60 protein-coding genes (2 of these 60 running past the window's edge) are annotated in these 57248 nt (G+C 51.8%); 36 read left to right on the top strand and 24 right to left on the bottom strand.

From position 1 onward, the window contains the following. The 10 genes from DU000_RS03275 to DU000_RS03225 form a co-directional block, all read right to left on the bottom strand. On the bottom strand, positions 1-70 hold the 5' end (the start) of the coding sequence (locus tag DU000_RS03275; protein ID WP_114401891.1) for a hypothetical protein. 398 nt of this gene lie to the left of the window's left edge; the window shows 70 of its 468 coding nt (coding positions 1-70); it begins with the start codon at positions 68-70; its stop codon lies beyond the left edge, outside the window. After that, positions 60-323 (bottom strand): hypothetical protein, encoded by a 264-nt coding sequence (locus DU000_RS03270; RefSeq protein WP_114401890.1) that lies wholly within the window; start codon positions 321-323, stop codon positions 60-62. Before DU000_RS03270 ends, DU000_RS03275 begins: the two co-directional genes overlap by 11 nt. Positions 324-414: 91 nt before the next feature. Then, positions 415-564 carry a hypothetical protein gene (locus DU000_RS12710; RefSeq protein WP_158529615.1) on the bottom strand — a complete coding sequence of 50 codons (150 nt, stop codon included), beginning with the start codon at positions 562-564 and terminating at the stop codon, positions 415-417. After that, complete coding sequence (locus DU000_RS12915; RefSeq protein ID WP_240001773.1) at positions 551-1192, bottom strand: DUF3310 domain-containing protein; 642 nt, start codon at positions 1190-1192, stop codon at positions 551-553. Before DU000_RS12915 ends, DU000_RS12710 begins: the two co-directional genes overlap by 14 nt. After that, positions 1189-1383, bottom strand: a complete 195-nt coding sequence (locus DU000_RS03255; RefSeq protein ID WP_114401887.1) for a hypothetical protein — start codon at positions 1381-1383, stop codon at positions 1189-1191. Before DU000_RS03255 ends, DU000_RS12915 begins: the two co-directional genes overlap by 4 nt. Positions 1384-1385: 2 nt before the next feature. Continuing rightward, positions 1386-1691: a hypothetical protein gene (locus DU000_RS03250; RefSeq protein WP_114401886.1), complete on the bottom strand. Its 306-nt coding sequence runs from the start codon at positions 1689-1691 to the stop codon at positions 1386-1388. Positions 1692-1813: 122 nt separating this feature from the next. Continuing rightward, positions 1814-2092, bottom strand: a complete 279-nt coding sequence (gene bamE, locus DU000_RS03245) for an outer membrane protein assembly factor BamE domain-containing protein (protein WP_114401885.1) — start codon at positions 2090-2092, stop codon at positions 1814-1816. 52 nt (positions 2093-2144) lie between these two features. Next, positions 2145-3317, bottom strand: a complete 1173-nt coding sequence (locus tag DU000_RS03240) for a type I restriction endonuclease (protein WP_114401884.1) — start codon at positions 3315-3317, stop codon at positions 2145-2147. A 528-nt stretch (positions 3318-3845) separates the two neighbouring features. Next, positions 3846-4058 carry a hypothetical protein gene (locus DU000_RS03230; protein ID WP_114401882.1) on the bottom strand — a complete coding sequence of 71 codons (213 nt, stop codon included), beginning with the start codon at positions 4056-4058 and terminating at the stop codon, positions 3846-3848. Positions 4059-4145: 87 nt separating this feature from the next. Further along, complete coding sequence (locus tag DU000_RS03225; RefSeq protein WP_114401881.1) at positions 4146-4655, bottom strand: hypothetical protein; 510 nt, start codon at positions 4653-4655, stop codon at positions 4146-4148. 73 nt (positions 4656-4728) lie between these two features. Between DU000_RS03225 and DU000_RS03220 the strand changes: the two genes are divergently transcribed. The 28 genes from DU000_RS03220 to DU000_RS03085 all read left to right on the top strand — a co-directional run bounded on the left by DU000_RS03220 (position 4729) and on the right by DU000_RS03085 (position 31832). Further along, positions 4729-4947, top strand: a complete 219-nt coding sequence (locus DU000_RS03220; RefSeq protein ID WP_114401880.1) for a transcriptional regulator — start codon at positions 4729-4731, stop codon at positions 4945-4947. A gap of 88 nt (positions 4948-5035) precedes the next feature. Continuing rightward, complete coding sequence (locus tag DU000_RS03215; protein ID WP_114401879.1) at positions 5036-5500, top strand: phage regulatory CII family protein; 465 nt, start codon at positions 5036-5038, stop codon at positions 5498-5500. A 267-nt stretch (positions 5501-5767) separates the two neighbouring features. Then, positions 5768-8119 (top strand): VapE domain-containing protein, encoded by a 2352-nt coding sequence (locus DU000_RS03210; protein WP_158529614.1) that lies wholly within the window; start codon positions 5768-5770, stop codon positions 8117-8119. A 334-nt stretch (positions 8120-8453) separates the two neighbouring features. Further along, positions 8454-8678: a hypothetical protein gene (locus tag DU000_RS03200; protein ID WP_147266953.1), complete on the top strand. Its 225-nt coding sequence runs from the start codon at positions 8454-8456 to the stop codon at positions 8676-8678. Positions 8679-8739: 61 nt separating this feature from the next. Further along, on the top strand, positions 8740-9054 hold the full coding sequence (locus DU000_RS03195) for a hypothetical protein (protein WP_147266952.1): 315 nt from the start codon (positions 8740-8742) through the stop codon (positions 9052-9054). A 94-nt stretch (positions 9055-9148) separates the two neighbouring features. After that, positions 9149-9817, top strand: a complete 669-nt coding sequence (locus tag DU000_RS03190) for a phage tail protein (RefSeq protein ID WP_114401874.1) — start codon at positions 9149-9151, stop codon at positions 9815-9817. 83 nt (positions 9818-9900) lie between these two features. Next, positions 9901-10437: a MarR family transcriptional regulator gene (locus tag DU000_RS12805; RefSeq protein WP_192878422.1), complete on the top strand. Its 537-nt coding sequence runs from the start codon at positions 9901-9903 to the stop codon at positions 10435-10437. Then, positions 10367-12295: a phage terminase large subunit family protein gene (locus tag DU000_RS03185; protein WP_192878420.1), complete on the top strand. Its 1929-nt coding sequence runs from the start codon at positions 10367-10369 to the stop codon at positions 12293-12295. The genes DU000_RS12805 and DU000_RS03185 overlap by 71 nt, the downstream gene beginning before the upstream one ends. A gap of 11 nt (positions 12296-12306) precedes the next feature. After that, the gene (locus tag DU000_RS03180) at positions 12307-12885 is read left to right on the top strand and encodes a hypothetical protein (RefSeq protein WP_114401872.1); all 579 of its coding nucleotides are present in this window, start codon (positions 12307-12309) and stop codon (positions 12883-12885) included. Continuing rightward, positions 12882-14528, top strand: a complete 1647-nt coding sequence (locus DU000_RS03175) for a phage portal protein (RefSeq protein WP_114401871.1) — start codon at positions 12882-12884, stop codon at positions 14526-14528. Before DU000_RS03180 ends, DU000_RS03175 begins: the two co-directional genes overlap by 4 nt. 66 nt (positions 14529-14594) lie before the next feature. Further along, a complete protein-coding gene (locus tag DU000_RS03170; protein WP_114401870.1) occupies positions 14595-16637 on the top strand; it encodes a phage major capsid protein in 2043 nt (680 codons plus the stop codon). Between the two features lie 95 nt (positions 16638-16732). After that, complete coding sequence (locus tag DU000_RS03165) at positions 16733-17050, top strand: hypothetical protein (RefSeq protein WP_114401869.1); 318 nt, start codon at positions 16733-16735, stop codon at positions 17048-17050. Positions 17051-17061: 11 nt separating this feature from the next. Continuing rightward, entirely contained in the window at positions 17062-17346 is a 285-nt protein-coding gene (locus tag DU000_RS03160) for a head-tail joining protein (protein WP_114401868.1), read from the top strand. Further along, the gene (locus tag DU000_RS03155; protein ID WP_114401867.1) at positions 17343-17771 is read left to right on the top strand and encodes a hypothetical protein; all 429 of its coding nucleotides are present in this window, start codon (positions 17343-17345) and stop codon (positions 17769-17771) included. Before DU000_RS03160 ends, DU000_RS03155 begins: the two co-directional genes overlap by 4 nt. A 20-nt stretch (positions 17772-17791) precedes the next feature. After that, on the top strand, positions 17792-18544 hold the full coding sequence (locus DU000_RS03150) for a hypothetical protein (protein ID WP_114401866.1): 753 nt from the start codon (positions 17792-17794) through the stop codon (positions 18542-18544). Between the two features lie 87 nt (positions 18545-18631). Next, positions 18632-18958: a hypothetical protein gene (locus tag DU000_RS03145; RefSeq protein WP_147266951.1), complete on the top strand. Its 327-nt coding sequence runs from the start codon at positions 18632-18634 to the stop codon at positions 18956-18958. A 41-nt stretch (positions 18959-18999) separates the two neighbouring features. After that, positions 19000-19281, top strand: coding sequence for a hypothetical protein (locus DU000_RS03140; protein ID WP_114401864.1), 282 nt, complete (start codon positions 19000-19002; stop codon positions 19279-19281). Next, positions 19278-21734, top strand: a complete 2457-nt coding sequence (locus DU000_RS03135; protein WP_114401863.1) for a phage tail tape measure protein — start codon at positions 19278-19280, stop codon at positions 21732-21734. The genes DU000_RS03140 and DU000_RS03135 overlap by 4 nt, the downstream gene beginning before the upstream one ends. Then, positions 21734-22318, top strand: coding sequence for a DUF2460 domain-containing protein (locus tag DU000_RS03130; RefSeq protein ID WP_114401862.1), 585 nt, complete (start codon positions 21734-21736; stop codon positions 22316-22318). Before DU000_RS03135 ends, DU000_RS03130 begins: the two co-directional genes overlap by 1 nt. After that, a complete protein-coding gene (locus tag DU000_RS03125; RefSeq protein ID WP_114401861.1) occupies positions 22315-23163 on the top strand; it encodes a DUF2163 domain-containing protein in 849 nt (282 codons plus the stop codon). Before DU000_RS03130 ends, DU000_RS03125 begins: the two co-directional genes overlap by 4 nt. A gap of 2 nt (positions 23164-23165) precedes the next feature. Further along, positions 23166-23615 (top strand): C40 family peptidase, encoded by a 450-nt coding sequence (locus DU000_RS03120; protein WP_114401860.1) that lies wholly within the window; start codon positions 23166-23168, stop codon positions 23613-23615. Then, positions 23602-27609 carry a phage tail protein gene (locus DU000_RS03115; RefSeq protein ID WP_114401859.1) on the top strand — a complete coding sequence of 1336 codons (4008 nt, stop codon included), beginning with the start codon at positions 23602-23604 and terminating at the stop codon, positions 27607-27609. Before DU000_RS03120 ends, DU000_RS03115 begins: the two co-directional genes overlap by 14 nt. A 64-nt stretch (positions 27610-27673) precedes the next feature. Continuing rightward, positions 27674-29755 (top strand): hypothetical protein, encoded by a 2082-nt coding sequence (locus DU000_RS03110; RefSeq protein WP_114401858.1) that lies wholly within the window; start codon positions 27674-27676, stop codon positions 29753-29755. A 66-nt stretch (positions 29756-29821) separates the two neighbouring features. Continuing rightward, positions 29822-30079, top strand: a complete 258-nt coding sequence (locus DU000_RS03105; RefSeq protein WP_114401857.1) for a hypothetical protein — start codon at positions 29822-29824, stop codon at positions 30077-30079. A gap of 2 nt (positions 30080-30081) precedes the next feature. Beyond that, positions 30082-30753 (top strand): glycoside hydrolase family 19 protein, encoded by a 672-nt coding sequence (locus DU000_RS03100; RefSeq protein ID WP_114401856.1) that lies wholly within the window; start codon positions 30082-30084, stop codon positions 30751-30753. After that, entirely contained in the window at positions 30750-31118 is a 369-nt protein-coding gene (locus DU000_RS03095; protein ID WP_114401855.1) for a hypothetical protein, read from the top strand. The genes DU000_RS03100 and DU000_RS03095 overlap by 4 nt, the downstream gene beginning before the upstream one ends. Continuing rightward, positions 31115-31633, top strand: coding sequence for a hypothetical protein (locus DU000_RS03090; protein ID WP_114401854.1), 519 nt, complete (start codon positions 31115-31117; stop codon positions 31631-31633). The genes DU000_RS03095 and DU000_RS03090 overlap by 4 nt, the downstream gene beginning before the upstream one ends. After that, entirely contained in the window at positions 31623-31832 is a 210-nt protein-coding gene (locus DU000_RS03085; protein ID WP_114401853.1) for a hypothetical protein, read from the top strand. Before DU000_RS03090 ends, DU000_RS03085 begins: the two co-directional genes overlap by 11 nt. Here DU000_RS03085 and DU000_RS03080 read toward each other — a convergent pair. The 3 genes from DU000_RS03080 to DU000_RS03070 all read right to left on the bottom strand — a co-directional run bounded on the left by DU000_RS03080 (position 31829) and on the right by DU000_RS03070 (position 32867). Further along, on the bottom strand, positions 31829-32071 hold the full coding sequence (locus tag DU000_RS03080; protein ID WP_114401852.1) for a hypothetical protein: 243 nt from the start codon (positions 32069-32071) through the stop codon (positions 31829-31831). The genes DU000_RS03085 and DU000_RS03080 overlap by 4 nt on opposite strands. A gap of 106 nt (positions 32072-32177) precedes the next feature. After that, entirely contained in the window at positions 32178-32636 is a 459-nt protein-coding gene (locus DU000_RS03075) for an Aca2/YdiL-like domain-containing protein (RefSeq protein WP_114401851.1), read from the bottom strand. 42 nt (positions 32637-32678) lie between these two features. Beyond that, complete coding sequence (locus DU000_RS03070; RefSeq protein ID WP_114401850.1) at positions 32679-32867, bottom strand: hypothetical protein; 189 nt, start codon at positions 32865-32867, stop codon at positions 32679-32681. An 839-nt stretch (positions 32868-33706) separates the two neighbouring features. Between DU000_RS03070 and scpB the strand changes: the two genes are divergently transcribed. The 5 genes from scpB to DU000_RS03045 all read left to right on the top strand — a co-directional run bounded on the left by scpB (position 33707) and on the right by DU000_RS03045 (position 40063). Beyond that, entirely contained in the window at positions 33707-34711 is a 1005-nt protein-coding gene (scpB, locus tag DU000_RS03065) for an SMC-Scp complex subunit ScpB (protein ID WP_114401849.1), read from the top strand. 187 nt (positions 34712-34898) lie between these two features. Beyond that, complete coding sequence (rluB, locus tag DU000_RS03060) at positions 34899-36599, top strand: 23S rRNA pseudouridine(2605) synthase RluB (RefSeq protein ID WP_420812098.1); 1701 nt, start codon at positions 34899-34901, stop codon at positions 36597-36599. A gap of 187 nt (positions 36600-36786) precedes the next feature. After that, positions 36787-38040, top strand: a complete 1254-nt coding sequence (locus DU000_RS03055) for an ATP phosphoribosyltransferase regulatory subunit (RefSeq protein ID WP_114401847.1) — start codon at positions 36787-36789, stop codon at positions 38038-38040. A 9-nt stretch (positions 38041-38049) separates the two neighbouring features. Beyond that, a complete protein-coding gene (locus DU000_RS03050) occupies positions 38050-39387 on the top strand; it encodes an adenylosuccinate synthase (RefSeq protein WP_114401846.1) in 1338 nt (445 codons plus the stop codon). Between the two features lie 160 nt (positions 39388-39547). Then, positions 39548-40063, top strand: a complete 516-nt coding sequence (locus DU000_RS03045; protein WP_114401845.1) for a phosphoribosyltransferase — start codon at positions 39548-39550, stop codon at positions 40061-40063. 9 nt (positions 40064-40072) lie between these two features. Here the strand turns inward: DU000_RS03045 and DU000_RS03040 are convergent, their stop codons facing one another. The 7 genes from DU000_RS03040 to mfd form a co-directional block, all read right to left on the bottom strand. After that, positions 40073-41011 (bottom strand): sensor histidine kinase, encoded by a 939-nt coding sequence (locus DU000_RS03040; protein WP_114401844.1) that lies wholly within the window; start codon positions 41009-41011, stop codon positions 40073-40075. Then, entirely contained in the window at positions 41008-42165 is a 1158-nt protein-coding gene (locus tag DU000_RS03035; RefSeq protein WP_114401843.1) for an FIST signal transduction protein, read from the bottom strand. The genes DU000_RS03040 and DU000_RS03035 overlap by 4 nt, the downstream gene beginning before the upstream one ends. Positions 42166-42226: 61 nt before the next feature. Next, a complete protein-coding gene (locus DU000_RS03030; RefSeq protein WP_114401842.1) occupies positions 42227-42694 on the bottom strand; it encodes a rhodanese-like domain-containing protein in 468 nt (155 codons plus the stop codon). Positions 42695-42844: 150 nt separating this feature from the next. Next, entirely contained in the window at positions 42845-45400 is a 2556-nt protein-coding gene (locus DU000_RS03025) for a bifunctional diguanylate cyclase/phosphodiesterase (RefSeq protein ID WP_114401841.1), read from the bottom strand. Positions 45401-45465: 65 nt separating this feature from the next. Continuing rightward, complete coding sequence (gene serB, locus DU000_RS03020) at positions 45466-46377, bottom strand: phosphoserine phosphatase SerB (RefSeq protein ID WP_114401840.1); 912 nt, start codon at positions 46375-46377, stop codon at positions 45466-45468. Positions 46378-46379: 2 nt separating this feature from the next. Further along, the gene (locus DU000_RS03015) at positions 46380-47435 is read right to left on the bottom strand and encodes a tetratricopeptide repeat protein (RefSeq protein ID WP_114401839.1); all 1056 of its coding nucleotides are present in this window, start codon (positions 47433-47435) and stop codon (positions 46380-46382) included. Continuing rightward, the gene (mfd, locus tag DU000_RS03010) at positions 47416-50805 is read right to left on the bottom strand and encodes a transcription-repair coupling factor (RefSeq protein WP_114402091.1); all 3390 of its coding nucleotides are present in this window, start codon (positions 50803-50805) and stop codon (positions 47416-47418) included. Before mfd ends, DU000_RS03015 begins: the two co-directional genes overlap by 20 nt. Before the next feature lie 209 nt (positions 50806-51014). Here mfd and ispD point away from each other — a divergent pair, with 209 nt between their 5' ends. The 3 genes from ispD to DU000_RS02995 are packed head-to-tail and all read left to right on the top strand — an operon-like array spanning position 51015 to position 52758. Then, positions 51015-51779 (top strand): 2-C-methyl-D-erythritol 4-phosphate cytidylyltransferase, encoded by a 765-nt coding sequence (ispD, locus tag DU000_RS03005; protein ID WP_114401838.1) that lies wholly within the window; start codon positions 51015-51017, stop codon positions 51777-51779. Continuing rightward, positions 51776-52288, top strand: coding sequence for a 2-C-methyl-D-erythritol 2,4-cyclodiphosphate synthase (gene ispF, locus DU000_RS03000; protein WP_240001770.1), 513 nt, complete (start codon positions 51776-51778; stop codon positions 52286-52288). The genes ispD and ispF overlap by 4 nt, the downstream gene beginning before the upstream one ends. Before the next feature lie 8 nt (positions 52289-52296). Continuing rightward, positions 52297-52758 carry a GDP-mannose mannosyl hydrolase gene (locus DU000_RS02995; RefSeq protein WP_240001769.1) on the top strand — a complete coding sequence of 154 codons (462 nt, stop codon included), beginning with the start codon at positions 52297-52299 and terminating at the stop codon, positions 52756-52758. Between the two features lie 16 nt (positions 52759-52774). On the opposite strand, the gene DU000_RS02990 is transcribed toward DU000_RS02995, so the two are convergent. The 4 genes in view from DU000_RS02990 to DU000_RS02975 are tightly spaced (at most 59 nt apart) and all read right to left on the bottom strand, a layout consistent with a single transcriptional unit that may run on beyond the window. Next, positions 52775-53806, bottom strand: coding sequence for an AAA family ATPase (locus DU000_RS02990; protein WP_114401836.1), 1032 nt, complete (start codon positions 53804-53806; stop codon positions 52775-52777). After that, the gene (pnuC, locus tag DU000_RS02985) at positions 53785-54351 is read right to left on the bottom strand and encodes a nicotinamide riboside transporter PnuC (RefSeq protein ID WP_158529613.1); all 567 of its coding nucleotides are present in this window, start codon (positions 54349-54351) and stop codon (positions 53785-53787) included. The genes DU000_RS02990 and pnuC overlap by 22 nt, the downstream gene beginning before the upstream one ends. 26 nt (positions 54352-54377) lie before the next feature. Next, positions 54378-56480: a TonB-dependent siderophore receptor gene (locus tag DU000_RS02980; protein WP_114401834.1), complete on the bottom strand. Its 2103-nt coding sequence runs from the start codon at positions 56478-56480 to the stop codon at positions 54378-54380. Between the two features lie 59 nt (positions 56481-56539). Next, a protein-coding gene (locus DU000_RS02975) for a nicotinate phosphoribosyltransferase (RefSeq protein ID WP_114401833.1) crosses the window boundary here: on the bottom strand, positions 56540-57248 show its final stretch. It continues 731 nt past the right edge of the window; the window shows 709 of its 1440 coding nt (coding positions 732-1440); the start codon falls outside the window, past its right edge — the gene reads right to left on this strand; it ends in the stop codon at positions 56540-56542.

Raw genomic sequence — 57248 nt, 5'->3', positions numbered from 1 at the left:
CGCGCAGCTTGACGTTAGCGGCACTAACGCCGCCACGGTATTGCTTGCGGGGTTTTTTGCTAGCGGGCATGGTGGTGGCCCTTCATGAATTTGCGATGGGCCCACATGCTCACCACTATGCCAAGTGGCCCGCCGCAGAGATAGGCAGCAATTTCTATCCAGTTAGCGGTGGGCGCTAGCTTGTACAAAATCATCTGCCCAGCGCCAATCGCCAAGCTGGTGATGGCTGCGCTCTTGTAGTGGCCGCCGTTCACGTTTTGGCTTTGGAAACCTAGGGCAAACACGAGTACAAAGGTGCTGAAGAGTAAGGCGAGGGCTGTCATGCTGCATACCCCCTGAACACCACTTGCAGCGCCCGCAGCAAAGAAGCCCAGCGCCCGCGCAGCCCGCGTCGGTAGAATTGGTAAAGAGAGATTATGCGGCGCATGGTTTGACCGTGATTTTGGAGTTTTCAAGCGCCAGGGTTTCAAGAGCAAAATCAATAGCATCGATGGCGCTCATAAAAATGCCCTTGTAAAAAAGGTTAGCGGTCTTGGTGATGACTTTGATTTCAAAGGTTCGCATCGTTTTTCTCCAGGCGTAGGATTTCACGGTCAATGTACCAGCGGGCTTTTTTAAGGTCTTCAATGTGCGCGGCTTGTTCTTTTCTCCCCGCCCGCCAAAGGTACTTAATGGCGTTGCCAACGCAAAAATTCATGTGCTCGGTAATCTGAATGCACTCTACGCCGCTCGGGTGTTCTGTGTAGTGGCTCGGGTGGTTGACGGCATCGCCTGTGTTATTGTTGTTGTTCTTATCTATGGTGGGGTTGGACATGTCAGATTCTTTGGTTAACGATGCAACGGATTGTTTTGATAGATACATTGAAATGATTTCAGTAAGAAAAACAGGCATTCCTGCTGCTGAAACTGATTGCGCGATAGCGGTTAGGCAGCGCCTAAAATTTGCTTCGCTAATTGCAGAGGCAGAGTTCGGTTCTGCTACAACACAGCAAGCGGTGCTGGCCGTTTTTGCTGCGCTCAACGCCGCTGCCTTATCTGCGGAAAAGTAAATAGATGCGTCGCAGACTTCATTCAGGCATTCCAATATCTTGCCGTATGGGCGTCTTTGTAATGGGTGGCCGCACTTTTCACATGACCGCACGGCTGCGGGTATAGGGTCTAGCGGCGGCAAACGTGAGTGGTGGCGCGTCATTCAAAGTCTCCCGCGACAATTTTCTTAATATCTGGTTTTGGTTTGTGCGGTGCGCGTTGTTGGCGGCGCAAAATGGCCGCACCCTCTAGGGCCAGTGCGCGTTGAAGCGCATCGCTAGCGGCGTTTAAATCGGCTATGCCTTGCTCTGCGCAAAGCCGATTAAGGATGGATATAGGGGCGGCGGCGCGCATGGTCAGATGGCCGTCCCAAGAAGCTCATTGATGAGCTCTCGACAAAGCTGGCTTGCTTCAACTTCTCTGCCAATTAAAAATAAATGCCTGATTTTGTGCAGATCGGCTGGGTCAATAAAAAACCGAGTTAAGTTTTCATCATCGAAGATGGCTTTTTGATTTGCCGCTTTTCGATAGGCTATTTCAGAGGCTAGTTCCTCGTCAGTAAAAACGCTTAGGCTTACCTCAACGTCAACCGACTCGGTTGTGTAATGAACTGGGCTGCGGTATGGCTTGGTGACTGGCTGCTGACTTGAGCTGGTTTCCATGATTTCTCCCGTTTTCGTGGACTGCGGGAGAACAATAGCAAAGCTATCAAATTAAGTCAATAGCAATGCTATATTTATTTGTGAAAAAAAACCCGCCGAAGCGGGTGTTGTGTTCGAGCTAATTATTTGAAGTTTTCAGGTATTGGGGGTGGTTTAACGACTTTGCCGTCTTTAATAACGATTGACACGCTTCTAGAGCCGCTAAATGTGTCGGCGTAGCTCCACACCCAAACCATGCCTTCCTGGCTGCTTTTCACCAGATACGGGGCGCCCATGATCTTTGTCACTTCGGCTTCTGTCATGCCTTCTTTGATCTGTCTGGCTTGATCCCACTTAAATGGGGTGCCTGCGCAGCCTATTAAGGCAAAACAACAAACGAAAGTAGATAAAAGTTTACGCATTATTGCTCCTTTAGTTGTCGGTGTATGGGTTGGGCGCAGCACCATTTGTTGCTTACTCCGGTTGCTTGTCTTGCGCTTGCGCACGTTTAAAGTTTTCATCGTTTTTGCAAAATGCGAGCGCGTCATCTAACAGCCCTGGGATTCTGCTTAAAAGGTCGGGCTTATCTAGCACCAAGCTGTCACTGCCCATCATTTCAATTTTTGCGCGCTTGATTTCCAGCCGATGTTGTTCGGTGAGCGGCATGCAAAAGTTGAGCGTGGGGCGTTTTTTGTTAGCCCAGTAGCGAACCAGCCAGCGGTTTGCCTTGCCTTCATATAGCACCGAAAAATAACTTTCTGTATCTTTGGCAACTAAGGGTTCATTAGGCAGAATGTCTGTGCTTATTTCAAGCAAGCGTTTTTCTGCGCTTGTAGTGACGATTTTGGAGTTATTAGGGTCTATTGTAGGGGCGTCGGGGTCAAATGCGGGTGGTGGTGGCGGGGCCGTCTCATTGGCGCTAATGTCGGCTTGGCTTGGTTTGGTGAGTGATGTGGTCACCATGTCGCTAATCGCTTTGACCACAGCCTGTTTCATAATTGGCTGCACTGTCTCAATGAAGCGTGCAGTAAATGTTCGCTGAATGCCCGCTCTGGCGGCCATGTACTTGACGAAATCAGTGTCGCATTCGCTAAGGATGTGAGTGATTGCGTTTTTGAAAGCCGAAAGGTAGGTGTTTTCTTCCGCCATGGCGCGCAACGCTTCTGGTTGAAATTTGTCATGGTGGAACTGGTTTAATTGAAGTGCAGCTTCAGTTTGGCCTTGGTCAAAGCGGACAGTTAGAAATGGCTCGCTATCCATGATGTTTTTGTTAACGAGGTCGGTAAAAAAACGCCACTCACGACCGTTTGTTATGGCCCCCACGGTTACGTCTGGTGTGGCGTTGTAATATCTTGAGAGCTGCGGGCAATGGTTGTTTAGGTTAGAGCTAAACGGCTTAGCTTCAATAAACATAACCGGCTTGCCGTTGCAAAAGAGAGCGTAATCAACGCGCTCACCAGCTTTGGCGCCGGGGAAGTCAGCGGCGTGCTCGGCCTTCACCTTGGTGGGGTCGTATGGGTTAAAACCCAAAATATCTAGCAAGGGTAGTATCAGCGCTTGCTTCGTCGTTTCTTCAGTGGTGCAGTGCTCGCCGACTGATGTTACGTGCTCTATGTGTTTGGTTACTCTTTGTAGAAATTCGTTCATATCTGCCTCTTTTTAATACGCCGCTAGCTTAGTTTAAATCGGTGGCGGCTTGCCAACCGCCCTGGCTCGTTGTGTTTGGTTTTTGATGCGTCGATAGTATATGTGAATGAAAAGACCAATCGCCGTCGCTAAAGTGGCCGAGGCTACCTGTAGGTGCATATTTTGGATGTGCGCAATAAGATAAACTGCCCCGGCTGTAGCCACCAACCACCGGGCCAAGGGTAGCCACCGCTTGAGTCGGTGCTTCTCTTCTCGCGCACGCCAGTAGTATGCCAAGTCCGATTTGCAAAGGTCGTTTGGGCAGTGTTTTGCGATTCTTGGCACGGGTGTTTTGCAAACAGGGCATTTACCCACCATTCTGTGTGATAGCTTTAGCGGCCTGCTTTCTGGAAAGTCAGACTGTAGGCCCGCTGGCGGCGTGAAATCAATCTCTAACTGATTTACAGATAATCCGTTGTGTTCTTTACTCATACCTCACCCAATAGGCCCGTTTGTTGGTTTTTGGCCTTATTGGTGTTTACGGTATGTTTATCCAGTCCGTGAGTAGGGCTGATTCTTAATCTTATGTAGCAGTTCTGCTACTTGGTCTGGTGTGCCGCCCTTGATCTTAATGGTGCCGATGGCGATCCCACCTGGGCCAGCCTTAACGCTACTTTTCTTTACCCGTTTTTTTGGGCTCGGCGTCACGGGTTCAAATCCATCCAAAACAGCTTGCCTCAATGCTGCGTCAAAGTCATTCATGCCTCAATTGCCTCTGTGTATTTTTTATACACATTAGCAAGGCGCAAATTCATTGTCACCTGTCATTTTTGATAGCTTAGGAGGGGGTTAGGCATCATCCTTGGCTAGGCTTGCTATCTGTCCAATCAGTCTTGCTGAATCCGTCCAGGCTTGGCTCTCTCCGCGCTCGATTAATATGCGCAATACTTTTGAGCGTAAGCCGGGCTTGGCTTTGTAGCCAAAACCAGCCTCAATAGCGGCGATGGCTTTGTCAACGTTTAAGAGAATTTCTCCATAGAGATCAAGCAGGTCTGTGTTGTAGGGAGCCGTTGGTTCGGCGATACGCGGTTTGGCGTGGTTTGAAATGCGGGCCGCTATTTCTGCAATTCTAGGGCTGAATTCCTCTATGCCGACGCCTAGCCCTTCAGCGTAAAGAAGGGCTGCCTCAAGGCTAATAGGCCGCAACCCTTCCATGTGCTGGTAGATCAGATTTGGGCCGCCGGGGAAATTCATTTTTTTTGCGAATACCGGGCGTGTGAGTTTATTTGCCCGTTTTTCCCGCTCAAAAATTTCTTTCAACTTTTGGCCTTCGGCCTCTTGGTATGTTTTTGCGCTCATATATAGCGATGCTATCCAAAAAAAACGATAGCAGGGCTTGCAAAATATAGAATAGCTATGCTATTGTTTTGGCATGCAACTTAAAGATTATTTATCAGAAGACAGGACCCGTCGCACATCGCTCAGCGCGGCGCTTGGTGTCACAGCCCCATTTTTAGATCAGCTATCAAATGGAACGCGGCCAGTGCCGCCCGCTAGATGTGTGGAGATCGAGCGGGCGACACTCGGGCGCGTAACGCGCAAAGACTTGCGGCCTGATTGGGCATTAATTTGGCCCGAATTAGTTGATTAGTCATTTCTGCCTCTGAGCATAGTTATGTAGTGACTGTAGTGTGAGTTAAGTCGAAGTGAGTGGCAACGCGAGTAAACAGGGGGTGTTTATGAATGCAGTGGAGTATATGGGTGTTAAGACAGCGGCACATCACACGGTGCATGGTTTTCCGGGTGGTGCTATGGCGCTGGCTTCGGCGATTGGTATTAGCTCTGGTGTGCTGAGCAACCAAGTTTCACTTACCCGCCCGCAAGATAATCTTTCTTTGGTGTCGGCCATGCGGGTGATGCGGGCGACGGAGAATTATTCAATACTGAATGCCATGGCGCAAGAGCTTGGGCACGTGGTGATGCAGGTTGGGGTAGCGCATTTAGATCAGCCTCACGCACAGATGATGGCGCGGCTTTTTAAGGAGGTGGGTGAGGCGGTTTCTGCGCTGGCACAGTCATTGGCTGACGGAAAGGTTTCTCGCAACGAAATGATGAACATTCACACTGAGGTGGATCAGTCTATTGTGATGTTGATTGAGGCCAAGCAAATGGCACAGCGATTATATGACGAGGGGGCGCGCTGATGCCTCGCCCTCTTTCCCCGGAGTCGATTATGGTGTTGCAGGCCTTACGTAGTGGCCCTGCCATTATGCATAACGTGCTTCCAAACACACTTCAAGCAAGACAGATGATGCGACGTTTGGTGTGCTCTGGCCGGGTGGTAGTGGTGGGAAAAGAGCGTGTACCCCATGCGAAGCGCCCTGTTTGTGTTTACGGATTACCGGAACATAAGCAGTCAACGCCGCAAATGTTCGGCAAGTTTGCGATGCTGTTTAGGTAGCGGGGGCGGGGTGGATAAATTGGATTTTAAGAGCATTGCTGATGCAGCGTTGAGTGCCGCCAAGCAGTTGCTTTCAGAATGGTACCCGCAGGGCCGCTTTGATGGTAGAGAAATGCGCTGCGGGGATGTGCAGGGTGGTGAGGGTGATAGTTTTTCCGTGAACATTGTCACTGGAATGTGGGCCGATTTTGCGGGCACAGAAAAGGGGGGCGATTTAATTAGCCTCTATGCGGCCCGCTTTGGCGTGAGTAATTTAGAGGCCGCAAAGGCGATAGCTGGCCGCTTGGGTATGGCGGTTGCGCGTGATTTAGGGGTGTATCAATCTAAGGCAGTAGCCCCGGCTGTCGTTCAAATTAAACCAGATTCTATCGAGCGCTCTGCGCGCACGCCCTGGTGCCCTGTGGTGCCCGTGCCTGCAGATGCGCCAGCTTATCCGCAGGCGCACATCAAGCGCGGCAAGCCAGAAATGCAGTGGGAGTACCGCAGCTATGCTGGTGAGTTGCTGGGGGTGGTGTACCGTTTTAAAACCAGCGATGGCGGCAAAGAGGTGTTGCCGTGCGTATATGCACGAAATAGCGAAACAGGCCGCGAAGAATGGCGCTGGATGCAATGGGCAGAGCCGCGCCCGCTGTACGGCCTGGACCGCTTTGGTAGTGGGCAGTGGGCGCTGTTGGTTGAGGGGGAAAAGTGTGTGGATGTATTTAATTCCCTCGCCCTTAATATCAATTGTGTTTCTTGGTCTGGCGGCAGTAAAGCCTACGCCAAGGCGGATTGGCCTTCTTTAGTTCCGCTGGTGCCCAGCAAAAAGATTGTCATATGGCCAGACCATGACGAGCCGGGCATGAAGGCCGCAGAGGGCATCGCAAAAATACTCGCTCGCCTTGGATTTGAAGTGCGCATCTTGGCGATACCGGCTGATAAGCCTGAAGCATGGGATGTGGCCGACGCAGTTTTGGAAGATGGCTGGACGCCCGAGCAGGTGCGCAGCTTTATTACGGAGAAGGTACAGGCCGCATCAAGTTATGTTGAGCAAAGCCCTGCGCCTACGGGTGTTACTGATACGCCGCCAACCGCTGATAACGCTGGCGCGGAGCCGGTGAGTTGGGATGCCCAGCTAATTCGGAATAGCGAAGGCGTGGCGAAAGATGTGTGGCATAACGTAGCTTACATTTTGCAGCTGCACCCAGCATTGGCTGGCATGGTGGCTTACGATTGTTTTTCAAACAAGGTGGTCAAGCGACTTACGCCGCCCTGGGTGGGTGGCAAGCAGGGGGAGTGGACGGATCAGGATGATCGTGAGCTTTCTTTTTGGATTGCAGCAAAGTGCTATTTGACCATCCGCAGCATAGAAACCATTGGCCAAGCGGTGATGCATGTGGCTAAGCGCAATCAATTTAACCCAGTCGAAAATTACTTGAATGGGTTGGTCTGGGATGATTTTGATAGGACCGCATATTGGCTGCATGAGTGTGTTGGTGCGGCTGATAATGAGTACACTCGCTTGGTGGGGAAGTTATTTTTACGCGGGATGGTGAAGCGTGCTATGCATCCTGGCTGTAAATTTGATAACAGTATTATTCTGATTGGTTCGCAAGGCTTGGGTAAATCCACGGTGTGGAAAATTCTCGGCGGTGAGTGGTTTGCTGATACGCCTTTCAAGCCGGGCGATAAAGATAGCTACATGATGGTGCAGGGCGCTTGGCTTTATGAGCTAAGTGAGCTTGAGCAATTCAACCGGGCCGAATCTACGGCCATTAAGGCCTTTACGGCGAGTAGTACAGACCGTTTCCGCTTGCCGTATGGTAAGCGCGTCGAGGCGGTACCGCGTGTGTGTGTGTTTGGCGGTACTACGAACAATCTTGAAATATTCAAAGACCAGACTGGGAACCGCCGCTACTGGCCGGTAGAGATTCCACCCGGCAGTCGCCCTAATTTAGAGTTGTTGGCCGAGTGGCGCGATCAGCTCTTTGCGCAAGCCTTGCATGAGGTCCGTGCGGGTGAGCGTAGCTATGCGACGCCAGATGAATCGCTGCGTCTGATTGAGCCAGTTTGCCAGAACTTTGAGGTAAGCGATGCCTGGGCGGAGGCGATAGAGGCTTTCTTGTCTGGCAACACTCGGGCAGAAATAACGACGCAAGAGATCATGAGTGAGGTGTTGCGGCTTGATTTAAGCGCCTTAGGAACGCCTCGCGCAGCGGAGACGAGGATAGGGCAGGCTATGAATAAATTGGGCTGGCGTAAGGTCCGTAAAGTGGTTGGGAACCGCAGGTATTACGCATACGTACGGCCTGCGCAAGCATTGGTAGGGGTGGAGGCGGTGGATTGCATACAGGAAAAAGAATATGCAGATTTGCCACTTTGATTTTTTTGCTGAAATTGCCCAGAGATCGGGGAGCCTGATGGCGCAACCGGAAAAGGGTATTTCTGAGAAAAACTCTGCCCTACATAGCAAGGTTAGGAGTGAGGTTAGGCAGTGCCAAGCCGCGCCAGATAAGGCTACGTCCAACCTCCTAACCTACCTAACCTGTTTTCTCGTGTGCGCACATGTGCGTGCGTATGTGGGTGCGCGGGCGCACGCACGCACGCACACACACACGCAAGATAATCGGGTAGGGCAGGTTAGGAGGTTAGGTAAAGTAAGTAAATTCAAGGCTTTGCAGTGCCTAACCTATAACCCAACCTGATTGAGGTTAGGCGTGCAGAAAAAAAACTACCGTGTTTTGATGCCGGAATGCACCAAGTTTTTTGATGAGATGCGCGAGGCGTTTGGTAAAGAGGTAGTGGATGATGCTATTCGGTCTGGTCGGTTTTATGCCAAAGAGGCAGGGCATGAGCTGGGCGGGTTAAGTGATTGGAGTGGATCTATTGCTGTCAGGGATATGGTTCTGAATACGGGGGTGAGTTGTGGCATTAAAAGGTGATCTGCATCGAAGAATGGTTATGTGGGCGCAGTGGTCTAGCGGCGACAGTGGCTACAGAAAGATGACACTAGAGGCTCGGCTCTCGGCTGGAATGTTTGTGCCCGGTAATTCAGTGCCCGCGTCTCATGTGCCGATTGAGTCGTTAGAGGCTCACGAAACAGACAAGTTTGTGGCGGGCTTATGTAAAGATTATCAAAACTTGTTAACGCAGGTTTATCGCAAAGGTTATGGTGCCCGCGCTGCGGCTTCTATGCTGGGAATTAGCTCAGCTACTTTTGCTGAGCGTGAGCGACAGATTCAGTGGCTTTGGGATAACCAGCGCAGCCAAGTGCAAGAGGCAAGATATGCCTATGTAAAAAAACGTTTAGCTACCTAAAACATGATCTGATAATATTCATACACTAGCAATAGCTACGTGCAAGCAGCTTTGCCGTTTAACCCGTCTCCATGTGCCAACCCCTGGCACCCCTATGCGCCCGGTCAGAGATGATCGGGCGCTTTCTTTTGAAATGATCAATATCAATTTCTCTATTGACGCTGGGGGGGCATTGGAAAAAATCAGGAGCCTTGGCGGTGAGTTTTATAACAAGGTGGTTGTTTCTGCATTGAATGCAACTGCTGCTAAAGCCCGGGCAGAGATGACTAGGCGTATCACGGCTGAATACAACGTCAAGGCTGGCGATGTCCGCTCGCAATTGTTTGTTTCAAAAGCGTCAAGAAAGAACAACAAGCTTTTTGTCAGCTTGCAGGCATTTGGTCGGCGTCGAGGTCGGAGTAGCAGAAACGTAATTATGTTTGACGCTAGGACGGTAGAGGGACGCGGGCCGGGGAAGCGTGTCAATGTTCAATTCCCTAATGGTGATTGGCGCTCCATTGTAGTTAAGCCTGGCGGCGGGGTTTCGATAAAAATTAAAAAGGTTGGCGGTAGAAAACTCATACCTGGGGCATTCATTGGCAACAAGGGCAGAACTGTATTCGTCAGGACTGGCAACGGGCGAGATATAAAGGCAGTAGAGACCTTAGATGTTCCCGGCATGTTCAATACAAAGAGAATCACCCAAGCTGTAGTCAGCAAGGTAGTCCAAGACTTAGACAAAGAGGTTGTCAGGTCAATTAACTACTATTCAAACAAAATTTAGCGGGTCCTTTCTAGCGTATTTAGCTACGGCGCTAAAAGACCCGAAAAAGCTCTAGTTTGCAGATATTCAGGGGGGTTGTATTAATGGCAACGCAACAGCAGATTGCCGATCATCTTGGAATCACGCAGCAAGCCGTAGCAAAGCAAATGGATCAGCTTGGCATTGATTGGCGCCAGTCCACGCTTGATGAAATTCGATTGAAGTATTTAGATTCACTTCGTGCGCAGGCGTCTGGTCACCAGACTTCTAGCGGCGAAAGTTTGATTGCCGAGCGAATTGAAACCGAAAAGGTGGATCGAGCACTCAAGCTGCTGATATTAGCTGAGAAGCGTGGGCTGCTTGTGAATGTAGCTCAGCTTGAGCCTGAGCTGATAAACATGGTGGGGGCGTTTAAAGCTGAATTGCTTGCGCGCGACGACAAACTTAAAACCGAGCTCGACGCGCTTTACGGCATTAATCTGGATGTGTCCTTACTGAATGAACATACCCGCTCAGCACTTCAACACTTCGCTCGATACTACCCAAGCGATCAAGAGCTTACTGTCCCGAATGGCAGCTCAGCTTGCGCCATCGGAGCAGATCAGCACAACGGAGTGGTCACGGCGTTATCGCCGTCTTAGCGCCAAAGCTTCGGCAAGACCGGGACGCTATAACCCTGACTTAACGCCCTGGGTCGCTGGTATGCACGCGGCGTTGGATGATCCTACTGTCAGTAAAGTGGTGGCAATGAAGTCTGCGCAAGTGGCGTGGACGGATGGCGTGCTCATGAATTACTTGGGCAAGCGGATTGATATAGATCCGTGCCCGATGATTGTGATGTTTGCCAAGGATCAGGCCGCAAAGCAATTCAACGACGAAAAATTCACGCCGATGGTGGAAGCAACGCCACGGCTCGCTGCGATCATTCCTGTACATAAAACTCGTGATCGAAATAATCGTTCAGAGTTTAAAAGCTTTCCCGGGGGATTTGCCAAGTTTGTTGGCTCGAACTCGCCCAGCTCTGTTAAATCGACCCCAGCACCGGTGGTAGCGATTGAAGAGCCAGACGATTGTAACGACAACGTGAGTGAGCAGGGTGACACCATTACCCTACTCGAAGAGCGTACCAAGACCTTCACGCGCCGCAAAGTGATTTTTGGTGGTACTCCCACAATTGAGGGGATCAGCCGAATCGAAGCGGCTTACCGGCTGAGTGACCAGCGCAAGTTTTTTGTGCCCTGTCACCATTGCGGCGAAAGTCATGTACTTGAATGGTCAAACGTCCACTGGTCAGAAGAATCGGCACAACTGCATGAGGTATTTGGTACAGCTGATCCACAGTCTGCCTACTACGTCTGCCCGCATTGTGGTGGTGTTTGGGATGATGCCGACAAAAATCGGAACGTACGTAAAGCCGATTGGCGGGCTACAGCCGCCTTTCATGGAGTAGCTGGGTTTTACATTAACGAGCTATACAGCCCGTTCCCTGGCTCGACGCTGCCGCGCTTGGTTGAGAAATTCTTAGTCGCTCAGCACGCGCTCTCGCAAGGTGATGACACCAAAATGCGGGCCTTCCGCAATAACACCGAAGGTCTGCCCTATGCGTATCAAACCGACTTACCCGATATTGACGGTTTAGCGAAGCGAGCTGAGCACTACGGTGAACTAACCGTTCCGCGTGGCGCGCTGGTGCTCACGGCGGGAGTCGATGTTCAGCATGATCGTATTGCTGTAGCAATTTGGGCTTGGGGACGTGGTGAAGAAAGCTGGCTAGTTTATTGGGGCGAAATTCACGGCAAAACCATGGTGCCAGAACATGGCGCGTGGGTTGACCTAGAAGCATTGCTGTCGCGACAATATGAGCATGAAATTGGCGGCCACTTGCAAGTGCGTGCGGTCTCTATTGATAGCTCTGACGGCCAAACGTCTGATGCCGTTTATGCGTTTGTCCGCAAGCGTATGGGTCGCAATTACATGGCGGTGAAGGGGGCTAGTAGTGATGAAGGGCGCGAGATTTTTAGCCCGCCCAAGGTAGCGATAGATACCAACCGGCAACAAAAAGCGCACAAGTACGGTTTGCGGCCATTCATTGTTGGCACGCAGCGCGCAAAAGACCTCATCCTTGGTCATGATGCTGGGGCGGGTCGCCTCAAGTTGGTAGGAAATGGCCCAGGCCGAATGCACTGGTACAGCGGCGTGCGCCCAGATTTCTTTGAACAGATGACCAGTGAAGTAAAGGCCCCGCACCGAACGATTCGCAATCGTAAGGTGTGGCAAAAAAAAGCCGGGGTCAGAAACGAAGCGCTAGATTGCACCGTTTATGCACTCCATGCCGCCCGCAGTTTAAAGATCAATCTGTGGAAAGAAGACCGCTGGCAAATTGAAGAAGCGAGGTTGAACCAACCTACGCTATTTGATCAGAGCGAAACACCTGAAACAAAACCAAGTAAACCCCAAACTTTCCAGCCCGCCCGTAAGTTTTCCGCAACGCGCTGGTAGTAAAGCCAAACATGAACGACGCCACGAATCTACCTGCTACCCTCGTTGCAGGTGATAGCCTATCCTGGACTGATGATGTGTATGTGGACGATAACAACAAGTCCTACACGTCAGCTACATACACGCTCACCTATTATTTCCGAGGCCCCGGCGCCGGAATCAATGTGGCCGCCGTGGCCAACGGCAGCGGCTGGAAAACGACACTCACCGCCCCTAATTCCGCACCTATGGCAGCGGGACAATGGTTTTACGTTGCAGTGCTCTCTAATCAAGCGGGTGAGCGCGTAACAATTTCAAGCGGACAAATCGAAGTCACTCCTGATCTGACTCGAATAGATACGCCATATGACGGTCGAAGCCTCGCCGAAAAAGCGCTGGCTGATGCAGAAGCCGCCCTAGCCAGTTTCAAAAGTACGCAGGGAAAAATCAAGCGTTACACCATCGCTGATAGAACCATGGAATTTGCCAGCGTGCCGGAATTGTTACAGCTAATTAATTACTGGAAAGTCCGAGTAAATAGCGAGCGTACCGCCAAACAAATTGCTAACGGCCTCGGTGATCCACGCCGACTCCTAGTGAGGTTTAGATGAAACCTTGGTACAACGTCGAGCGAGTTAAGCAGCCCGGTAGCGTCGTCTTGCGGGAATGGATGGCTAAGCGTTTGCAGGCCAGTAAGCCAGTCCAAAAGCGTTTTTTTGAAGGGGCTGAATTTAGTCGCCTTACCGCTAACTGGCAGGCAACCAATACAAGCGGTGATTCAGAGATTCTGACGAGTTTGCGGACGTTGCGTGCCCGTAGCCGCCAGCTCGTGCGGGATAATGAATACGCCAAAAATGCCATGCGCATTGTACAAAACAATGTCATTGGCTCAGGCATTGGCATGCAAGCGCTCGTTGCTAGTAGCGCAGGTAAACTTCAATCGCGCTTTAACGATCAAATCGAACAGGCCTGGCAAGACTGGGCCGAGGCGAAAACCTGCCACGTCGCGGGTAAGCTCGCCTTTGCCGATATAGAGCGCTTGGCGCTTGGGCAGCTATTTGAAGCTGGTGAGGTGCTCATCCGTAAAATCCGCCAACCATTCGGCGGTGGCCAAATACCGTTTGCAATTGAGGTAATTGAAGCAGATCGACTAGTCGATCAAATCCAAACCGCCAAAGCCCCCAACGGCAACATGATCCGCATGGGCGTCGAGGTTGATGAGTGGGGCCGTGCCGTCGCCTACTGGCTGCACCCCAAGCATCCGGGCGACTACCAGTTTATGTCATTCGATGTACAGCGATTTATTCGCATCCCTGCAGATGAAATCATTCACTTGTACATGATTGAGCGCTGGCCGCAAACGCGCGGCGTGCCATGGATGCACGCCTGCCTGCGCCGTCTTAACGACATGCATGGTTATTCAGAGGCCGAAATCATCGCTGCGCGCGCTTCAGCCAACATCGTCGGTTTTTTCACCACGCCCGATGGGCTGCCCGGCGATGACGTGCAAAATAACCAGCGCATTTACGACGCAGAACCCGGCACCTTCCAGCAGCTCAACCCCGGTGAAAACTTTGTCGGCTTCAACCCCAGCCGCCCTAATGCTGCGCTAGAACCTTTTATGCGCTTCATGCTGCGCTCCATGGCCGCAGCCGTGGGGGTGAGTTATGAGAGTTTGAGCCGCGATTACAGCCAAAGTAACTACAGCAGCAGCCGCTTGGCATTGTTAGATGACCGCGCCTTGTGGCGCATCTTGCAAGGCTGGTTTATTCGCTCGCTGCGGCAAGAAATCCACCGCGAATGGCTGGATGCTGCCGTACTCAGTGGTGCCGTCACCATCCCCGATTACTTCAGCAATACCAAAAAATATCAACGCGTGCGCTTTAAGCCGCGCGGCTGGTCGTGGATTGATCCAACCAAAGAAGTCACCGCCTACAAATTGGCGGTGCGCAGTGGCTTTACCACCGTTAGCGATGTGATTGCCGATACAGCAGGCGGGCTGGATGCCGAAGACGTATTCAAAGCTCGTCGAGATGAGCTGGACATGATGGCTGATCTTGATCTCATCTTTGATACCGACCCCGCCCAAGTCAACGACAAAGGCCAAGCCCAAGCGGCGACCCCGGCGAATGAAAGTGATACCAGCCCCAACGCCGCTGATGGTGATGTTGCTGGCAATACCGATGACGCAAGCGATTCGTCGAATGACTCTACCGATGACACCAGTAGCGGACTAGATAGCAGCGAAACCTAAACCACCCAATTTCAACCCCATGCAAAGCCCTCAGAGCGATCTGAGGGCTTTTTTTTTGGAGCACTCATGCGCAAGCAAGCCCCCAAAGTTAACGAGCCGCAAAAGCGCAGTTTTTTGCGCGCCGCCGAAGATCAAAAATTCATTGTTGATACCGAAGCGCGCACCGCTACCTTTCCATTTTCTAGCGAAGAGCCGGTAGAGCGCTGGTTTGGTGACGAAATTCTTAGTCATGCACCTGGCGCGGCTCGCATCGGTCAGCGGCAAGGTTATCTGCCTCTGCTCTTCAATCACAACATGGATGACCTGCTGGGCGTCGTAGAGCGCATCTGGCTAGAAAACCAGCGCTTGTATTGCACCGTCCGCTTTGGCAAAGACCAGCGAGGCGAATGGGCCATGCAGCAAGCCGCCGATGGCGTGCTGGTCAATGCCTCATTCATGTATCGCGTTTACACCTACACCGCCCAGACCGATGGCGATGGTGACGCCGACACCTACACGGGCACCGATTGGGAGCCCTACGAAATCTCGCTAGTGACTGTACCTGCCGACTCCACTGTGGGTATCGGGCGCAGCCACGGCGCAGACCAACCGCATGCGACCTCTTCAGCCGCAAGCGTCAATCAACCGGCAACCGCCGAACCTTCCGAGGATACTCAAATGAAATTTAAACACTACCCAGTGCGCGACCGTGCGCACGATGATGGTGCTGCCGGTGGCGCTGCCGGTGGGATCAATATTGAAAACGAGCTCAAAAAAACCCGCGACGAAGCGCTTGCAGAAGAGCGCAAGCGGATTACAGAAATTGAAGCGCTGTGCCGCAAATTCAACGTTAATCAGGAAACCCAGCGTCGTTTAGTTGTCGAGGGTGCCAGCATCGAATTGGCTCGCGGTGTCGTGCTTGAAGAGATGTATGCCCGTGGGCAAAAACCCGCTGGTATGGGTACTGAAATTGGTTTAACTGACGCAGAAAAAGGTCAGTACTCCATGATCAGAGCTATTAATGCTGCGATTGGGAACGACTGGCGGCAAGCTGGCTTTGAGCGAGAAGTTTCAATTGCCATTGAAAAACAGTCGGGCCGCAATGCAAGTGGTCAAGGTTTTTTCCTGCCAAGTGATTTACCATTTGCCCCAACTAAAGACCATATACGGGCGCTTGGTGGTCTGATTCCACCTGGACTGCAATCTCGTGCTCCATATTTGGTTGGTACCGCGGCCCAAGGTGGCAACCTAGTGCAAACTCAATTGCTATCTGATAGTTTTATTGAAGTATTGCGCAGCGTCTCTGTAACAGGCCAGCTTGGTGCTCGTTACCTGACTGGTTTGGTGGGTAACGTGGACATTCCCCGTCAGAATAGCGTTACTCAAACTTACTGGGTGGGTGAGTCTGGAGGTTTAACGGAAGCAGAGGCTACCTTTGATAAGGTTTCTCTCCGACCCAAAACAGTCGGTGGACTAAGTAAAGTTTCTCGGCTGATGTTACTGCAAGCAACTCCTGCAATTGAGATGCTCATACGCCAAGACATGATGGCTCAGCTTTCGTTGGCTTTAGATTTGGCATCGATTTCAGGTTCTGGAACTAGCAGCCAGCCCACTGGTATTGTTAACTCTGCTGGGGTTGGTTCCGTTATCGGCGGAACTAACGGTGCGAATATTACGTTTGACCATTTGATTCAGTTGTACAGCGCACCAAAAATTGCTAACGCACCGATGGCCAGTTTGGGGTTTGCTTTCAATACGAAAGTGTCTGGATATCTTTCTACAATCAAGTCTAGTACGGGTCAATATCTCTGGAGTCAGGATGGTGGCGTAAGTGGTGCTATGCCGACTACTGTAAAGGGATATGCTTACGCTGAATCTAACCAACTTCGCTATAACCTCACCAAGGGTACTTCTAGTGGTATTTGCTCCGAGTTAGTGTTTGGTAACTGGCAAGAATTGCTGATTGGCGAGTGGGGCGCAATGGAAATTGCTGTAAACCCCTACGGCTCCGTTAACGATACGTTTGCAAACGGCGATGTGGTCTTGCGCGTCTTGCAAACTATTGACGTTGGCGTTCGCCACGCTGCTTCTTTCGCCGTCATGTCGGACGCCCTCACACCTGGCTTCTAATCATCAATAAGTCAGCACCTCTTTTTGATTAAGGGACTTACCCCGCGCTGCGCCGCATCGCTGCGGTGCGGCGGGGCTTTATTTTGGAGAAAAACATGAAATTCACAGTCCGCGATGGTTTTGTAGTTCACGCCCAATCTATTCGGGATTTATCGGATGGTACAAAGCAATTGGTTGAGCGCAGTTTCTATCCTGGTGACGAAATCGACTTCACCGCCGAAGAGGCTGAGCCACACAAGCACAAACTCGTGCCGCTAGATAAAGAGGCTACCAAGTACCTCAATCAAGCGGTATCCCAGCCTGTTGAGGCTGCAGTGCCGATTGATCAGGTTAAAGAGCTTATTGACAAAGCGGTGGCCCAAGCCTTAGCCGCTCAGCAAGCGGCACTGGTTCAAGCTAACCCACCTGCTTAGTTGATATCAGCATGTTTGTAGAAGACCTCGCCCTGTTGTTTGCGGACTTTGGCGTTCCTGCGTCTATTACTGTTAATGGTGTTACGCAAACTGCCACGGTCTTATTCAACAAGGGCGATGCCAACATTTTCGCTGACATGCAATCCTCCACCGATTACAACATTATTTACCCAGCTGCATCCTTGCTTGGCATCAAGCACGGCATGCCAATAGTTGTCGATGGTGTTCAGTACACGGTGCGAGAGGCGACCGCAATCAATGATGGTGCCCTACACCGAGCAACACTAAAGTTATGACTAAGCGCGAAAAAATTCTTCAAGCATTGCTGCTATCCCTATCAAGCAATTCACTCGGTTGTCCTGTGTTTCGCGGGCGGGTTGAATCATTTAATCGTGACGAGTTGCCTGCAATTGTCATTGTTCCGGTTGGTGAGCAGAATCAGCTTTACGGCGCAGTAACTAACCGCTGCGTCTTTACTGTGCAAATTCACTTACACGCGAGAGCGAGTGATAGTTCTACAGCAGTAGAAACTCAAGCCGATCCGCTGGTTGAAGCGCTTCATGCAAAGGTCCTTAGCATCGGTGGGGTGCCAGGACTAACTGATGTGGCCAGGGTAGAGCATATCTATTCTGATTACGAGTTTGAAGACGGCGACGGTACTGCATTGCTTTTTAAAAGTGAGTACCACTTTCATTATCTGCGCCCAGTTGGCGAGGCGTAACCACATTCAAGGAGAAGTAAATGTATAACTTTGGCGTAGGTTCCGTGATTCTCAAGCGGACAAAAGATGCTGCGGGCAATACGATAGCCATTCCCCAAGCAGAGCAATTACTGGCTTTGCAGGAAATCGAGCTGGGCATTGATATTGAACTCAAACAACTGAAAGGGTCTGGAGTATTCCCGCTAGCAGTAGCGCAAGCAGGCGGGAAGATTGAGGTTAAAGCAAAGGTGGGAGATATAAATACGTCTGCCTTTGAAACCTTATGGGGTGAGGCGGCACAAGCCACATCAACCCTTGTTCAGCAGGGTGAGGCATGCTCGGTGCCAGCCAACTCGCCATACACGATAACTGTTGCGCCCCCCTTATCGGGCACATTCCAGGAAGATTTGGGCTTGATCGACGTGGCCACTGGCCAGCCACTTCGCCGCGTCACTGCAACCCCGGCGGCTGGCGAGTATAGTGTGAGCGCAGGTGTTTACACGCTTCACTCCAGTGCTGCGGGCAAAGCCCTGCTGCGCTCTTATGAGTACACAACCACCAGCGCTGGGGCAAAAACATACAATATCAATAACCGCCTCATGGGCGCTAGTCCGCGTTTTTCAATCGTCATGTGCAACCGGTTCGATGGCAAGACTGTAGCGGTGAAGCTGCATAGCTGCGTGTCGAGTAAATTCATGCTGCCTTTCAAGTCAGACGATTTCGCGCAACAACCTTTTGAAGCGCAAGCGTTTGACAACGGCGCTGGCAGTGTTGGTTATCTCTCTTTTTGGTAAGCAACCATGGGACTTATATCAACTCTAAATAAGTTCAAATTGTCGAGAGAGTTAGCTGCAAAGCAGGTCCCCTTCGAGGGGCTTGCTTTGGCGCTCGGTCAGACGCAGTTGATTGTGCCGTCGCTCTTGTTATCCGAGGCTGATAAGTTTGATCGACTACATCAACTTGTTGAAGAAAACGCCAGCGCCCCTAGCTCAGAGACGTATTCACAAATGCAAGCGGCGCTTGTTGATGTTCTTTTTCTATCGCTAAAACGAAATTACCCCAGCATTACGTCGGAATACATCAAAGCGAATCTAACAACCGATCAATTTCTATCTGCCGTACTGATTCTGCAACGGATGAATATGCCCGAGGTCGGTCGTGATATCGCCAGCGAAACCAAGAGTAAGGTCCGCTCCAGCGGAAAGTAAATTGGCCCTATCTTGTGGCCCATATCGCCACAGCGTGCGGAATGTCGCCAGCCCAGGTGCGGGCCAAATTTACACTTAGCGATGCATGGTTAATGCTGGACTACTGGAATGACTTTCCACCAGTTCACATACAGGCAAGACGCATCGCCGTCAGCATTGGCGCGTATGGAAAAGATGGAGCAGGGGCGCTCACGCCTAAATTCATTTTAAATGAAAAGACAGAGGTCGATGTGGCGGGTCAAATGCAAGCCTTAATGTCGATTTTACCAACTACGCAGGGGCGCCCGGATGACCCTGATTTAGATTTCTTGGATGCTTTATGAGCGATGCTGTAATTAACATTGGGGCTGATAGCACCAAGCTTCGGCAAGACCTTGAGCGCGCAGCAAGAGAGTTTGCAGATAAAACCAATGCGATGAGAGAGCGCGCAGAGCGTGCGGGTGCCAGCTTTTCAAAATTTACTGAAAAGGTCAAAGAGGTAACGCCCCAAATACTTAGTTTGTCTGGCGTTATCGGTGGTGTTTCATTCTCAGGCATCATCATGGAAACCGCAAAGGTGGCTGGGCAGTTGAGCGACTTATCGCAAAAAGTCGGGATTGGAGCGGGCAACCTTAGTCAGCTGGCCTATGCTGCGCAAGCAAATGGAATTGGATTCGAGCAGCTTGAAACCGGCCTTAAAAAATTTAGTTTAAATATCTCTGAGGCTGCGACTAAGTCATCTGCAATGACCCAAGAAAGCCGAGATGCAGCCTCGGCGCTTAAGGCAATGGGTATCTCCACTACCGATGCCGAAGGTAAACTAAAAAACACCGAAGACCTCTTGATCGAGGTTGCCGATAAATTTTCTGGGTACAACGATGGGGCCAATAAAGCTGCTCTTGCCACCGCGCTATTTGGACGCGCTGGGGCCGATTTATTGCCATTTCTAAACCAAGGAAAGCAAGGCATAGCAGACTTGAGAAAGGAAGGCATTGAGCTCGGGGCAACCATGAGCGATTCGATGGTCAAGGCCGCTGACGAATACGGCGACAATGTTGATAAGCTTCGCTCCGCATTTAAAGGCCTGGTCACGACCATCGGCAATTCGGTTATGCCAGCTCTAACCAAAGTAACCACCGAGTTAATTGAGGGCAGGAAGGCGTTTGGCGGCTGGTGGTCGGCGCTGGTGGGCATCGGCTTATCAACCACGACCAGCCTACCCCAAGCGCGAGCTGACATTGAAAAGATTAACAAAGAAATAGCTAAGCTTGAATCGCAGCGGGCAACAGAAGAGGCGCGTGGTGGAATTGGCAGCAAAAATATGCTGGCAGCTTACGACAAAGCGCTTGCTGAGAAGTATGAGGAATTGCAAACAGCAAACAACCGGCTTCGATACTATCAAGCACTGGCAGATCGCCAGAATGCCCAAGGGGCAAAGGATGCGGAGGATGCATTCGATTTTGGCAAGCGTCCAAAGAAAAAGGGTCGCAACGCCCCCGAGTTTGGGAGCGGTGGCGGGTCGGCAGGTGAAAAGTCAGCTGACAATAAATCCAGCATGTCCAAGTGGGACGCCGAGCTAACCGTACTCAAGCAGCAATTCGAGTTGCAGAATCAGCTCAAAAGCTACGACCTGAATGATGAGTTTGCTTATTGGGAAAGCAAGAAAGGGCAGGTAAAAGCGGGGTCAGATGATGTGTTGGCAATCTTGTCAAAGCAAAATGCAGTCCGAATCCAGCAACTTAAACAATCTATTGATGCTCAGCAAAAGTCAGATAAGGAAGAAGCGGCGCTATCTGCAGCGTCTATTGACGGGATGTATTCCCGTTGGGAAAAGCAAATTGAGCTAGAGCAAGAGGCCACCGAGGAGCGTCTCATCCGCGGCGAAATCTCCCAAGCGGAATATCTGCAATTACTACGCCGCTTTGAAGAGCAGAAGTTTGCTGTTCAACGTGATGCGCAATTGGCCAGAATCGAGCTAGCCAAGCTTGACCCCTCGAAAGACCCAGCAGAGTTGGAACGACTGAACCAACAGTTAGCCCAAGTGCATTATGCGCACTCAATGCGGATCGCCGGCATCCAGCAGCGCGAGACCAAGCAAGGAATGCAGTTTTACGAAACCCTCGTTTCATCAATGACAAGCCTTTGGGATAAAGGCTTGCAAGCAATGATGAACGGCACGCTGACTTGGAAGGGGGCAATGCGCGCAATCTATGCCGAGCTAACCCGTGTTTTTATTCAGCAGGTAATCATGGAGCAACTCAAGCGCTGGCTGATGATGCAATCAACCAAGTTGATGGCCATGATGGGTTTTGAGACTAAGAAAAGGCTGCTTGAAGGTGAGGGCGCTACTAAAGCAATTGAGGCAACGGCAACCGAGGCAACTGCAAAAATTAGCGGGCAGGGTGCCAGCGCGGCGGCGGGTGCGGCAGCATCACAAGCGCCCATTCCGATTGTCGGGCCGGGTCTCGCTGTCGCAGCTGCGGCGGCCATGTTAGCGCTGGTGCTCGGCTATCGCGCCATGGTCAAGTCCGCATCAGGCGGGTTTGATATTGGCTTTGGTGACAACCCGCTAACCCAACTTCACCAAGAGGAAATGGTGTTGCCGAGAGTGTATGGGAATACGCTGCGCGACATGGCCGAAGTTTATACAAATAGTAAGACCGGTGCCGACACGCAGGCGGCCTCAAATGCCGCCCCTATTGTTCTTGGGGGCGTTTCTGCGGGCGATTTCTTCATTGCACATAAACGTGAGCTCGCCCAAGCGCTTAAAGCAGCAACTCGAAACGGAGTTCGCTAATGCCACTCGCCGTTTACCCAAGCCTGCCGGGCCTCAAGTTCGGCAGCAAACTCAAGCCGATGTTTTCCACAAAGATTGCGGAAAGCAGCAGCGGCGTGGAGTATCGACAAAAGCGCTGGGTCTATCCCAAGTGGTCCATTACGCTTGAGTATGAGTTCTTGCGCAACCGTAGCGATCTCGCCGAGCTAGAGACCCTGCAAGGCTTTTTTTTGGCCCGGCAGGGTGCTTATGAGCCATTCCTAATCAGCCTGCCCGAGCAAAAGACGGTCTCGCTGCAAGCGGTAGGCGTAGCCGATGGCGTGACGTCGATCTTTCAGCTTGTTGCGAATATCGGCGGTTTTCTGATGCCGATTGATGAAGTTAAGGGGGCCCCGGCTGTTTACGTCAACGGCGATCAAGCCTATGGCTTCTCCTTGCTCGACAAAGGCCGCATTCAATTCATCACGGCGCCCGTTGCGGGGCCCATCACCTGGTCGGGTGAGTTTTACCACCGCGTGCGGTTCAAAGATGATGCCATGGAGTTTGATAACTTTCTCAATCAGCTTTGGTCTGCCAAAAAAGTGGAAATGGTGAGTGCGCGATGAAGACAGCCAGCACCCAGCTGCGGTCGTTAATCGAATCGCACAGCTTTGTCGCTACCGCCAACCTGTACCGCATCACGCTGGCCAGTGGCACCAGCTACACGCTCACAGACCATGCTTACGACTTGTTTTGGTCCGGCAGCAACTACATCAGCACGCGCATTGCGCGTGAAAAAGTGCAACTACGTGTTGGCATCGAAGTCGATAGCTTGCAAGTCACGATCAATACCGACGCCACGCAGGCCGAGCCGTTGGCGTTCACCGCAGGGGCGCAACTCGGCGTGCTCGATGGCGCGGCGGTGAGTGTTGAGCGAGCCTATTTATCTGGTGCCGCACCGTATCAAGTTGCGGGCACGGTTTATGTTTTTTCCGGGGCGGTGGCCGAGGTCGAGTGCGACAGCTACAAAGTACGCATGACAATCAACAGCCAGCTCGATCTGCTGAATATCGAGATGCCGCGCAACAAGTTTCAGGCGGCGTGCGGGTACAGTCTTTACGACCAAGATTGCGGCGTCAATCGCGCCAGCTACATGTTTGCCGCTACCGTGCAGGCTAACAGCACACGGGCGCTGATTAAGACCAATGTTACCCAAGCCGATGGTTGGTTTGACGGCGGCTCAATCACCTTCGTGACCGGCAACAACGCGGGCAGCAGCGTCACTATTTTGAAGCAAGTCGGTGGTGATCTAACGCTGGCCCGCAATGTAATTTTGCTGCCTCAAGCCGGGCAAGTCGCGCAGCTCTATCCAGGCTGCAACAAGACCCAAGCGGCCTGTGCGGGCAAGTTTAACAACCTCGCCCGCTTCCGGGGCATGCCTTATCTGCCGCAACCAGAACAAGCGTTTTAACCATGACAGATCGAGAAAACATCCTCGCTATTGCAAGAGGCTGGCTGGGCACGCCTTGGCACCACCAGGCGCGCTGCAAAGGGGCCGGGGTGGACTGCGCGCAATTTCTGCTTGCGGTGTACGCCGAAGCGGGGCTGATTAAAGCTTTCGAGCCAGACGACTATTCACAAGACTGGATGCTGCACAGTGATCAGCCCTTGTTTGTTGAAGTCTTAAAACGCTACGCCACGCCGGTGGACTTCGGTTTGCCGGGCGATGTGGCCATGTTCACCGTCGGCCGCCAGCCCGCGCACGCGGCGATTGTGGTTGACTGGCCCACCATTATTCATGCCTACCGGGCTGAGGGCATAGTGACAGAAAGCCGCGCCGACACCGGCCCGCTGGCTAACAAATTCGCTGGTTTCTACCGGCTAAACCAATTCGTTTCAGGGGCCGCTTGTGGGGTTCGCTAGTACACCGACCATCAATACCGAAGATCAGCGAATTGACCGCCTACGCATTCAGCAAAGCGCGGCGGGTCAAGCGGTACCGGTGCTGTTTGGGCGCAACCGTATCGCGGCCTCATTGCTTTATTACAATGATTTCGTCGCTACCCCCCATGTCGAATCGCAAAGCGGCGGCGGGGGCGGCGGCAAGGGCGCAGGTGGCGGCGCGCAACCCACGCGCACTAGTTACACTTATTCAGCCGCTATCATGCTTGCCATCGCCGAGGGCACCATTGAAAGCATCGAGCGCGTCTGGGCCGACAAGTCAAACTCAAGCCTTGCGGACGCCGGGCTGTCACTGTTTAACGGCCAAACCAGCCAAGCCGTATGGGGCTACTTAACGGCGAAACACCCAGATCAAGCGGTGCCTTATTCAGGCCTCGCATACGCCGCTGCAGGCGGTTTAAGCCTGGGCAGTGATGCCAACCTACCCAATTACTCATTCGAGGCTCAAAGCGCCGTAAAACGCGCGGCAGAGAGGGCCAGCGGTGATGCCCACCCGGCAGACTGCATAAACCAACTGCTTACCAACCCGCGCTACGGCGCAGGCTTCCCCGCCGCCATGCTGGCCAGCGATGCTACCTACCGTGCTTACTGCACGGCCAACGGCTTTTTTATTTCGCCCGTGTTGAGTGAGGCGCGGCCCGCAGCAGACTGGTTGCGCGAATGGCTCGACATTACTAACAGCGCTGCGGTCTGGTCGGAGGGCAAACTAAAACTGGTTCCCTATGGTGACGAAGCCGCCACGGCCAACGGGGCCAGCTACGTGCCCAATAACGCGGCGGTGTATGACCTGAATGCCGATCATTTCTTGAATAAAGACGCGCCGATTCAAGTCAAGCGCAAGCGGAATGCGGATGCTTACAACAGCGTTAAGCTTGAGTACGTCAACCGTGCCGATCAATACAACGTCGCCACCGTCGAGGCGCAAGACCAAGCCGCGATTGACCTGTACGGCAAGCGGCCCGCCTCTGGCCTTACGTATAAAGCCATCACCACCACCGATTTGGCAACTAAAGTAGCGCAGCACAGGCTGATTCGCTTTCAGCAAGTGCGCAACGAGTATGAGTTCCGCGTTGGTGAGCAGTTCGCTTTGCTAGAGCCCATGGATATTGTGACGCTCACGGATGTGGGCTTGGGCTTAGATAAGCTGCCCGTGCGTATCATCGCGATTGATGAAGATGACGACGGCTATCAAATTACCGCCGAAGATTTTCCGCGCGGTGCGAGTGGCGCCAGCTATACCACTCAAGTACCCACCAGCTTCGCACTCAATAGCGACATTGCGCCCGGCCCCAGCAACACGCCGGTACTGTTTGAGCCGCCTAATGTCATGGTCGCACCGAATACGGAGCTATGGATTGGCACCAGCGGCGGCGCCTATTGGGGTGGCTGCGAGGTGTGGGTGAGCCGTGATAACGCGTCATACCGGCGCATTGGCACGATTACCAGCCCCGCCCGCCATGGCGTCTTATCCGCAGCCTTGCCCGCAGGCGCAGACCCCGACACTAGCAACCAGCTCAGCGTCAATCTCACCGTCTCTGGTGGCGTGCTGGCGGGCACGACCCAAGCCGGGGCCGACGCTGGCGATACGCTCTGTTATGTGGATGGTGAGATCGTTTCTTTTCAAACCGCGCAGCTCGTCGCGCCGAATCGCTATACCCTCGGCTATTTGCGCCGTGGCCAGCGCGGCAGCAACATCGCTGCACACCCCCAAGGTTCGGCGTTTATGCGGCTCGATGCGGGCGTGTTTCAGTTCCCGATTCCGCGTGAAGAAATCGGCCAGCCGCTGTGGCTGAAATTCCCCGCTTACAACACCTTTGGTCGTAGCCTGCAATCGCTCGCAGAATGTACCGCGTATCAATACACCCCCACCGGTAATCGGCCTGCAGCGCCCAGTTCGCTCACCACCACGGCGGGCTTGTTTGAAGTCGCGCTGTCCGCTGCTTATGCGCCCAAGTCAGATCTCCAATTCATTGAGTTTTGGGTGAGCGGCACCAATGACCGCAGCACTGCCAGCCCGTTTGCCAGTATTCGCACACCGGGCAACACCGCCCGACATACTGGCCGCCAGCCGGGTAGCGTCGCGTACTATTGGTGCCGTCTGATCGACAGCGGCGGCAATGCTTCCGAGTTTTTCCCCGCCAGCCCCCTAGCGGGCGTGGCAGGGTCGCCGAGTGCGGACCCTTCGGCGCTGCTCAATCAACTCAATAACAGCATTACCGAGGCCCAACTAACCGCGCCGCTGCGCTCAAGTTTTCAAGCGATTGCGCCGCTGACAGAGCAGGGCAGTGACACGCGCAACCAACTCAACAGCGCAGCGGATGCCCTGTTTCAAGCGATCTTGCAACTAGATCGACAAGCAGATCAACTGCGGGCCGAGCGCCGCGTATCGACCGCGACAGTCGATGTAAACGAGGCCACGGGCCAGATCGTACTCAAAGCCACGGCGCAGATTACGACCGACGTGGAAGCACGCTTAACCAGCGTGCAAACACAGATCAACGGCGTCAATGCTACGCAATCCACGCAAGCCAGCCAGATCGTTGTGCAAGACGGGAGACTAACAGCGGCTGAAACAACGCTACAGCAGCAAGCAAACTCGATTGCGCTGCGGGCTACACAAGCGTATGTCGATACTCAGCTCGCCATTCTCTCCGGGGCGCTTGACCCACAATTGGTTAAAAATGAGCTAGGTCTGCTAGCCCAGGCGCTGCAACGGCTGGCGTTGTTGAATGATGACGCCCGCAGCCTGACGCGAGAGCACAATCTGCGCTTGGCCACGGCTGAGTTCAATATCACGGCCAACACCACCGAGCTACAAGCACAGGCCACGGCACGGCTGGCGTTGGCCGCACTGGTGGCAGATCAAGCGGCGGCATTACTGGTCGAGCAAACCGCCCGTGCCACAGCAGACAATGCGCTGTCCAGCCAGCTCACCGCCCTGCAAGCGCAAAGTAATAGCAATGCGTCAGCAATCAGCACCGAAGTGCTGGCAAGAGCCAATGCCGATAACGCCCTCAGCAGCTTGATAACAACGCTACAAGCCCAAGCCAATGGCCTGCAAGCAGCCATCAATCAAGAAGCCAGCGTTAGAGCGAGTGCCGACGGGCAACTGCAAGCGCAGTGGGTGTTGACGCTGAATGCCAATGGGCACATCTCCGGCATCCAGCTTGCGAACAACACGCAAACTGGTAGCTCCATGCTGGTCACCGTGGATAAATTCGCCGTGGTACTACCCAGCGGCAACGGGGGCACGCCGCAATACCCCTTTGTTATTGGCTTGGTGAATGGTCAGTCAACGGTCGGCATTAACGGCGCGCTGGTGGTCGATGGGTCAATCGTGACGCGCTCACTCGCAGCCAATTCGGTCACAGCAGAGAAGATCGTTGCCCAGGCGATTACGGCTGACAAAATGAATGTAAACAGCTTGTCGAGCATCACGGCGAACATCGGCAAGGTAACAGCCGGGCGCATGCAAAACACGGGGAATACCAACTTTATTAACCTGGGCGCAACGGGTGGGCAGAATTTTCTGCGCGTAGGCAACAATATTATTTTGAATGCCGATGGGTCCGGTTACTTTGCCCGCACGCTGGTTAGCGCGCCGAATGTGAAAGCCAGTGGTAGTTATGCAGTCATCAGTGATGTGCTGGGCATGAATAGCACTTGGTCAACGATTATTGACACCGGCATCAATTCAACAGGCGATTGGGCCACTGCGAGCACTGAGAAGTATTTGGCATCGTGCAACATTAGCGACCAAATTAGCTGGGGTGGTGGGCTAACTGGCATTGCCAGCGCAACGGTGTTTGTCGGCGACGGTGCTGGCACTTCCCCCAACGGGTATACCGAGGGCCGCTTCTATATCAAGTTTGACTGGATTGGCCCCGGCAATTTAAGCGACCCGACGCGGGCTATTCAAATTCGCGGCATCGCCTGGACTCTCGATCAAGTTTAACTAGCAAACGTAATTCAACCCGACATAACCCGCTCCGGCGGGTTTTTTTATTGGAGCCTCAAAAATGGCAGCAACAAGTTGGTACAGAGTTGGCAGCGTCGCGCTGACCAACGGCAGCAAGACCGTCACCGGCACCGGCACGGCATTTACGTCAAACGTGATAGCCGGTGATCTCTTCTTTGCGCCAGACGGCAAAATATACGAGATCGACATTGTTACGAGCGATACCGTGTTGCAGCTCTATAGCGTCTACGGTGGCACAACAGCCAGCGCGCAAGCGTATGGCATCGTGCGAAACTTCACGGCCAACAGCCAGTCACAAGTTGCTGCAAACATGCTGGCGTTGCAACAGAAATATAACAGCACGCTCGACCAGTTCGACAGCTTCATGACGTCGCCCAACTCGACGTTTACTTACTCCGGCGTGGCGAAGGCCACGCTAGCCGCACTCGCCAGTGCGTGCGCTAATGCGCTTGATCGAATCACAACCGCAGCGCAGACGATAGCCGGTCAGGTTACATTTAATCAGAACGTGGGGATTGCGAGTACGATACCTGCGTGGGCAGGGGATAAAGCCCTGCAGCTCCCATGGGGCGCAATCTCAAGCGGTTATGAATACAGCTTGAACGTAGCCACTGTTGCGTACAGAGATAATGCAAGCTGGCGGTATCAAGTGACTGGTCAACCAGCAACTTTATACAGAGCCATTAACGGCGCACATTCTTGGTTCACCGCCCCGTCTGGCACCGCAGGCAACGCTATTAGCTTCACTCAATCCATGACGCTGAATGCAAGTAGTCAGCTTCTACTCAACACGACCTCTGCACCCGCGTATTCCTCCGTCATGCGGATGAATGGCGGCTTGGAGATTCACAATAGCCAACAGCTAAACGTAGTGCCTGCTAACGCAAACCCATTTGAGTTTGTTAACCGCGCCGGTGGCGGGTTCGACTTCTATACAACCGGCGCAACGCTTGGCGCAAGGCTAGATAGCTCTGGGGCTCTCTTGCTGGGCACTGCGTCAAATGGAGCCAATGCAAGACTGGTGTCTTACGGTAATTTTGCCTTGTTTCAAGATGGAACATATACCGGCTACCTTGGGAAGGCAAGTACATTAGTAAGCGGTGGCGCGGCTTCTGATTTGGCTTTGCGTTCCGACACAAACCTAGTCCTTTGCGCTGGCGGCTTTAACGAAGGGGCCAGACTGGACACAAACCGAAACTTGTTAGTTGGTATCAGCAGCGGCTCTCAGCACACAATCCGCAAATCTGTAACTTCCAACGCTGGCAACGCCACTTTATTCGTTAATGGCGATGTTGAAACCTCTCTCGCGGTGTACGGCGTGTCTGGTGGCTCTGTGGGTAATGCGGCAAATGCAGCGGTCAAAGTCAACCGAGACGCGACTACGCTGCGCAGTATCAACGCCCACGGCACGATTAACGCCAGCGGTGCGGACTACGCCGAATATGAGCAGGCAGACGCGCAATCGGTCGGGCTGCTTAAAAAAGGTGACTTGGTTGGCCGCACTGCGGAGGGCAAGCTGACGCACCTGTTTGACAGCGCCGTGACATTTGGCATCAAGAGTACAGACCCTTGCTTGGTGGGGGGAGATGTGTGGGCAGATGAGAACGTCATCGGCAAGCGACCAGACGCGCCCCAGCTTAATCTTCCCGCTTACGAAGGCCCTGCAGACCCTGGCGAGAAACCCGAAGCGCCAGCCGATGCAACAGAGACAGAGCAAGGCGAATCTGACTTTGATGTGCGCTTAGCAAAATGGGAAGCTGATAGCGCGGCTTATCGTGCTGCTAAATCTCAACATGAAAGCGAGTGCGAGCAGAGCAGGGCGGCGCATCAAATCGAGCTTGATAGCTATGAGAAAGCCCTGGCAGCATTCTTAGAAAAACTCGAAGCGGCCAGACAAACTGTTGACCGTATTGCTTACGCGGGTCGTGTGCCCGTGAACGTGCCCAGTGATGCGACGTGGGCGGTGGGTGATTATCTGGTGCCCGTCAAGCGCAAAGGCCGCATCGTCGCTGAATTTGTCTCGCCAGATAAGGTGTCGTTTGATCAATACCGTCGCGCTGTCGGGCAAGTGTTCGGGATCTATCAAGACGGTCGGCCCTTTGTTGCTGTCAAGACTATTTAATCAACCAAATCAACCGCTGCACCAGCAAACCCGCCGCAGAGCGGGTTTTTTATTGGGTAAACAAAAATGCAATCACTTCAATATATTGGGCCGGAGCGCCGCAACCAACAGCCGAGTAATCAAATGATCGACCCTCGAGAATATGGGCGCTTAGAAGCCCAAGTGCAGACCCTGCAAGCCGACGTTAAAGACATTGCAACCAAAGTAACTCACCTCACCGCGATGGCTGACCGCAGCCGGGGCGCGCTGTGGGCGGGCATGGGCCTTGCCAGCTTGTTTGGCGGCTTGGTCACATTTGTGGTTGACCACTTTTTGCGGCGCTAACTATGCAGCTCACTGTCGAACAACTGTGCGCCGCTACGGGCGCAAAGCCCGCCAATGCGGCGCTTTATCTTGCGCATATCAACTCGCTGAAAGACAAATACGCAGCAGATACCGCAGCGCGTCTCGCGGCTTTCCTCGGTCAAGTTGCGCATGAAAGCGGGCGTTTTTCAGCAGTTGAAGAAAACCTACGTTACAGCGCCGAAGCCCTGTGCCGGGTGTGGCCCAGCCGGTTTCATAACGGCGATGCGCGGCAGTTATTGAATGGTCGCAGGCCCGCTGCAGACTTCGCGAATAAGCCGCAGGCGATTGCGAATTACGTCTATGCGAATCGCGGGGGGAATGGCCCCGAAAACTCAGGCGAGGGCTGGAAGTATCGAGGCCGGGGGCTGATTCAAACCACCCTCAAAAACAACTACGCGCAGACCGGAATCGCGCTCGGGCTGGACTTGATTAACACGCCTGAATTGCTCTTGCAGCCTGTTCACGCAGTGCAGAGCGCCCTGTACTACTGGCAGTCACGCGGCTGTCAGTACCTTGCCGACGCAAACGACTTGCTCACCCTTTCGCGCCGCATCAACGGCGGCACAAACGGACTGGCAGAGCGCATTGAGTTAACTAACCGGGCACGGGCCGTCTTCGGTCTTGCGCCCATTTCTTCGGAGAAATTATCATGAAAAAACACTATTTCTTAGCTGGGCTGCTGCTTTCAATGCCCGTGTTCGCGTGGGCTTGGTCTGCGCCCGCACTCGATCTACCCAGCCCCCGGAATCTGATTATTTTTACCGTGGCTGGCATGGTGGGCATGCTAGCCCACTTTTACAAGAAAAAAATGCGGGGAGAGATTGCGGGCAACTTAGCTGATTACTTGGTGCGTGATCATGCTGATGCCACGTTGCTCATGCTGCTCACCTTTGCGGGCACGGCGGCAACAATGTGGCTAACCGGCCAGCTCGTTATGAGCGATGGGGCGCTGATTGCCCTGGCATTCAACAGTGGCTGGGCGATTGACAGCGGCGTCAATAAAGGGGCGGGGGCATGATGCTGGCGCTCCGGCAATTCTGGCCAGCAGCGGTGGCGCTACTGCTTTTGGCTGGTTTGGGTTACTTCGCTTACCAAGCTGGCTACGACGCCAGCGAGGCCGCTTGGCTTGAAAAAGAGCGCCAGCGTACCGAGGGCGAAGCCAAGGCCAAAGCGGCTCAAACAGCGAAGCAAGACACGCTCGCCGCGCAGCTATTGCAGCGTGAGCATACTATTAATGAACTGAATCGGAGCTTACACAATGCCCTTTCTAAAACGACCACTGGCCGCCAGTGCCTTAGCGCTGGCACTGTCAGCTTGCTCAACGCCGGAACCGGTTTACGTTTACCCGCACATCAACCCGGCTCTGCGCCAGAAAGTGCCAGCGGAACTCCCACCGATTCCAACGACGCAGGCAGCACCGACACCCAAATAGCAGGCTGGATAGCCGACGCCCAGCAGCAATACGCTGTGTGCGCAGGCCGCTTGAATGACCTGATTGAGGCAACGGATTGGAGTGTGGGCCATGCCCGATGAAGCCGATTTGGGGAACGATCAAGCGGAGAAAGCCCTGGCGGCATCGCTCAAGGCGCAACTAGGGCGGGCTGGATTGGTGTACAAAGGCCGCTGCTACTATTGCGACACGCCGACGCCACAGGGCCAGAACTTTTGCGATGTGGACTGCCGCGACGACTTTGAGCGGCTTGAGTGGGCGCGGAAGATGGGGCCGGTTTAGGCTGCGAGGCTGTCAAGTGCTTGATCTAGTTGTTCCCAAGAATCAAATACCCAAGCTTTGTTTTCGCCGTCAAATTTTGCGCCAGCAGCCTTGAGTTGTTCTTTAACTGGGTATGTATTACCAGTTACGCCGGGTTTACCGTAGCCACCCAAGCCACGTAAAGCTTCACCAGCTTTTAGGCCGATTGCAGCAGCTTTGTTGTTGATGGTTTCTTTTCCGCTGACGTTTCCGATGAACATTTTGAATCTCCTAGAGAACCGGCTTGCCATTTGCTACCGGAATGACTGTATTCTAGTTCGGGAATGCGAACAAGTCAAGGGGGTTTTGAGTTTTTTTTTCAAAAAATTACTGACCTCCAGCCCAAAGCCCCCGCATCATCTCGCTATCGAGCCTATCCCCAAGCCAGGCACGGTAAGCTGGGGCATCAAACCGTACCGCTATGCAGCCGTATTCGGCGCAAAGCTGGGCCACCGCCGATTGGTGCGGCCTGAATAGTATTGGTTCTCTGTCGTTAAGTGTCGCCCAATCGTCCACGGTGTCATACCACAGCAGGCGCACAGATTCTTGCTCACCCCCTTCCTGCGCTGCTTGAGCCTCTTCGAGTTGGTCATGAAACGCTTGAACGGCATTGCTGCGCCACTCAATCAGCGACTCAATCTTGTCCGCAACATCTTGCGGAATCGGGCGGTCACCGCGCTCCCAAAACTGCCAAGAGCGTTCGGTGACATTGCCAATCAGTGCCGCCGCCTCTGGCTGGGTAAAAAACAGTAGTCGCCGAAGGGCTGATAAAGTTGATGGGGTCATGGTCTAATCTTTTTGAAAAAGGCGGGTTGCCCCGCCGTTTGGTTATTCGCGGTCTTCAAAGTCACCTTTAACCACAGGGCGACCGTTAATCCATAAGCAGTACAAGCCGCGCGCATCAATCGCAGCTTGCTCACACTCTTCGCGGTGGCCGGTCATGATGAAAGTGCCGTCTTGGTTAAATGCGGCTGCGTCGAATTGTTCTGCGCCTTCTGGGTATTTGAATTGAATCATTTTGAATCTCCTAGAGAACCGGCTTGCCATTTGCTACCGGAATGACTGTATTCTAGTTCGGGAATGCGAACAAGTCAAGGGGGTTTTGTAATTATTTTTCCGCTATATAATACTGTTCATTTATACAGTATTTTATATGGACCACCCCGAAGCCGAGCGCCCCGCAGAATACGAACCGCCCCCGCCGAAATGGCAGTGCGTGTGCGGCTGTCGGCAATGGCGGCTCACAGTTCGCTCTGCGATAGCGAAGCCGAGCGGGTTTGTTGAGTGCGAAGATTGCAAGCTTGTGTATCACCGAGAAGACTTGGTTGATCATCACTTTGCGGTGCTCCGCATTCGAGAGAGCAAGCGGAAACGGCGGGAGCCTGGGCTTGACTTGCCGGGGAAAAATATACCTGTTGGGAGGTTTGACTAGAGTCGCAATTGTCTATATTATTCGGATCCTGAATGCAGGGGTGGTGTTTCGTAGGTAATTACTAAATCGCGCCCCCGCAACCAAATTCTCAGCGACACAGTCGCGGCCAGTAACTTCAAGTGCAGCAAGTTGATTTACTAAAGATTATTCTGCAGCCGCATAAATCTGTGTCAGTTTGCTGCAATGCTCTGATTCCTTGGCCGATTTTCAAGATTCACTCATCGCAGCGTTGTACCCTAAAATAACCCCATCGAAGCAAGCTAGTTTTCTTTACTTGAGTGGCGCTCTGTAGAGGTTCGTTGTTTGTTCCAACCTCTTTGCAGTTGTCTTAATAGCTCTGTTCCATGGTCATAGATGTGATTAGTTGCCTTGCTGGCTAAGCAAGTGAGATACCTACAATACATTTCCTACTGAGAATTGCTGAATGACAACGCCAGAAACGTTATCAGAACAAGAACCCGGCTCTACTGAAGGGATGGGTATCACACCAACAGCAGTGACGCCCGCCGATGAGAATATTCAGCTGGAAACGCCGTCCCACTTATCCAGTGAGTCAGTCAGCGATAGCGCCAATGATCATCCGCTAACGGGGATAGCCGAGCAGACTAAACAGGGCGCGCTGACTTTGCCTGTTAAGGTGGTACTGGAAACGGCCTTGCTCTGCGCTCAAGAACCTCAGCCCTTGAGCGAGTTACGCAAGCTGATTGAACCTGAGTTGGCGCAGGAAATGGGGCCCGATTTTGGTAATGACGTGATCCGGGCGTTACTCGAAGAGATTAAAGCTGAATGGCAGGGGCGGGGCATTGAGCTGGTCGCCTTGGCATCCGGCTGGCGCTTTCAATCGCGGCCTGAGATGATGCGTTATTTGGATCGATTAAGTCCAGAAAAAGCCCCTAAATATTCACGCGCTGTGATGGAAACGCTGGCAATTATTGCGTATAAGCAGCCGGTTACGCGTGGCGACATTGAAGAAATCCGGGGTGTTACGGTCAATACACAAGTGATTCGAACCCTCGAAGAGCGAGGTTGGGTCGAGGTGATTGGTCACCGTGATGTGCCAGGGCGTCCGGCTTTACTGGCGACCACAAAATCTTTTTTAGATGACCTTGGCTTGCGGTCATTGGAAGAACTGCCAAAATTAGAGGGGGCAGCACCAACGATGCTGGCGATGCAACTGGAGGCGATGGAGCAACAGAGCATTCAATTTGATGCGCCAGCCCCTGCACCTGATTTGCCGGTTGTGACAGATCCTGCTGATTCTTCGGTGCCCGTTTTCTCGGTTGCTGTCGCAGAGCCGATTCCGTCCGCTACCTCAGAGCAAGCCATGTTAAATGCTTCGCCGGAAACAGCTTTGCCAAGCGCTGAGTCTGATCCTGCGGTCATCAGTCAAAACGACGCTGCGCCTGATCGTGGCGCACCGCCGATGTGATAGTCCCACCGATTATTGTTCTTATCAATCCACTACTTGCAATCACTGATTGCGATTGAGTTTACGAGTGAATACTGAAAACCAACCCTTGAACACGCATGAGTCAGAAACCGTTACCACGGTGAGTCATGCCGACGAGAATGCGCCTGAATCTGGTGCCTCTACTAATCGTCCTCGTTCCAATCGATTGTCGCGAGTACGCGGCCCACACAAGCGTTTACAGCGTAACCAGCTAGACCGTGAGCGCGCGACTGAAGCGCATTCAGATCAGGCTACATCTCTGCCTGCGGACACTGAAGATCCGGCCGCAGCATCGTCCTCTGAGGCAACACCAAGACCTCCGCGCGAGAACACCAAAGGACTGCGTCGCGGACCACGGAGTTTGCGTATGCGTCATCAGCAGCGCCAAGCACGTCAAGAGACCCCTCCTGTTGAGTCTCAGCATGTGGCAACAACAGAGAGCTTGGTAGTGAATACAGAGGGGTATAGTCCAGATGCAGAGGGCGACCGTGCCACCACCCAAGTAAGCCAACCGATCTTGATCGATGAAGCGGATGGCCTCATGGTGCCAGTCGCTAATTTGCGAGCGAACTTAGGGTTGCGGGGCCAAGTCGATGGTCGTGGTCGTTCAAGTCGCTTTCTGGGCGGGCACTCACAAAACTCAAAAGGGGCTCGTGCGCCCGCATTGACCGATGACTCAGAAAAACTCCACAAGGTGTTGGCCGATGCCGGGATCGGCTCTCGCCGAGACATGGAAGAGTTAATTCTCGCCGGGCGCGTGTCAGTGAATGGCCTGCCAGCGCATATTGGTCAGCGGATAGAGGCCACTGATCAAGTTCGGGTAAACGGTAAATTACTGCATCGGAAAGTCAGCAAACGGCCTCCGCGCGTGATCATATATCACAAGCCTGCCGGCGAGATTGTGTCGCAAGATGATCCCGAAAAGCGTGCCAGTGTCTTTGATAATCTACCTAAATTAAAAGGCTCGCGCTGGGTGGCGATAGGCCGTCTTGATTTCAATACCGAAGGGTTGCTGATTCTGACAACGTCAGGTGACTTGGCTAATCGTTTTATGCATCCTCGCCATGGGATGGAGCGTGAATATGCAGTACGAGTGTTAGGCGAGTTGACTGAAGAAACACGCCAGGCCCTGCTACAGGGCATCAGCCTTGATGACGGCCCAGCCCAGTTTGCACAAGTGGAGCCCTTGGGCGGTGAGGGCGTGAATCAATGGTATCGAGTCGTGATCAGTGAAGGGCGCAATCGGGAGGTAAGGCGGATGTTTGAGGCGGTTGGGCTCACGGTGAGCCGACTGCTGCGCACGCGCTTTGGTCCGATTCCGTTGCCCCCCCCTTTGCGTCGGGGCCGCTGGCAAGAATTACAAGAAGATGAAGTGAAGGCACTCTTGCATCTACTGAGCGATAAAAATGAACAGCATGGGACCACGCAGGCGGGCTTAAATCAGGCGAGAAAAGCGATGCGCCAGCCCCCACGTGCAGCAAATCGTCATGGCCGCAGCCAGAATGGCAATGCCCCGTCTCGTAATAGCCGTCAGCCGGACCCGATGCAAACCAGTTTTGGCGTGACGACCTACAGTACCACGTCGAGTTTATATGACAACCCGACCTCAAATTCTCGCCATGCAGGCGGGGCGGCACGAAGCTGGAACAGTGGTCATCCCAGTGAGTTTACCCAATCAGGTTATAACGCGGGTGGCAATGCGCGCCCTGGTCAGCGCACAGCGGGTCGCAACCCTGGGCGACAGGCGAGCCGAGATGTGGATGGGAATACGCAACGCCCAAGTACTGGGGCTAATCGCTCTGGTAATCGGGCTGGTCGACCTGCCAGTGGCAAACCAGGACGCAGTAAACCCCGCAATTCCTATTAGATGCCTAACAGCGTTTTGGTTGAGTAAAATCAGTTAAAATACTATGTAAATTTGATTGGCCGCTAGCGCTTCATGTGACGAATTTACGTGAATCGAGCGGCCTTATTTTTTGCTTGGCGTTTCCTACCTCTGTGAGCGAAGTTACTGCCTTTTGTTTCAAGTTTTGCTTAATAGAACCTGAATGCCTATGTCTGCTTGGCTATTACCCGAGAACATTGCCGATATGCTGCCGCGCGAAACACGCGTGGTCGAGCGTTTGCGTCGTCGGGCTTTGGATTTATGCGAGCGCTATGGCTACGAGCAAGTGCAGCCGCCTTTATTGGAATATCTCGATTCCTTGTTGACGGGCGCTGCTGGCGATGCACGCAATGAATTAAATCTGCGTACTTTCAAGTTGGTGGATCAGCTCAGTGGTCGGACGCTAGGTGTCCGCGCTGACATGACGCCGCAAGTTGCCCGAATTGATGCGCATCTTTTGAATCGTCCGGGCGTGACGCGCTTGGCCTACGTGGGCAGCCTCTTACATACGCGTGCCTCCACTTTATTGGGGTCGCGTGAGCCGATTCAATTTGGCGCAGAAATCTATGGCGAAGCCGGTGTCGGGGCCGATTTAGAAATTCTGGATTTGCTCTTGGCCGTATTGCAGTCTGCCGGGGTTGAACATTTACGCGTGGACCTATGCCATGTGGGTGTTTTTCAAGCCTTGCTGGCCGCTGCGCCGGAATTAGCTGCATTACAAACTGAATTGTTGACTGCACTCTTGGCGAAAGACAAAACCGCGCTACAGGCACTCACGGCGAATCTAAAAGCATCACAACCTGCTTTAGCGCAGGCACTGTGCGATTTGCCCGATTGCTATGGCGCTTTACAGGGTGAAGATTCCGCTTTGGTGCGTGCGCAAGCCCGCTTACCCGCGCTAGCTCAAACTGCGTTGGCACAATTAGCGGCGTTTGCTAACTTGGCGCAACAGACTCTGCAAGTGCGCTATCCACACGTCCAGTTCAGTTTGGACTTGGCCGACTTGAGCGGTTATTCGTATCACACCGGTTTTTCGTTTGCGGTGTATACCGATGGTTTGCCGAATGCGCTGGCACGGGGTGGTCGTTATGATGCTGCGTTTGCCAGCTTTGGTCGGGCACGCCCCGCCACCGGATTCAGTTTGGAACTGCGTGAGTTAGCGCAGGTGGTGTGTCAGCGTGGCGCGGTCAAACGCCAACCGCAAGCAGCTATTTTGGCTCCTACATTGAATACGGCCGCAACCGATGAAGCGACTTCGCTTTGGGAAACTATTCAGCAATTACGAGAAGCGGGTGAGGTGGTCGTCCAGCAATTAGCGGGCGATGGTGATGTGGCCACGCTCGTACAAGCTTCCACAGAATTTGTTTTTGATCGTCAACTCGTTCGCACGGCTGCGGGTTGGGTAGTCCAGTCTTTGAAATAAGGAATGAACATGAACGCAGGTGTCGTAAAGAGTGCGGCTAAGAACGTCGTGGTGATTGGCACGCAATGGGGTGATGAAGGCAAAGGTAAAGTCGTCGATTGGTTGACCGACCATGCTCAAGGTGTGGTGCGCTTCCAAGGGGGGCACAATGCGGGCCATACCCTCGTGATTGGTGGCAAGAAAACCGCACTACACTTGATCCCCTCTGGCATTATGCGCCCCGGTGTGAAGTGTTATATCGGCAATGGCGTGGTGCTGTCACCGAGCAAATTGCTCGAAGAAATTCGTAACCTCGAAGCCAGTGGTGTGGATGTTCGTTCACGTTTGATTATCAGCGAAGGTTGTCCACTGATTCTGCCTTTCCACAGTGCGTTGGATATTGCGCGTGAAGCCGCCAAAGAGCGTAAGGGCGTGGAAAAGATCGGGACGACCGGGCGTGGCATTGGCCCTTCATACGAAGACAAAATCGCCCGCAGGGCCTTGCGTGCGCAAGACCTGCGTTACCCCGAGCGCTTTGCCGAGAAACTGAAAGAACTGCTGGATTACCATAACTTCGTGCTGCAAAACTACTTGCATGCCGCACCGATTGATTTCCAAACGGTGTACGACGAAGCCATGCAGCAAGCAGAAGAACTCAAACCGATGCTGGCAGACGTGTCTAGCCTGCTCTACAAAGCACACTGTGCTGGTGAAAAACTCTTGTTTGAAGGCGCACAAGGTACGCTGCTGGATATCGACCACGGCACGTATCCTTTCGTAACTTCCAGCAACTGCGTGGCGGGCAATGCGGCAGCCGGTTCCGGCGTTGGCCCCAGCATGTTGCATTACGTACTAGGCATTACCAAAGCCTACACCACACGTGTGGGGTCTGGCCCATTCCCCACCGAATTACCGATTGATGAAGACGGTTCCGTGGGCTACCACCTCTCTACCGTCGGCGCCGAGCGTGGTACGACGACGGGCCGTGCCCGTCGTTGCGGCTGGTTTGATGCGGCGGCTTTGAAGCGTTCGATTCAAATCAATGGCGTCACGGGCTTGTGTATTACCAAGCTGGATGTATTGGACAAGTTACCTACGCTGAAACTCTGCACTGGCTATGAGTTAGATGGCCAAGTCGTTGATATCTTCCCTTACGGTGCCGAAGAGGCCGCCCGCTGTAAACCAATTTACGAAGAACTCCCCGGTTGGGATAACAGCACGGTCGGCGTCAAAACCTTTGAGGCGCTGCCCGCGAATGCGCAACGCTATTTGAACCGGATTGAAGAAGTAGTGGGTGTGCCGATTGCGATGGTGTCAACCGGCCCAGACCGCGAAGAGACTATTGTCCGTACGCACCCATATCTATAACTGTGTGTACAAAACTACTGCACCGTGTTGATTTGAGCTTATCGCCTGTGAGAAATCCTCATGTATTTTTATATACACGCCGGGTTTCTCCCAGACTGCTGCACTCAACTGAACACGGCTCGCGACGTTTTCTAGCACACAGTTTATCTAACTAAACACTATGTCCGATAAGCGCTTCGTAAACTGGGAAGAGTATTACCAATTATGCGAAGCGCTTGCCTGCCAGATCGCTGCCAGCGATTGGCGCTTCAATCATATCGTCGGGATTGCGCGCGGTGGTTTACGCGCAGCCGATGTGCTGTCACGCGTCTTCAAAATTCCGTTAGCGATTTTAGTCACCAGTTCTTACCGTGAGGATGCAGGTACGGCGCAGGGTGAGTTGCAGATTGCAACGAGCTTGAGTATGGTCGCTGAGACTTTACGTGGCCCGGTTTTGTTGGTCGATGACCTGGTGGATAGTGGCATTACCCTGCAAGCCACGGTGCCGGAGTTGTTGAAACGTTATCCTGACATCACCACTTGCCGTACCGCAGTGTTATGGCAAAAAGCCCAGAGTGTATTCGCGCCAGATTATTGTGTGCAGCGCTTACCGGACAATCCCTGGATTGTGCAGCCCTTCGAGCACTATGATCAGCTCAATATTGCTCAGTTGCAGTCTGATGCGAATCTATCTTGATTGCTAAACCTAGTTGCTCAGCGTGAAATAAAAGCACGCCCCGCCTTCGGGATTATTCTCCGCCCAAATCTTCCCTCCATGGCGACGAATAAGATGTTGCGTTGTCGCTAGGCCGATCCCGTAGCCAGATAAACCACTCTCTACATGAAGCTTCTGGAAAGGCTGGAATAGTCGAGCGATTTGATCTGCGGGGAAACCCAAGCCATTGTCTTTGACATAAAAAACAGTGGTTTCAGCTGGCTCACTATCCGCAACATTTTTCTGTCCTATTTCAATCTTAGGATGTACTTGTGATTGAGAAAATTTGACTGCATTGCTAAGTAGATTTTGTAATATTTCACGCAGTGCAACCGGGTCAGCGTCAGTTGATAACCCCGACTGCACTGTAAAGTTAATCTCAGATTCGGGGTAGTTGGTGCGCAAAGTTTGAATGACATCCTGCGTCAGTGCAGTCAGGTCAATCACTTGTTTACGCAACTCATGTTGCTGGTTAGCCAATTGCAAGAGACTATTGATCATCAGCTCCATGTCAGCCACTGCGTGTTGTATCTTGAATAGAAAATGATCTAACGTTGATTCTTTACTTTCTTGCTGAGAGAGGTTGTTGATCAGCTCTCCCGTGTAACCACTGATCGCGCGCAATGGGATGCGTAAATCATGCGAAATCGCATTTGAATAGGTTTGAATCTCCTGGTTTTTTTGCAGTAATTCTTGTGAGGTTAAATCCAAGCTACGCGTGCGTAGGTGCATGTCACGGTCATGCTGGGTATAGGTTTGGTCAATGTAGGTTAAAAAATGTTCAAATTCACGTAGAAGCATACCGACATCGCGGGGGAACGTGCTGACGTCATAATGCCGCAGCCGGGTAATAAATTGCTGAAATTGGTCTTCCGTGGATAAGCCGAAGGCACGTTTTAGTTGACGCAATAAAAGCTTGCTCGGGATCATGCCGCGGCTCCCGCAGGCGCTTCATAAAGATAGCTGATGGTCATGGTTTGGTTATGAAGTCGGCAGTCTGTGCTGTCGAGAAACGGGCTAATTTCTCCATAGGAGTAAAAACCAACCGGCTGACAATGATTGCCGAATGTCTCAGCGACCGCTTCAACTTCTTCATCAACCCGTGCGCCCATCACCATGCGACGCCCCACGCAGCTGATCAGCAGGGGCAATCCTGGGGTGGTTTGCATCAGCATCGTTTGTGTCGCTTTTGCGGCCGCTTGCGCACCATCAATCAAGCTATCGGTACTTGCATGCATCAGTCGCACATAGCTATTTTCTGAAATATCGCCTGCCAGTGTTAGGCTTCCTTGTTCGTTATCAATCCCGAGGATGGTACGAATCAAGCCAGTTTGTCGATGGTCTTCACCCAGAATCGCAAACGGAAACAGTAATCCAGCCCCTGGGAGTTCTTGCGCGTAATCGCCCAGATAATGTTTGTACACATCCAGCGCGGCTTCATGGTCAAGTGAGAAAAGTTGATTACCCACAGCTCGCGTTACTTTACGCGGTGGCCCAAACGCTTGCCAGCCACCGAATGACCCATGGGCACAGTGGAGGTGTGGGCCATAAAAGCCGACCGCAACGACTTGGCGGCTATCGATTTTGTTTTGATAGAGCGTAAAAGTCTGAGCGAATTGCCCGTTGTCTCCGGCCAAGCCTCCAATAATTTTGACGGGCCGACGCAGGCTGTGCTGGATTCCCTCAATGAGCGCACTGCCATTGACGTCCAAGCCTGGGGATAGTATCAGCACGGTATGTACATCCGCTCGTGCCAACTGACTGGCTAAACGTTCCCCGGCTGCAAAAGAGTCACCGCTATCACGGATCAGCGTACAAGCTGAGACAAAGTCTGGATGCTCAAAGTGAATACCTTGAACGACAGCCGTATTTTCATGAACGTTGCGTCCCGCTATTTCACCCGCAGTAGAGCAGCCTATTAGGAGTTGTCCTTCAGCCAGATCATTCAGTGATTCAGTAAAGAGGGAATTGCTAAAAAAATGAGGGGCGGCAAAAACCAGCCAGAGCTGTGCTGGGAAAGGTTTCAGTGCCCGTAGATTCAGCAAATCATTAGGATTCTGCAGTAAGGCTTGTTTTAATTCCATGGTCATTCTCAATCACCCGTATCAGGTTAGATAACGACGCATTTAGGCCAAACTTGATCACTCAGCTTTGTATCCAGGGCAACCCTGCGGCACACCACCCGTTAACACTTTTACGCTGGCCCAAGGTATTTTTATCGCCCTCAAAACCACTCAAGATATTATGCGAAGGGTAGCCTAGGCGTTGAGCTAGCTCTGCCGCTGCGTGAGAGCGGGCCCCACTACGACACAAAAAGAGTAGGGTGGGCATGGCGTTAGTCGGCGGTACGGCGGTGGTGAGCTCTTCTTGAAAATGAGGGTTCCTGCTCCCCGTGCTCGCCAAGTTCCACTCGATTTGGCGGTACTGGGCAGCGGTAATCTGTGGTTGCCCCACCCATTGCCATTCAGCCCGTGTTCTCACATCGACCAGAATCACGTGGGGATCTTGTGCTAACCAAGCAGCCGCTTCTTCTGGGGTGATCGCGCCAGCGTAAGGCAGTTGTGAACTGATTGCCCGCTCTTGGGCTTTGGCTTGGATTGTTTGTGGATTCATCCGGTTTTCCTATCCATCGCTAATAAAATAGGGATTGTAAGACAGGGGCTTGAGAAACGGTATTTAACGATAGCGGGAAATACCGAAAGACACGCTGCTAGCTGCCCACCCCTCAATGTCACCATTGACATCTTGATGCCGATGATGTCGTTATGGGGTCATCCATTGTGCGGCGACGAGATCGAAACGCTCTGGACGATGAAGGGCATACCCTTGAACATAATCAACCCCGATCTCCCGCAGTTGGCTCACGATCGCTTGATTTTCAACAAATTCGGCGATGGTTTTTAGCCCCATCGTCTGTCCAACATGATGAATCCCACTGACCATGGCCCGGTTAATCGGGTCTTCCACCAAGTTTTTAATAAAAACCCCGTCAATTTTGAGAAAATCGACCGGTAATGTACGCAAGTAAGCAAAAGAACTCATGCCACTGCCAAAGTCATCTAGGGCAAATCTGGCGCCCAGCGCTTTGATACTCTGCATCAAGCTGGCGGCACGGGTTAAATTAGAGACTGCTGCCGTTTCCGTAATTTCAAAGCACAAGTGCTTGGCTAGACGCGGGTAGGCACTCAGTCGCAGCTGAATAAACTGAATCAGGCTATCGTCAACAATCGAGTGACCGGAAAGATTAACGCACAAAAGACTATTGAACGATTGACCATGCTCGGTCAGGAGCATTTCGCCTCGATTAAAAATTTCCGTGACGACCCAGCGATCAATTTGACCCATCAGGCCATAGCGCTCAGCGGGCGGGATAAAACTCATGGGGGGCACCCGTTGCCCTTGTTCATCAATCATCCTGACCAGGACTTCATAGTGCGTTTCATGCCAGACAGCTTGATCCTGCGTGGTGGGCATAATCAGTTGCAAATCTAACTCGAAGCGGTTTTGCTCCAGTGCGGCATGGATGCGTGGCAGCCATTCCATTTCCTGTTTTCCCTGATTCTGGCTGTGGTCCCCCGGCGTATAAAAATTAACCCGATTGCGTCCTAATTCTTTGGCGGCATAACAAGCGTAGTCTGCACAGCTAAACACGTCTTCCAAGGTCTGCTCATGCCTGTCGAGAACGACTGCGCCAATGGAGACCCCGACCCGAAAAACTTTATCTTGCCAAATGAAGCGAAAATCTTGAACGACCTGCCGCAGTGATTCGGCGACGCGCCCGGCTTGCTCGTAGTCACAGCTGTCGAGTATGACAGCAAATTCATCCCCCCCCATCCGCGCCAGCATATCGCTTTTGCGAACTTTAGCTTGCATGAGCAGGGTGAGTTGTTTCAAGAGCTCATCCCCGGCAGCATGGCCGCAGGTATCGTTCACAATTTTGAACCGATCAAGATCTAAAAATAGCACCACGTGTTGCTGGTTCAGCTTGCGTACCCCCTCCAAGGCAAGCTCTACCCGTAATTCAAAACTGTGACGGTTGGGGAGTTTGGTAAGCGCATCATGGCGCGCTTGCCAGGAGAGCTCTTCCGACAGGCGCCGTTGTTCGGTTACGTCACGAAAGACCATGACCATGCCCGTTGGATCGTCTGCCCCAGTCTGACCGTTCAACAGCGACAGTGAAAATTCAATCGCTCGTTCATGGTCATCAGCATCGCGCCAGAGGCCAATTCTATTTTCATGATGCACACTTTCACCGTGCTCGGTGTGCCCGGCTAGGTCAGGATTCATGAGATCAAGATGCTTGAGCGTTTGTGGGTGGCGCAGGGTTAAGCACTCGGGAAGGCTGTAACCCAGTAAGTCCATTTCACGCAAGCCCAGAATTTGCAGGGCGACCGTGTTGGCGAATTCAATGTGACCATGGATATCAACGCGGATTACCGCATCGGCGATCGCTTGCAGGGTAATCATGGCGCGTTCGCGCTCGGTTTCCAGCGCGACCAAGAGTCGTTGGATTTGCTGTTGTTGCTCTCTGCGTGAGGTGATGTCTTGCATGATGACAATCAAATCACGGCGTTTTTCCATTTGTTGTGGGCTGAGCGTACGGCCATTTAAGGGAATCGCCAGCGGGCTAATTCGTAAGCTAGCCCAAAACGTACTGCCATATTTGCGCTGCAGGGTGATATCGCCATCCCAATGCCCGTCGTGCTCGATTGCACGTAATACCTCATTGGCGAAATAAGCGTAATAGTCGGGATCCGCTAAAAAATGTGCAAACGGACGGCGGATCACTTCATGAATTTGATAGCCGCACAGTGTGGCAAAGGTTTCATTACAACGTAAAATTCTATCGTTGGTTAAAAATGCAGCGCCAAATACGGTGTTATCGAGCAGGGCGTCTTGCTCTGAGATCAGTTGTGCAATGCGGGTATTGGTGCGTTCGCGATCGGTAATATCTTCAATCAAAATGATTCGGCGTGTTTGTGCGGGTGTTTCGCCCATAATTTCGGTGAAACGCCATTCACAAATGACATGATGGCCTTGTTTATTGATGCAACTCAGCACAACTGGCAGTGCGAGCGGGGCTTGACCGGGTTCAGATAAGATCGACCAACTGGGGTTATCTTCAAAGTGTGGCGCCCGTGGGCATAAAAAGTCTGCAGGATGTCGCCCTAAGACTTCTTGTTTGCTATAGCCAAAGAGACGTGTTGCCGCCGGGTTCCAATTGCCAATGCGTGCTTCTGCATCGAGCTCGATGAGGGGGAGGGTACACGCAAAAGCAAAATGATCAAAAGAAATGGCGGACACGGGCAAGGTCGTCATAGAGGATATCTCCTTCTACAACGGCCTAGATGTACTGAACTTAAGGTGCGGCGTTGGTTAATGGCTCAATTTGTACCAAACCAGGGCAATATCCCGTCGAGGCCAACATGATTCAGGCGATGACTCGCTGCTTGCCGCACAGCAGGTTTTGCATGAAAGGCTAGGCTGACTCCTGCCAGAGCCATCATTTTCAGGTCATTGGAGCCATCCCCCATCACGATGGTCTGCTGGGTCGATAACCTGAGCTCGGCGCAATACTGTTGCACTGTTTCCGCCTTAACCTCATCATTCACAATCTGCCCTTGAACCCGACCAGTCAGTCTGCCATCGACGATTTCAAGGGTATTCGCACGGGTGTAATCGAGACCTAATCGTTCTTGTAACTTTTCGGTAAAGAAAGTGAAACCGCCCGATACCAAGAGGGTTTTCAGCCCATGGCGCTGCACGCTTGCTAGCATGGTTTCAGCTCCCGGCGAAAGCTGCAGGCGTTCGTTGTAGACCGCTTCCAAATTGTTGGCCGCCAACCCAGCGAGAAGTCCGACGCGGCGCGCTAGGCTTTCGTTGAAATCCTTGATTTCACCGCGCATGGCGGCTTCCGTGATTGCCGCAACCTCCGCTTTTTTGCCGCAAAAGTCGGCAATCTCATCAATGCATTCAATCGTGATCAGGGTCGAATCCATATCCATCGCAACCAGCCCATACGCAGACCAGTCCAGTTTTTGCGCGAGCCAGGTGCAGTCTGCCTGGGCGTCATCGCATATCACGTCAATCACCGCTTTTTCGCTCGCTGGCAGGGCATTCGTGGTCTGAAACTCAGCCAATAAGTGAGGGCGGGGGAGGGGATGACGCTCAAAGCGGACAGGTGCTGGCCAATTCTGTTCGAGCGCAATCCCGGCAAGGCGCTGATTGAGCGCGCATGCTAATTGCTCGAGCGTGGCTTGATCTTGACTTTGAATGACACAGTACAGCGTTGGCATGATTACTTCTTTCGTTTAGCGGAGTGGGGCACAGCAGGGATGTTAGATGGTGTGTTTAAGAGCGCGGCAGCTTCTTTGATTCCTGCTTGTCGTGCCCGTTCCAGATATTTCCTAGCTTTCTGCTGATCGGCCGGAATACCCAAGCCATACCAATAGCATAACCCCAGCTCATAATCAGCGGCTCGATACGCTTGATTACTGGCGAGTTCATACCACAGTGCTGCCGAGGCTAAATCACGCGGCATTCCCCAGCCTTTTTGTAGGGCACGGGCGTAATGAAACTGCGCTACCGGCTCACCCTTAAGTGCGGCTTTGCTAAGCCAACTAACACTGGTTTCGCGCAGCAGCCGGCGAGTCTCTGGCTCTGTTTCAATTTGTTCGGCCTGCAGTTGTAACAACCGGCCAAGCTGTGCCTGCGCTCGCGCAAGATCATTATTCGCGGCACGCTCAAGCCACAGTTGCCATTCGTCTGCTTGCAGGCTGGCAATCTGATCACGAACTAACATAAGCGACAGATTGTATTGCGCTTCTGGATGATTTTTTTCAGCAGCGGCGCGATAGAGCTGGCCTGCTAAAGCCGTATTCCGAGGAGTGGCAATGCCTTCAAGGTACAGGCTTGCCAGGTTGTTTTGCGCGCCCAGGTGACCGAGGTCAGCCGCTTTTTGGTAGGACTGGATCGCCTGTTGCCAGTCTGTTTGGCTGGAATTTGGGCCCATTATTGTAGAGGCCAAACCCGATGACGTTGTGGTAGCACGATATTTGGCACGCGCTTCATAGAGCTGGCCTAAGAGAAACCCAGCCTCACTATTTCCGCTGGCTAACTGTTTTTCCCAGTCATCAATCTGGGTTTGGATCTGAGTTAATTGGCTTAAATTCGCTTCCGGTACAGTTTTTCCTACCGTTGAACCTATCGGCGTAGGCGATTGCGCCATGGCGTATTGCCATGACATCAGCAATAGGCAGACACTGATCATGATACGCTGCAAGTCGCCAAGGCTCGGGATTAACGCTGTGAGCGAGTCATTGGCGAGATAACGCTTAAGTAGCCGATGCATCATCTTGAATCTCTCTTAAAATTTGCCGAATCGTGGTGCTGCGTGCGCTGAGCTCAGTTTGTGGCGGTTTGAGTGCAATCCGTAGTTTATCTTGTCCCTGAAAGCTGATATGGCGTTGCTTCTGAATCAATAAGATCACTTTTGCGGGATCAATACGGGCTTGTTTGGTGAAGGATAGTGTAATCAGTTCGGCGCTGGCATCAATCTTTTGTACCGCAAATTGCTCGGCTAGCAGACGTAAGCGGTGCGTTTCCATCAGGGCTTGGCTGGCAGAGGGTAGGGGGCCAAAGCGGTCGATCAATTCTTCCTGCAAGGCATTTAGGTTGTCGGTATCAGTGGCGCTGGCGAGCCGTTTGTAGAGTGATAGCCGTTCATGCACATCGGGGCAATAGTCATTGGGTAATAGCGCAGGCGTATGCAGCTTAATTTCCGTGGTGGCGTGCAGGGGCGCAAGTAGGTCTGGCTCTTTGCCATTCTTCAGCGCCTTCACAGCCAGGTTGAGCATGTCGGCATACATCTGGAAGCCCACTTCCTGCATATTGCCAGACTGATTATCACCTAGGACTTCCCCGCAACCACGAATTTCTAAATCGTGCATGGCCAGGTAGAAGCCACTGCCGAGCTCTTCCATGTCTTGAATCGCTTGTAGGCGCAGTTGCGCTTGCTTAGTCAAGGCCTCTTCGGAGTGAATGAGTAAATACGCATAGGCCTGGTGATGCGAGCGTCCAACCCGGCCACGCAACTGGTGCAACTGTGCTAGGCCAAACTTATCGGCACGGTGCATGATGATGGTATTGGCAGTCGGCACATCAATCCCGGTTTCAATAATGGTCGTACACAGCAGAATGTTGTAGCGCTGCTGATAGAAATCACGCATCACCCGTTCTAGCTCGCGTTCACCCATTTGACCGTGGGCGACAGCAATGCGCGCTTCCGGAACAAGTGCTTGCAGGCGCTCGCGGCGGTTTTCAATGGTTTCTACTTCGTTATGCAGGAAATACACTTGCCCACCGCGTTTAAGCTCGCGCAGCATCGCTTCGCGGATGGTGGCTTCACTTTCGCGGCGTACAAAAGTTTTAATCGCCAAGCGTTTTTGCGGGGCGGTGGCAATCACCGATAAATCGCGCAAACCTTCGAGCGCCATGCCTAAGGTACGAGGAATCGGGGTGGCGGTGAGGGTGAGCACATCAACCTCGCTCCGCAGATTTTTCAAGGCTTCTTTTTGACGAACGCCAAAACGATGTTCTTCGTCGATGATGACCAGCCCCAAGCGAGCAAACTGCACACTCGGTGAGAGGAGTTTGTGTGTACCAATCACAATATCCAGCTCACCGGTATTGAGCGCCGCAATCGCCGCATTGACTTCTTTGCTGGTGCGGAAGCGAGAGAGTTCGGCGAGCCGCACCGGGAAGTTGGCAAAGCGATCGACAAAAGTTTGGTAATGCTGTTCCGCAAGTAGCGTCGTGGGCGCGAGTACAGCGACTTGCTTGCCACCCATCACGGCAACAAAGGCGGCGCGCAAGGCCACTTCGGTTTTACCAAAGCCGACATCACCACACACCAGCCTATCCATAGGTTTGGCAGCCACCATGTCTTGGATGACGGCATGAATGGCGGCGAGTTGATCGGGCGTTTCTTCAAAGCCAAAGCCTTCGACAAACTCTTCATACTCTTTGGCTTCAAAGCCAAAACTATGGCCGGGCCTTGCCGCGCGGCGGGCGTAGAGATTGAGTAATTCCGCGGCCGTGTCACGGGCTTGTTGAGCCGCTTTTTTACGGGCTTTTTCCCATTGGCCAGAACCGAGTTGATGCAGTGGTGCTTCGTCGGGCGAGCTACCGCTATAGCGGCTAATCAGGTGCAGGTTGGCAACGGGGACATACAGTTGGGTGTTGTGCGCGTATTCGAGTTGTAGGAACTCGCTATCGCCGTCACCCATATCCATTGAAATCAGGCCGAGGTAACGGCCAATCCCATGCTGTTCGTGCACGACGGGGTCGCCAATTCGCAGCTCGGCGAGGTCGCGCACCATGGAGTCGATATTGCTGCGGCCTTCTTGCCCTCGCTTGCCTGATTTACGGCGGCTTTGGCTGCTGTAGAGTTCGTTTTCGGTAAGGACGGTGATTTGTGCCAGGCGGAAGCCATTGAGCAATGGCCCCACGCCCAGCATGGCGGGGGAATCACTATGGCTAAAGTCAGCCAAGGTGTCGGCGGTAGGCAATACCAAGCCATATTCCGCGAGTGTTTGCCGTACCGTTTCGCGCCGTCCGGCAGATTCCGCCAGAATCAAGGTGCGCATGCCTTTATGCCCCAGCGATTGACTGAGGGCGTCGCGTAGCGCTTGCACGGGATCTTCGGCGCGGCGTTGAATGGCGACGTTGGGTGGCGCGGTCGCTTCACCGTTGGGTTGATTCGTTAAGGCAAGCCGAGCATAGGGTTGAGCCTGTACAAAAAATTGCTCGGCACTCAAAAAGAGTTCGCTAGGGGCGAGTACGGGCCGTGAACTATCGGCGCTGGCAAAACGATGGCGGCTTTCGGCATCGGTCCAAAAAGGGCGAATCGTTTCTTCCAAGTTACCATGCGTGACGAGCAAGGTATCGGTGGGCAAGTAATCAAACAGTGTCGCCGTTTGCTCAAAAAACAAAGGCAAATAGTATTCAATGCCTGCCGCAGGGATGCCATTGCCAATGTCTTTATACACGCTGCATTTGCTGGGGTCACCCTCAAACACCTCGCGCCAACGGCCACGGAATAGGGCACGCGCTTCTTCCGTGAGTGGGAATTCATGGCCCGGCAAAATCCGAATGTCTTTGACTGGATAGAGACTACGTTGACTATCGGGGTCAAAGGTTTTGATGCTCTCAATATCATCGCCAAATAAATCGAGGCGATACGGCAAGCTACTGCCGGTGGGGTAGAGATCCACCAAACTGCCGCGCACGGCATATTCGCCGGGAGCCATGACTTGGCTGACGCAGGCGTATCCGGCCACAGTGAGTTGTGTGCGTAGCTTCTCAATATCAAGCTTGTCGCCTTGCCGGAAAAAGAAGGTATGGCTGGCCAAATAGCTGGGTGGTGCCAAGCGATACAGCGCGGTGGTGGCGGGTACCAGTAGCACGCGGGTGTTGGCTTGGGTCACCGAGTAGAGCGTGGCTAAACGCTCGGAGACCAAATCGCGATGCGGGCTAAATGCATCGTAAGGCAGGGTTTCCCAGTCGGGCAGCACATGTGCAGCGCAATCGGGCGCAAAGAAAGCAATTTCATCTGCCAAACGCTGGGCATCTGCGGGGTTGGTGCAAATGACCGTGAGTAATTTGCCCGCATAATCCTGTGCCAGCGCGGCGAGGAGCAAACTATCGGCCGCGCCATACGGCATCGGATAGGCGTAACGCTGCCCTGCTTTCAGGTGGGGCAGCAGTTCAGCAAAGGGATGGTTAAACACGATAGTTGCGGGGGCGGGGCTCACAATGGCACTTCCAACATGCAGTCATTAGCAACAAAGCAATCGGGCCCGCAGTTTAGCATTGCTGGTATGTACTCCCATTTTGCTTCATGAAAATGCGATAACAATGCGATAATTTAAAAATGAATCCAACTCCCACACCACCGCGCTATTTTGTCATCATCCCCGCCGCTGGCGTGGGTAGCCGCTTTAGTGCAGGAAAACTACCTGCCGGGGTAGATGCAACCTTGCCTAAACAGTATCAGCGGGTACGGGGACAGATCATGTTGGATTGGGCGATTCATGCCTTTTTAGAGGTGCCGGATATTGCGGCAGTCTATGTCGTGCTGGCCCCTAGTGATGACTACTTCAACCAATATTCAACGTTTGCGGGCGCAGGACATCCCTTGGTGAAAGTCTTGCGACAAGGTGGGGTTAGCCGTCATCAATCTGTTCTAAATGGCCTGCAAGCGCTTGCCGATATGCAAGAGCAAGATTGGGTGCTGGTGCATGATGCAGCGCGCCCTGGTTTGACCAGTGCCTTGGTCAGACGTTTAATTGCCTCACTCAAAGAGGATGCCGTGGGCGGTCTGCTGGCTTTGCCCGTTGCCGATACCCTTAAGCGTGCGGAAGATGGCCGTGCAGTACAAACGGTACCCCGTGAGGGCTTTTGGCAAGCCCAAACCCCGCAAATGTTCCGCTACGCAGCCTTGCGTTATGCCTTACAAAAAATGTGGCAAGAGGGCCGGGAAATTACCGATGAAGCCAGTGCGATAGAGATGATGGGACAAACGCCCAAACTGGTGATTGGTAGCCCTCGTAATTTCAAAGTAACTTTCTCGGCGGATTTAGTGGTACTCGATGCCTTACTCACAGACAATCTTGCTCTGAACGGGGAAAATTCATGACTCAAGTGATGCAACCTGCAACGCTCCCTTATCGAATTGGCCAGGGTATGGATGTCCATGCGCTGGTCCCTGATCGCCCCTTGATTTTAGGTGGAGTCACTATTCCTTATGAGCGCGGTTTGCAAGGTCATTCAGATGCAGATGCCTTACTCCATGCCATCACCGATGCTTTGTTTGGCGCAGCGGGCCTGGGTGATATTGGCCGGCACTTTCCGGATACGGCGGCAGAATACAAGGGCGCAGACAGCAGAGCGTTGTTACGTGCCTGCGTAGCTAAAGTACGTGCAGCCGGTTTTGAGATTGGCAACATTGATAGCACCATCATCGCCCAGGCACCGAAAATGGCGCCGCATATTGCGCAGATGCAAGCTAATATTGCCGCCGATTGTGGCATTACTATGGAACAAGTTAATGTGAAGGCCAAAACATTTGAAAAACTCGGCACGCTGGGGCGCGGTGAAGGCATTGCCACCGAGGCCATTGCATTACTATTTCGCGTAGCGGGATGAGTGACTCAGTGGCACCCCGTTTGCCAGCTGCTACTTGGGCCGCGGTTGTGCAGCATGCTCCGTTAGTTTCAATTGACCTTATCCTTGAAGATACCCAAGGTCGTATTTTGCTTGGTATGCGCAATAATCGTCCCGCACAAGGTTATTGGTTTGTACCGGGTGGTGCGATTCATAAAGGTGAAACGCTGGATGTGGCTTTTGGTCGAATTGCTGAGCAAGAGCTTGGTTTAACACTTTGCCGCCGCGATGCTGAATTTATCGGTGTGCAGGAACATCACTACGCAGATTGCTTCCTAGGCGAGCAATTTGGTACCCACTATGTGGTGTTGCCGTACAAAATCTGTCTCAGTGATACTAGCGGTTTAACAATGGATAACCAACATCGAGAGTGGGTGTGGATGCCAGTGGCGGAATTGCTGGCGCATCCGCAAGTACATGAGAATGTGAAGGCGTATTTTGTATTGGTTTGAGATTAATGTGAGACGATTATTGAGTAATTATTTTCTTTATCTTCGATAGTCTAGAGCTTAAAGATCCACTGCTGATATAAAACTGAATTTTTTGAGATTTTAAATAGTTTTTCAGCCATTCATGCTGGACTCCCTGAAAGGTTTCATTTCGTCTTGTTCCATCCTGTTTAAAACCGAAGTCTGGCTCACACAGAAACACAAAATCGTAACGTTTTTCTTGTGCTAATTGCAACAATTCCCAAGACACAAGACTAAAATCATGCTGGCAATAAAAAAGGGTGCTGGCTGGACTAGTGTCACAAAATAAATATTGATTACTGCTCAGTAGCTTTTTGTTTTCGATTTCAATTTGTTTTTGCGCAATTTTAAGCATGTCCGATTGAGTTAGTTTTCCTCCATTTTCTTCCCATAGTTGCCGACCGTATTCCGGTGCCCATTCTGTTTCATATGTGTCAGCAAGGTGCTTAGCCAAGGTGGTTTTTCCGCTGGATTCAGCGCCCAGAAAAACAACCTTCTTAATTAACGAGCTATACACCTCATCGGATAAGAACTGACGGTATAAATATGGGTTACTCCTGATTCTTGTTCCCGATATATTAATTTTTGTTCTTTTCAAATCAACGCTCTCATGGGCGACATTTGACTTTTGAGCTTGTTGAAGTTGGGCGGCAAAGCCATCACCATATGGTTCACTGGTGAATACTGCATCTACTTTAATTTTAACAATATTCATTAAAAACCAAGCGATAAACTCTCGTTGCTCAAAATCAGAGGCATGATCGTTAGGGATTGTTTTAAGATCACTAACTTGATTTTGCTGACTTATGATTTTTAACGATTCATCACACAGCACATAGTGTGTATGTTGTGGAAAGCGCTGATTGAGCCATTTCTGGCGCTTAGTTGTTTCATAGCCTTGAAAACCTGGTTTTGTATAGCTTAGGATAATAACCTTATCGCAAAGGTGTGCAGCCTTATTTATTAAATACTCGTGTCCAAAATGCAGTGGGCAAAACTTACCAACAACTAAACCGCAGCGATATTGCATGTCACTTTATTCCGATAAATATTCTGCCAATTTCGTATGCCGAAAATTGCATTAATCAAATAAAAAACGTAAAGACCACTTGTCAAATATAGATCCTTGCTCATGTAAAGCGGTATGGCAATCAAATTGATGGCTATCCAACAGAACCAGGCTTGCAGGTATTTTTTTACCATCAGTATCTGTGCCAAAACACTGAACATCAGAATAAAAGAATCTGCGTAAGGGGCATACGCATCAGTAAATTGATGAAGTAGGTATCCATGAATGATGGATAGCAGCGTTGAGATCGCAATCAAAATTGAAAAAACTCTTGCTCTCATGACAAGAATATCTGTATAGATTTTTTGTCGCTGCCAGAAAATCCAGCCAATAACACTACTTCCGATAAAAAATATTTGGAGCACAATATCCGCATAGAGTTTGCTTTGATAAAACAAAAAACAAAAAACAATACTGCCTAATATGCCAGTCCACCAAGTATGTATTTTATTTTTCGCTGCCAAGAAAATGGATAGGCTCGTTGTCAGATTTGCAAAGAATTCCAAGTAATTCATTGTCAGATTAACGTTCTTCAAAGAGTAAATTTGAAGGTAAGCCAAGTAGAGCGACGCTCACCAGGGAATAATAAATCAGCGCTGTATGCTTCACTGACGTCACGCCAGTAGTATTTATTAAATAGATTTCGTATACCCAGGGCGATAGCCACCTCTCTCCCTCTGATATCAGTTTGATAGTTTAGTGCCAAATTAAATAAGCTATATCCTGGGACTGTTACGGTACCGTCACGTCTTGCGTTGCGCTCTCCCCGGTAAAGCCATTCAAGCTTCGCTTCTAGTGGTGTATTTTCTGTTAACCGATGGCTAACAGAAAAATTACTACTGAATTTCGGTATGTTAGGAAGTTGAATGCCATTATCTTGTGCACTATTATTTGCGCGGGCACGAATAAAGGCCAGAGACCCACTGACTGTGGTGGTTTTTTGAATGCGATAGGCCCCGTTCGCTTCTAGTCCTCGATGTATTTCTTGACCGCTCTGGATATAGTTGCCCAAGCCCGCCCATGAGCTTCCATTCACTTGTGTATATTCATACGGACGTTGCATCTCAAAAATTGCAGTAGACCATTTGAAATTCTCGGTTTTAAATTTCCAGCCAACTTCATTTTGCTGTGTGAGGCGTGGGGGCAAGAGTGCGTTTGAATTTTCTGCAACTAGCGGCGCTTGACTTCCAAATTCCATACCACGCGCATGCGATACATAAATCTGATTGGCTTTATCAAAATGCCAGGACAAAGCGAGAGCAGGTAAAGCTTTCTGGATACTCAGATTCGCTGTCTGTGAAATTCTTGCTAAGCGGACCGCAAGCGTAGCATCTATATTTTGATAAGTTATTTTGTCACTCAAAGCCAGGTTAGTCTGAACTGATTTTGTCACCGGCAAATCTTGCCCTGCACTTGATGGCTCAATCAAGCGATTATCGTAGTTGTAAATGTTATTTGAGAGGGCGTTATTGCTGGTGTCGTAAATCGTATTTGAGTAATAGTCTCGTTGAGAAATAGTGCGCTTAATCTGTTCTATGCCCAGGGTGATTTTTTGTTGAGCAGGGCCAGTATTCCATGCGCCCGTAATGTTCATAAATGCGTGATCCGTTTGCCGACGCTCTTGGGCATGATATTTGTAGACAACAAAATCTCCATTAGCGCAAAAATATTGAACCGGAGATGTATTGCATCCCCAAGGCGTTGCCAAATTATCATCAATTCTGGCCAATGTACTTGAGAACCCAACTTTACTGTTTAGGAGGTCACTAATTTTGATGTCTGTAAGAGTACTAAAATGCGTACCCTCATTTACCACTGGTTTTGCCCAGCTTTGAGAGCCAATGTTTACATCTCTGACTGTTTTTAAATCCGGCGTTTGTGTGCCTCCTAATAATTGAAACCCTGGAATGACTAATTGGGAACGATGCTGATAAATAAAATCATTTTGTACCCTTAAACTTTGTATCGGTGTGATATCTACCGAGAAACCCACAAGGCTTCGCTCTCCTCCTTTACTTCTTTGCGGTGCGCCCAATTCCGATTGGGAAAAAGTTAGGCCATAGCCAATAGTTTTTGTACTATTAAGACCCCCAACATAACTACTGAATAAACGGTTGCCATAGTTATTTATTTCTGTGTATATCGATTGTTCTGGGGTGGGGCGCTTAGATACGAAATTAATCAGCCCCCCTGCCGAAACCATCCCACCATTTAGGCTGCTCACCCCTTTCAAAACTTCTACCTGATTTATGTTATCAAGAGGGAGATGAAATTCAGCAGGAATAGCGAATCCATTTAAGCGGTACGCACTGCCGCGATCTAGTGTAAAGCCACGAATGCTAAAGTTTTCGTAATATCCATATGTCGCGAAATTTTCAGCCAGGCTTGCATCCTGACTAAGAAAATCCGCTAGTCGGGAATTTTTTGATTGTGATTCGAGTACTGAATATGTACTGATTTGAAGTGGTGCGCTGAATTTCTCCGAGTCATCACCCACTATGCTTTGACTACTCTGATTAGGTTTTACACCATATACTCTTATCTCATTAAGTTGCAACTCATTTGCACTAATTTGAAAATGAAAAAAGCTGGATGAAAATAGAAAAAAAGTGCGAATGCAGGTGTGAATTTTCATGGCAACTCAGCGGAGATACTTTGTACCTCCGCAGCCCTTGTTAGTGGAAGATAGGCTAATTAGCTTGCTGCTCGGGCACGTATTGCAGCCAAATTCCACTCTTTTAAGAGTTGTCCATCTTTCCACACCTCAACTAGCACTTCCTCGTATACGGTCGAATCAACAGTTTCAATCTGTTTGTCTGACCATGCAGCTTGATCTGCCAGTTTAATAGTGCGATATTCTCCGGTCTGTTTATGGCGATATAAGCTTAGGCGACCACGTTTAGACGTTTTGCCAGGGTCTGTAATTGGATCTTTGTATACTTCAATCCATTGTTCTCCTAGTTTGACGGCTGAACATTTCATAGCAAAACGTTGCGTATCGCGATCCATTCTTTGCAGTAAAGCACCACCCATGCCAAAGGCAACGTTATCCGCCGCAAAACCGGCCCGTTCTAGGTTGGTCAATATGTCACGGATGCTCGCTTCGCATACACCGTCGCCTTGAATGATGCGAACATGGTTAAGCACTTTGTAGCCTTTGCCATTTTTAGTGGAGCCAAAGTAGCCATCTAGGCGCTGTGCTGTGGCCAGTACGATTTCTGCAGGGTCTCCAGAATCAGGGCGAATCACTAGCATTGCACCAGAGTCAATAATTTGTTGGCGGAGCTCGGTTCCCCATTTATCAATGGCGCCAAACAAATCATAGGAATCAGATACAACGGCTAACAGAGCATTGGGTTTGGCAAACAGATTGAGCATGTTACGGTAAGCGCTGAGTTCTCCT

It is taken from the genome of Parvibium lacunae (genome assembly GCF_003335215.1).
In the GTDB taxonomy this organism is placed as follows: domain Bacteria; phylum Pseudomonadota; class Gammaproteobacteria; order Burkholderiales; family Burkholderiaceae_D; genus Parvibium; species Parvibium lacunae.
The sequence above is the reverse complement of the archived record's forward strand: the minus strand, read 5'-3'. Positions and strand labels throughout refer to the sequence as shown.

Coding starts and splice junctions, on each gene's coding strand:
- DU000_RS03220 (WP_114401880.1), top strand. CDS start 4,729: ATGCAACTTAAAGATTATTTATCAGAAGACAGGACCCGTCGCACATCG.
- DU000_RS03250 (WP_114401886.1), bottom strand. CDS start 1,691: ATGGAAACCAGCTCAAGTCAGCAGCCAGTCACCAAGCCATACCGCAGC.
- DU000_RS03090 (WP_114401854.1), top strand. CDS start 31,115: ATGATGCTGGCGCTCCGGCAATTCTGGCCAGCAGCGGTGGCGCTACTG.
- DU000_RS03015 (WP_114401839.1), bottom strand. CDS start 47,435: ATGATGCATCGGCTACTTAAGCGTTATCTCGCCAATGACTCGCTCACA.
- DU000_RS03255 (WP_114401887.1), bottom strand. CDS start 1,383: ATGCGCGCCGCCGCCCCTATATCCATCCTTAATCGGCTTTGCGCAGAG.
- DU000_RS03180 (WP_114401872.1), top strand. CDS start 12,307: ATGAACGACGCCACGAATCTACCTGCTACCCTCGTTGCAGGTGATAGC.
- DU000_RS03120 (WP_114401860.1), top strand. CDS start 23,166: ATGACAGATCGAGAAAACATCCTCGCTATTGCAAGAGGCTGGCTGGGC.
- ispF (WP_240001770.1), top strand. CDS start 51,776: ATGACTCAAGTGATGCAACCTGCAACGCTCCCTTATCGAATTGGCCAG.
- DU000_RS03270 (WP_114401890.1), bottom strand. CDS start 323: ATGACAGCCCTCGCCTTACTCTTCAGCACCTTTGTACTCGTGTTTGCC.
- DU000_RS03230 (WP_114401882.1), bottom strand. CDS start 4,058: ATGAATGACTTTGACGCAGCATTGAGGCAAGCTGTTTTGGATGGATTT.
- DU000_RS03160 (WP_114401868.1), top strand. CDS start 17,062: ATGTTTGTAGAAGACCTCGCCCTGTTGTTTGCGGACTTTGGCGTTCCT.
- DU000_RS03035 (WP_114401843.1), bottom strand. CDS start 42,165: ATGGAATTAAAACAAGCCTTACTGCAGAATCCTAATGATTTGCTGAAT.
- mfd (WP_114402091.1), bottom strand. CDS start 50,805: ATGCCGTATGGCGCGGCCGATAGTTTGCTCCTCGCCGCGCTGGCACAG.
- DU000_RS03170 (WP_114401870.1), top strand. CDS start 14,595: ATGCGCAAGCAAGCCCCCAAAGTTAACGAGCCGCAAAAGCGCAGTTTT.
- DU000_RS03085 (WP_114401853.1), top strand. CDS start 31,623: ATGCCCGATGAAGCCGATTTGGGGAACGATCAAGCGGAGAAAGCCCTG.
- DU000_RS03135 (WP_114401863.1), top strand. CDS start 19,278: ATGAGCGATGCTGTAATTAACATTGGGGCTGATAGCACCAAGCTTCGG.
- DU000_RS12805 (WP_192878422.1), top strand. CDS start 9,901: ATGGCAACGCAACAGCAGATTGCCGATCATCTTGGAATCACGCAGCAA.
- DU000_RS03140 (WP_114401864.1), top strand. CDS start 19,000: ATGTCGCCAGCCCAGGTGCGGGCCAAATTTACACTTAGCGATGCATGG.
- serB (WP_114401840.1), bottom strand. CDS start 46,377: ATGCCAACGCTGTACTGTGTCATTCAAAGTCAAGATCAAGCCACGCTC.
- DU000_RS03185 (WP_192878420.1), top strand. CDS start 10,367: ATGGCAGCTCAGCTTGCGCCATCGGAGCAGATCAGCACAACGGAGTGG.
- DU000_RS03190 (WP_114401874.1), top strand. CDS start 9,149: ATGCGCCCGGTCAGAGATGATCGGGCGCTTTCTTTTGAAATGATCAAT.
- DU000_RS03030 (WP_114401842.1), bottom strand. CDS start 42,694: ATGAATCCACAAACAATCCAAGCCAAAGCCCAAGAGCGGGCAATCAGT.
- DU000_RS03075 (WP_114401851.1), bottom strand. CDS start 32,636: ATGACCCCATCAACTTTATCAGCCCTTCGGCGACTACTGTTTTTTACC.
- DU000_RS03045 (WP_114401845.1), top strand. CDS start 39,548: ATGTCCGATAAGCGCTTCGTAAACTGGGAAGAGTATTACCAATTATGC.
- DU000_RS03150 (WP_114401866.1), top strand. CDS start 17,792: ATGTATAACTTTGGCGTAGGTTCCGTGATTCTCAAGCGGACAAAAGAT.
- DU000_RS03130 (WP_114401862.1), top strand. CDS start 21,734: ATGCCACTCGCCGTTTACCCAAGCCTGCCGGGCCTCAAGTTCGGCAGC.
- DU000_RS03110 (WP_114401858.1), top strand. CDS start 27,674: ATGGCAGCAACAAGTTGGTACAGAGTTGGCAGCGTCGCGCTGACCAAC.
- DU000_RS03055 (WP_114401847.1), top strand. CDS start 36,787: ATGTCTGCTTGGCTATTACCCGAGAACATTGCCGATATGCTGCCGCGC.
- DU000_RS03080 (WP_114401852.1), bottom strand. CDS start 32,071: ATGTTCATCGGAAACGTCAGCGGAAAAGAAACCATCAACAACAAAGCT.
- DU000_RS03025 (WP_114401841.1), bottom strand. CDS start 45,400: ATGACGACCTTGCCCGTGTCCGCCATTTCTTTTGATCATTTTGCTTTT.
- DU000_RS03175 (WP_114401871.1), top strand. CDS start 12,882: ATGAAACCTTGGTACAACGTCGAGCGAGTTAAGCAGCCCGGTAGCGTC.
- DU000_RS03240 (WP_114401884.1), bottom strand. CDS start 3,317: ATGAACGAATTTCTACAAAGAGTAACCAAACACATAGAGCACGTAACA.
- DU000_RS03050 (WP_114401846.1), top strand. CDS start 38,050: ATGAACGCAGGTGTCGTAAAGAGTGCGGCTAAGAACGTCGTGGTGATT.
- DU000_RS12915 (WP_240001773.1), bottom strand. CDS start 1,192: ATGACGCGCCACCACTCACGTTTGCCGCCGCTAGACCCTATACCCGCA.
- DU000_RS02990 (WP_114401836.1), bottom strand. CDS start 53,806: ATGCAATATCGCTGCGGTTTAGTTGTTGGTAAGTTTTGCCCACTGCAT.
- scpB (WP_114401849.1), top strand. CDS start 33,707: ATGACAACGCCAGAAACGTTATCAGAACAAGAACCCGGCTCTACTGAA.
- DU000_RS03195 (WP_147266952.1), top strand. CDS start 8,740: ATGACACTAGAGGCTCGGCTCTCGGCTGGAATGTTTGTGCCCGGTAAT.
- DU000_RS03100 (WP_114401856.1), top strand. CDS start 30,082: ATGCAGCTCACTGTCGAACAACTGTGCGCCGCTACGGGCGCAAAGCCC.
- bamE (WP_114401885.1), bottom strand. CDS start 2,092: ATGCGTAAACTTTTATCTACTTTCGTTTGTTGTTTTGCCTTAATAGGC.
- DU000_RS03155 (WP_114401867.1), top strand. CDS start 17,343: ATGACTAAGCGCGAAAAAATTCTTCAAGCATTGCTGCTATCCCTATCA.
- DU000_RS03225 (WP_114401881.1), bottom strand. CDS start 4,655: ATGAGCGCAAAAACATACCAAGAGGCCGAAGGCCAAAAGTTGAAAGAA.
- DU000_RS03165 (WP_114401869.1), top strand. CDS start 16,733: ATGAAATTCACAGTCCGCGATGGTTTTGTAGTTCACGCCCAATCTATT.
- DU000_RS03105 (WP_114401857.1), top strand. CDS start 29,822: ATGCAATCACTTCAATATATTGGGCCGGAGCGCCGCAACCAACAGCCG.
- DU000_RS03040 (WP_114401844.1), bottom strand. CDS start 41,011: ATGATCCCGAGCAAGCTTTTATTGCGTCAACTAAAACGTGCCTTCGGC.
- DU000_RS03125 (WP_114401861.1), top strand. CDS start 22,315: ATGAAGACAGCCAGCACCCAGCTGCGGTCGTTAATCGAATCGCACAGC.
- DU000_RS03215 (WP_114401879.1), top strand. CDS start 5,036: ATGAATGCAGTGGAGTATATGGGTGTTAAGACAGCGGCACATCACACG.
- DU000_RS03070 (WP_114401850.1), bottom strand. CDS start 32,867: ATGATTCAATTCAAATACCCAGAAGGCGCAGAACAATTCGACGCAGCC.
- DU000_RS12710 (WP_158529615.1), bottom strand. CDS start 564: ATGCGAACCTTTGAAATCAAAGTCATCACCAAGACCGCTAACCTTTTT.
- DU000_RS03095 (WP_114401855.1), top strand. CDS start 30,750: ATGAAAAAACACTATTTCTTAGCTGGGCTGCTGCTTTCAATGCCCGTG.
- DU000_RS02980 (WP_114401834.1), bottom strand. CDS start 56,480: ATGAAAATTCACACCTGCATTCGCACTTTTTTTCTATTTTCATCCAGC.
- ispD (WP_114401838.1), top strand. CDS start 51,015: ATGAATCCAACTCCCACACCACCGCGCTATTTTGTCATCATCCCCGCC.